The sequence below is a fragment of the Pseudomonas sp. 22189 genome (genome assembly GCF_052045635.1).
GTDB lineage: Bacteria > Pseudomonadota > Gammaproteobacteria > Pseudomonadales > Pseudomonadaceae > Aquipseudomonas > Aquipseudomonas parakoreensis.
Window position 1 is genome coordinate 1 of the sequence record NZ_JBQEPG010000002.1, and the last position, 57,671, is coordinate 57,671.

49 protein-coding genes (1 of these 49 running past the window's edge) are annotated in these 57,671 nt (G+C 60.6%); 22 read left to right on the forward strand and 27 right to left on the reverse strand.

Annotation, left to right across the window (positions count from 1 at the left end; translation table 11 throughout):
* Positions 1–65: 65 nt before the first annotated feature.
* Complete coding sequence (locus tag ACTJKS_RS01740) at positions 66–1,034, reverse strand: LysR family transcriptional regulator (protein ID WP_108181735.1); 969 nt, start codon at positions 1,032–1,034, stop codon at positions 66–68.
* Between the two features lie 281 nt (positions 1,035–1,315).
* Between ACTJKS_RS01740 and ACTJKS_RS01745 the strand changes: the two genes are divergently transcribed.
* From ACTJKS_RS01745 to ACTJKS_RS01760, 4 genes are all read left to right on the forward strand, one after another.
* Positions 1,316–2,815, forward strand: coding sequence for an efflux transporter outer membrane subunit (locus tag ACTJKS_RS01745; RefSeq protein ID WP_108181736.1), 1,500 nt, complete (start codon positions 1,316–1,318; stop codon positions 2,813–2,815).
* A 213-nt stretch (positions 2,816–3,028) separates the two neighbouring features.
* Positions 3,029–5,221, forward strand: coding sequence for an FUSC family protein (locus ACTJKS_RS01750; protein ID WP_108181737.1), 2,193 nt, complete (start codon positions 3,029–3,031; stop codon positions 5,219–5,221).
* The gene (locus tag ACTJKS_RS01755) at positions 5,211–5,411 is read left to right on the forward strand and encodes a DUF1656 domain-containing protein (RefSeq protein ID WP_003221811.1); all 201 of its coding nucleotides are present in this window, start codon (positions 5,211–5,213) and stop codon (positions 5,409–5,411) included. Before ACTJKS_RS01750 ends, ACTJKS_RS01755 begins: the two co-directional genes overlap by 11 nt.
* A gap of 10 nt (positions 5,412–5,421) precedes the next feature.
* On the forward strand, positions 5,422–6,288 hold the full coding sequence (locus ACTJKS_RS01760; protein WP_108181738.1) for an efflux RND transporter periplasmic adaptor subunit: 867 nt from the start codon (positions 5,422–5,424) through the stop codon (positions 6,286–6,288).
* Positions 6,289–6,418: 130 nt separating this feature from the next.
* Here ACTJKS_RS01760 and ACTJKS_RS01765 read toward each other — a convergent pair whose 3' ends face one another.
* Together ACTJKS_RS01765 and ACTJKS_RS01770 are read right to left on the reverse strand one after the other, a co-directional pair.
* On the reverse strand, positions 6,419–6,817 hold the full coding sequence (locus ACTJKS_RS01765; protein WP_108181739.1) for a DUF4440 domain-containing protein: 399 nt from the start codon (positions 6,815–6,817) through the stop codon (positions 6,419–6,421).
* Positions 6,814–8,184, reverse strand: a complete 1,371-nt coding sequence (locus tag ACTJKS_RS01770) for an MFS transporter (RefSeq protein ID WP_262947994.1) — start codon at positions 8,182–8,184, stop codon at positions 6,814–6,816. The genes ACTJKS_RS01765 and ACTJKS_RS01770 overlap by 4 nt, the downstream gene beginning before the upstream one ends.
* A 109-nt stretch (positions 8,185–8,293) precedes the next feature.
* Between ACTJKS_RS01770 and ACTJKS_RS01775 the strand changes: the two genes are divergently transcribed.
* Positions 8,294–9,175: a LysR family transcriptional regulator gene (locus ACTJKS_RS01775; protein ID WP_262947993.1), complete on the forward strand. Its 882-nt coding sequence runs from the start codon at positions 8,294–8,296 to the stop codon at positions 9,173–9,175.
* A 100-nt stretch (positions 9,176–9,275) separates the two neighbouring features.
* On the opposite strand, the gene ACTJKS_RS01780 is transcribed toward ACTJKS_RS01775, so the two are convergent.
* Together ACTJKS_RS01780 and ACTJKS_RS01785 are read right to left on the reverse strand one after the other, a co-directional pair.
* Entirely contained in the window at positions 9,276–10,100 is an 825-nt protein-coding gene (locus ACTJKS_RS01780; protein WP_198758432.1) for an SDR family oxidoreductase, read from the reverse strand.
* A gap of 35 nt (positions 10,101–10,135) precedes the next feature.
* Complete coding sequence (locus tag ACTJKS_RS01785; protein WP_047601459.1) at positions 10,136–10,600, reverse strand: hypothetical protein; 465 nt, start codon at positions 10,598–10,600, stop codon at positions 10,136–10,138.
* Between the two features lie 188 nt (positions 10,601–10,788).
* Here ACTJKS_RS01785 and ACTJKS_RS01790 point away from each other — a divergent pair, with 188 nt between their 5' ends.
* Entirely contained in the window at positions 10,789–13,614 is a 2,826-nt protein-coding gene (locus ACTJKS_RS01790) for an RHS repeat domain-containing protein (RefSeq protein WP_262947992.1), read from the forward strand.
* Between the two features lie 87 nt (positions 13,615–13,701).
* Here ACTJKS_RS01790 and ACTJKS_RS01795 read toward each other — a convergent pair whose 3' ends face one another.
* From ACTJKS_RS01795 to yaaA, 13 genes are all read right to left on the reverse strand, one after another.
* Entirely contained in the window at positions 13,702–15,153 is a 1,452-nt protein-coding gene (locus tag ACTJKS_RS01795; RefSeq protein WP_041064843.1) for a mannose-1-phosphate guanylyltransferase/mannose-6-phosphate isomerase, read from the reverse strand.
* A gap of 189 nt (positions 15,154–15,342) precedes the next feature.
* On the reverse strand, positions 15,343–15,999 hold the full coding sequence (locus tag ACTJKS_RS01800) for an alginate O-acetyltransferase AlgF (protein WP_041064839.1): 657 nt from the start codon (positions 15,997–15,999) through the stop codon (positions 15,343–15,345).
* A 15-nt stretch (positions 16,000–16,014) separates the two neighbouring features.
* Positions 16,015–17,187, reverse strand: a complete 1,173-nt coding sequence (locus ACTJKS_RS01805) for an alginate O-acetyltransferase (RefSeq protein WP_262947991.1) — start codon at positions 17,185–17,187, stop codon at positions 16,015–16,017.
* Positions 17,188–17,197: 10 nt separating this feature from the next.
* Positions 17,198–18,763, reverse strand: a complete 1,566-nt coding sequence (locus ACTJKS_RS01810; RefSeq protein WP_007969546.1) for an MBOAT family O-acyltransferase — start codon at positions 18,761–18,763, stop codon at positions 17,198–17,200.
* A 199-nt stretch (positions 18,764–18,962) separates the two neighbouring features.
* Positions 18,963–20,087 (reverse strand): mannuronate-specific alginate lyase, encoded by a 1,125-nt coding sequence (locus ACTJKS_RS01815; RefSeq protein ID WP_222016429.1) that lies wholly within the window; start codon positions 20,085–20,087, stop codon positions 18,963–18,965.
* A gap of 8 nt (positions 20,088–20,095) precedes the next feature.
* Positions 20,096–21,556 (reverse strand): alginate O-acetyltransferase, encoded by a 1,461-nt coding sequence (locus ACTJKS_RS01820; protein WP_262947989.1) that lies wholly within the window; start codon positions 21,554–21,556, stop codon positions 20,096–20,098.
* 10 nt (positions 21,557–21,566) lie between these two features.
* A complete protein-coding gene (gene algG, locus ACTJKS_RS01825) occupies positions 21,567–23,153 on the reverse strand; it encodes a mannuronan 5-epimerase AlgG (protein ID WP_041064886.1) in 1,587 nt (528 codons plus the stop codon).
* A gap of 26 nt (positions 23,154–23,179) precedes the next feature.
* Positions 23,180–24,661 (reverse strand): alginate export family protein, encoded by a 1,482-nt coding sequence (locus ACTJKS_RS01830; protein ID WP_098967298.1) that lies wholly within the window; start codon positions 24,659–24,661, stop codon positions 23,180–23,182.
* Positions 24,658–26,160 carry an alginate biosynthesis TPR repeat lipoprotein AlgK gene (gene algK / locus ACTJKS_RS01835; RefSeq protein ID WP_198758439.1) on the reverse strand — a complete coding sequence of 501 codons (1,503 nt, stop codon included), beginning with the start codon at positions 26,158–26,160 and terminating at the stop codon, positions 24,658–24,660. Before algK ends, ACTJKS_RS01830 begins: the two co-directional genes overlap by 4 nt.
* Positions 26,161–26,175: 15 nt before the next feature.
* Positions 26,176–27,345 carry an alginate biosynthesis protein Alg44 gene (locus ACTJKS_RS01840; protein ID WP_047292670.1) on the reverse strand — a complete coding sequence of 390 codons (1,170 nt, stop codon included), beginning with the start codon at positions 27,343–27,345 and terminating at the stop codon, positions 26,176–26,178.
* Positions 27,346–27,380: 35 nt separating this feature from the next.
* Positions 27,381–28,862 carry a mannuronan synthase gene (alg8, locus tag ACTJKS_RS01845; RefSeq protein WP_411157853.1) on the reverse strand — a complete coding sequence of 494 codons (1,482 nt, stop codon included), beginning with the start codon at positions 28,860–28,862 and terminating at the stop codon, positions 27,381–27,383.
* 196 nt (positions 28,863–29,058) lie between these two features.
* Positions 29,059–30,375 carry a nucleotide sugar dehydrogenase gene (locus ACTJKS_RS01850; RefSeq protein ID WP_007965217.1) on the reverse strand — a complete coding sequence of 439 codons (1,317 nt, stop codon included), beginning with the start codon at positions 30,373–30,375 and terminating at the stop codon, positions 29,059–29,061.
* A gap of 811 nt (positions 30,376–31,186) precedes the next feature.
* Entirely contained in the window at positions 31,187–31,966 is a 780-nt protein-coding gene (gene yaaA / locus ACTJKS_RS01855; protein ID WP_262947988.1) for a peroxide stress protein YaaA, read from the reverse strand.
* Between the two features lie 298 nt (positions 31,967–32,264).
* Between yaaA and ACTJKS_RS01860 the strand changes: the two genes are divergently transcribed.
* From ACTJKS_RS01860 to ACTJKS_RS01885, 6 genes are all read left to right on the forward strand, one after another.
* Positions 32,265–33,341 (forward strand): polysaccharide deacetylase family protein, encoded by a 1,077-nt coding sequence (locus ACTJKS_RS01860; RefSeq protein ID WP_411157855.1) that lies wholly within the window; start codon positions 32,265–32,267, stop codon positions 33,339–33,341.
* Between the two features lie 337 nt (positions 33,342–33,678).
* Positions 33,679–35,073, forward strand: a complete 1,395-nt coding sequence (locus ACTJKS_RS01865; protein WP_041064814.1) for a PhoH family protein — start codon at positions 33,679–33,681, stop codon at positions 35,071–35,073.
* A 249-nt stretch (positions 35,074–35,322) separates the two neighbouring features.
* Positions 35,323–35,796 carry a cyclic pyranopterin monophosphate synthase MoaC gene (gene moaC, locus ACTJKS_RS01870; RefSeq protein ID WP_008080206.1) on the forward strand — a complete coding sequence of 158 codons (474 nt, stop codon included), beginning with the start codon at positions 35,323–35,325 and terminating at the stop codon, positions 35,794–35,796.
* A complete protein-coding gene (gene moaD, locus ACTJKS_RS01875; protein ID WP_108181749.1) occupies positions 35,793–36,035 on the forward strand; it encodes a molybdopterin converting factor subunit 1 in 243 nt (80 codons plus the stop codon). The genes moaC and moaD overlap by 4 nt, the downstream gene beginning before the upstream one ends.
* A gap of 3 nt (positions 36,036–36,038) precedes the next feature.
* Complete coding sequence (gene moaE / locus ACTJKS_RS01880) at positions 36,039–36,491, forward strand: molybdopterin synthase catalytic subunit MoaE (protein WP_108181750.1); 453 nt, start codon at positions 36,039–36,041, stop codon at positions 36,489–36,491.
* Between the two features lie 270 nt (positions 36,492–36,761).
* On the forward strand, positions 36,762–37,538 hold the full coding sequence (locus tag ACTJKS_RS01885; RefSeq protein ID WP_262947986.1) for an ABC transporter substrate-binding protein: 777 nt from the start codon (positions 36,762–36,764) through the stop codon (positions 37,536–37,538).
* Between the two features lie 124 nt (positions 37,539–37,662).
* Here the strand turns inward: ACTJKS_RS01885 and ACTJKS_RS01890 are convergent, their stop codons facing one another.
* The 5 genes from ACTJKS_RS01890 to ACTJKS_RS01910 form a co-directional block, all read right to left on the reverse strand.
* Positions 37,663–38,289 carry a helix-turn-helix transcriptional regulator gene (locus tag ACTJKS_RS01890; protein ID WP_047292678.1) on the reverse strand — a complete coding sequence of 209 codons (627 nt, stop codon included), beginning with the start codon at positions 38,287–38,289 and terminating at the stop codon, positions 37,663–37,665.
* 92 nt (positions 38,290–38,381) lie between these two features.
* Positions 38,382–39,509 carry an NAD(P)/FAD-dependent oxidoreductase gene (locus ACTJKS_RS01895; protein ID WP_262947985.1) on the reverse strand — a complete coding sequence of 376 codons (1,128 nt, stop codon included), beginning with the start codon at positions 39,507–39,509 and terminating at the stop codon, positions 38,382–38,384.
* Between the two features lie 135 nt (positions 39,510–39,644).
* Positions 39,645–40,589: an ornithine cyclodeaminase family protein gene (locus ACTJKS_RS01900; RefSeq protein WP_047292681.1), complete on the reverse strand. Its 945-nt coding sequence runs from the start codon at positions 40,587–40,589 to the stop codon at positions 39,645–39,647.
* A gap of 136 nt (positions 40,590–40,725) precedes the next feature.
* A complete protein-coding gene (rhlB, locus tag ACTJKS_RS01905; protein ID WP_047292683.1) occupies positions 40,726–42,198 on the reverse strand; it encodes an ATP-dependent RNA helicase RhlB in 1,473 nt (490 codons plus the stop codon).
* 96 nt (positions 42,199–42,294) lie between these two features.
* Complete coding sequence (locus ACTJKS_RS01910) at positions 42,295–42,951, reverse strand: alpha/beta hydrolase (RefSeq protein ID WP_262947983.1); 657 nt, start codon at positions 42,949–42,951, stop codon at positions 42,295–42,297.
* 468 nt (positions 42,952–43,419) lie between these two features.
* On the opposite strand from ACTJKS_RS01910, the gene ACTJKS_RS01915 reads away from it, so the two are divergent.
* The 9 genes from ACTJKS_RS01915 (at position 43,420) to ACTJKS_RS01955 (ending at position 51,783) form a co-directional block, all read left to right on the forward strand.
* Positions 43,420–44,451, forward strand: coding sequence for an amino acid ABC transporter substrate-binding protein (locus ACTJKS_RS01915; protein ID WP_007965188.1), 1,032 nt, complete (start codon positions 43,420–43,422; stop codon positions 44,449–44,451).
* 65 nt (positions 44,452–44,516) lie between these two features.
* On the forward strand, positions 44,517–45,698 hold the full coding sequence (locus ACTJKS_RS01920) for an amino acid ABC transporter permease (RefSeq protein ID WP_262947982.1): 1,182 nt from the start codon (positions 44,517–44,519) through the stop codon (positions 45,696–45,698).
* 10 nt (positions 45,699–45,708) lie between these two features.
* The gene (locus ACTJKS_RS01925; RefSeq protein ID WP_041064780.1) at positions 45,709–46,806 is read left to right on the forward strand and encodes an amino acid ABC transporter permease; all 1,098 of its coding nucleotides are present in this window, start codon (positions 45,709–45,711) and stop codon (positions 46,804–46,806) included.
* Between the two features lie 13 nt (positions 46,807–46,819).
* Positions 46,820–47,584, forward strand: a complete 765-nt coding sequence (locus ACTJKS_RS01930) for an amino acid ABC transporter ATP-binding protein (RefSeq protein ID WP_003221897.1) — start codon at positions 46,820–46,822, stop codon at positions 47,582–47,584.
* Positions 47,585–47,821: 237 nt separating this feature from the next.
* A complete protein-coding gene (locus tag ACTJKS_RS01935) occupies positions 47,822–48,481 on the forward strand; it encodes a FadR/GntR family transcriptional regulator (protein ID WP_198758448.1) in 660 nt (219 codons plus the stop codon).
* On the forward strand, positions 48,471–49,757 hold the full coding sequence (locus ACTJKS_RS01940) for a CynX/NimT family MFS transporter (RefSeq protein ID WP_108181757.1): 1,287 nt from the start codon (positions 48,471–48,473) through the stop codon (positions 49,755–49,757). Before ACTJKS_RS01935 ends, ACTJKS_RS01940 begins: the two co-directional genes overlap by 11 nt.
* 193 nt (positions 49,758–49,950) lie before the next feature.
* Positions 49,951–50,421 (forward strand): nuclear transport factor 2 family protein, encoded by a 471-nt coding sequence (locus tag ACTJKS_RS01945; RefSeq protein ID WP_108181758.1) that lies wholly within the window; start codon positions 49,951–49,953, stop codon positions 50,419–50,421.
* A gap of 39 nt (positions 50,422–50,460) precedes the next feature.
* Complete coding sequence (locus ACTJKS_RS01950; RefSeq protein ID WP_108181759.1) at positions 50,461–50,763, forward strand: GIY-YIG nuclease family protein; 303 nt, start codon at positions 50,461–50,463, stop codon at positions 50,761–50,763.
* An 84-nt stretch (positions 50,764–50,847) separates the two neighbouring features.
* Complete coding sequence (locus ACTJKS_RS01955) at positions 50,848–51,783, forward strand: glutathione S-transferase family protein (RefSeq protein ID WP_262947980.1); 936 nt, start codon at positions 50,848–50,850, stop codon at positions 51,781–51,783.
* Between the two features lie 89 nt (positions 51,784–51,872).
* Here ACTJKS_RS01955 and ACTJKS_RS01960 read toward each other — a convergent pair whose 3' ends face one another.
* Both ACTJKS_RS01960 and yejK read right to left on the reverse strand, forming a co-directional pair.
* Positions 51,873–52,223: a glutaredoxin family protein gene (locus ACTJKS_RS01960; RefSeq protein ID WP_047292699.1), complete on the reverse strand. Its 351-nt coding sequence runs from the start codon at positions 52,221–52,223 to the stop codon at positions 51,873–51,875.
* Positions 52,223–53,227: a nucleoid-associated protein YejK gene (gene yejK, locus ACTJKS_RS01965; RefSeq protein WP_047292700.1), complete on the reverse strand. Its 1,005-nt coding sequence runs from the start codon at positions 53,225–53,227 to the stop codon at positions 52,223–52,225. Before yejK ends, ACTJKS_RS01960 begins: the two co-directional genes overlap by 1 nt.
* Before the next feature lie 395 nt (positions 53,228–53,622).
* Between yejK and ACTJKS_RS01970 the strand changes: the two genes are divergently transcribed.
* A complete protein-coding gene (locus ACTJKS_RS01970; protein ID WP_003221909.1) occupies positions 53,623–53,904 on the forward strand; it encodes an HU family DNA-binding protein in 282 nt (93 codons plus the stop codon).
* A 178-nt stretch (positions 53,905–54,082) separates the two neighbouring features.
* Here the strand turns inward: ACTJKS_RS01970 and rlmF are convergent, their stop codons facing one another.
* Together rlmF and ACTJKS_RS01980 are read right to left on the reverse strand one after the other, a co-directional pair.
* Complete coding sequence (gene rlmF / locus ACTJKS_RS01975) at positions 54,083–55,102, reverse strand: 23S rRNA (adenine(1618)-N(6))-methyltransferase RlmF (RefSeq protein ID WP_142580161.1); 1,020 nt, start codon at positions 55,100–55,102, stop codon at positions 54,083–54,085.
* A 226-nt stretch (positions 55,103–55,328) separates the two neighbouring features.
* Positions 55,329–57,671 carry the 3' portion of a valine--tRNA ligase gene (locus ACTJKS_RS01980; RefSeq protein WP_198758452.1) on the reverse strand. The gene runs 504 nt beyond the window's last position, so 2,343 of the gene's 2,847 nt are visible here — the last part of the coding sequence; the start codon falls outside the window, past its right edge; its stop codon occupies positions 55,329–55,331.

Sequence of the window (57,671 nt, forward strand, 5' to 3'; positions counted from 1 at the left end):
TTTAAACATCAAAGGCAAAGATCGCAGCCTGCGGCAGCTCCTACAGGTTTGGCGGTGTGTTTAAGTCAGGTGGCGACGCGGGCGCCGGCGAGGCTGCCGCTGAGTTCGTAGGCGGCCAGTTCTGCCTGGTGCGCGGCAAGGATTTCCGGCAGTGACCCGCGCAAATACTCGACCCAGGTCTTGATCTTCGCATCCAGGTATTGCCGCGACGGGTAGATCGCGTACAGGTTGAGTTCCTGCGAGCGGTAGTTGGGCATCATCCGCACCAGTGTGCCGTTGCGCAGGCCTTCGATGGCGGCGTAGACCGGCAGGACACCGACGCCCATGCCGCTGATTATCGCGGCCTTCATGGCGTCGGCGGAGTTCACCAGGAACGGCGAGCTGTTGATGGTGACCATTTCCTGGCCGTCGGGGCCGTTGAAGGCCCATTTTTCCAGGGGGATCACCGGGCTGACGAGGCGCAGGCAGGCGTGGTTCAGCAGGTCGCTGGGTTTTTGCGCGCAGCCGTTGGCTTTCACGTAGGCCGGGGAGGCGCAGACGATGCTGTAGGTGATGCCCAGGCGTTGCGAGACGAAGCCCGAGTCCGGCAGTTCGCTGGCCAGCACGATGGACACGTCGTAGCCTTCGTCGAGCAGGTCCGGCACGCGGTTGGCCATGGTCAGGTCGAAGGTCACGTCCGGGTGGGTCTTGCGGTAGCGGGCGATGGCGTCGATCACGAAGTGCTGGCCGATACCGGTCATGGTGTGCACCTTCAGTTGGCCGGCGGGGCGCGCGTGGGCTTCGCTGGCCTCGGCTTCGGCTTCTTCGACATAGGCCAGGATCTGTTCGCAGCGCAGCAGGTAGCGCTTGCCGGCCTCGGTCAGGGCGATGCGCCGGGTCGTGCGATTGAGCAGGCGGGTTTGCAGGTGGGCTTCCAGGTTGGAGACCGCGCGCGAGACGTTGGCCGTGGTGGTGTCGAGTTGCACGGCGGCGGCGGTGAAGCTGCCAGCTTCGGCCACACAACTGAAGGCGCGCATGTTTTGCAATGTGTCCATGGGGTGCTCTCAAGGGAGATGGCAAATTGTGACACGAAGTTTCAGGGGCTGAGACCCCCGACCAAGGGATTATCTCGTTAACGGTAACAAAGATTCACAGGAATCCCAGCTTATCGCCGAACAGGGCGTTCCCTAGAATTGCGCCGTTCCCTGTAGGAGCTGCCGAAGGCTGCGATCTTTTGATTCTGTTTTAAGGGAATCAGGATCAAAGATCGCAGCCTTCGGCAGCTCCTATAGAAGGGAACACGTCCCGCCTTATCCTCTTTCAGGAATTCGCAGCTGTGCCGCGTCGCATCAACAGAGCGCTTTTGCCGCTCAGTGTTCTGGCTTTTACTTTGGGTCTTGGCGGCTGCATCGGTACCGGAGGAATTGCCCCGCAGGGCAAGGCACTGGAGGCCAATACCCTGGCCACCGACGACGCGATTGCCCACGCCGCCAAAGACGCCAATTGGCCCACCGCACAATGGTGGCAAGCCTACGGCGACCCGCAACTCAATCGCTGGATCGACCTCGCCGTGCAGGGCAGTCCGAGCATGGCCATGGCCGCGGCGCGGGTGCGTCAGGCCAAGGCGCTGGCCGGTGTCGCCGAAGCGGCCGAGTCGTTGCAGATCAATGGCGAGTCGACGCTCAAGCGCCACAATTGGCCGACCGACCAGTTCTACGGCCCGGGCGAGCTGGCCAACACCACCACCTGGGACAACAACGCCGCGCTGGGTTTCAGTTACGCCCTCGACCTCTGGGGCCGCGAAAGCAATGCCAGCGAACGCGCGGTGGATCTGGCGCACATGAGCGCCGCCGAAGCGCGGCTGGCGCAGCTGGAATTGCAGAACAATATCGTGCGCGCCTACATCGAGCTGTCGCTGCACTATGCCCAGCGCGATATCGTCGCCGCGACGCTCAAGCAGCAACAGCAGATTCTGGATCTGGCGCAGAAGCGTCTGGATGGCGGGATCGGCACGCACTTCGAAGTCAGTCAGGCCGAAACACCGTTGCCGGAAACCCATCGGCAACTGGATGCGCTCGACGAAGCCATCGCCCTGAGCCGCAACCAGATCGCCGCGTTGGCGGGCAAAGGCCCGGGCGACGGTGCGCAGTTGCAGCGGCCGACGTTGGCGCTGGGGGCTGCGTTGAAACTGCCGTCGGCATTGCCCGCCGAGTTGCTCGGTCAACGCCCGGACGTGGTCGCCAGTCGCTGGCAGGTCGCGGCGCAGGCGCGCGGTATTGATGTTGCGCATGCCGGTTTCTATCCCAACGTCGATCTGGTTGGCAGCCTCGGCTACATGGCCACCGGCGGCGGGGCGCTGGAGTTTTTGACTGGCAAGAAGCTCAACTACAACGTCGGCCCGGCGATCTCCTTGCCGATCTTCGACGGTGGGCGTTTGCGCAGTGAGCTGGGCGAAGCGTCCGCCGGGTATGACATCGCCGTGGCGCATTACAACCAGACGCTGGTCAATGCGCTGAAGAACATCTCCGACCAGTTGATTCGCCGCGAGTCGATGGACAAGCAGCAAGCCTTCGCCGCCGAATCCGTGGCCACTGCGCAGAAGACCTACGACATCGCGATGATCGCTTATCAGCGTGGCCTCACTGATTACCTCAACGTGCTCAATGCGCAGACCTTGCTGTTCAAGCAACAGCAGGTGCAGCAGCAGGTGCAGGCGGCGCGCTTGAGTGCGCATGCCGAGCTGGTGACGGCGCTGGGCGGCGGCCTCGGGGCGGGCAATGACGTGCCGACTGCCGAGCAAACAGCAGCCCCGAAAACCCCGACCCTGTTGCGGTGAACACACAATCCACTACACAAAACCTTTGTGGTGANTGCGGAGCAGCCCCAAAACCTGCAAACCGGTTCTGCTTGGCACACCGCATTGGCTTTTCTTGGGGCTGCTGTGCAACCCATCGGGGATAAATCCCCTCACCACAGAGTTTGTGTTCACCACAAAAATTGATGTTTGCCACAGATAACTCTTCAGTCCTCAATCATTGAGCAAGATTTAATGACTCCCTTGCCCGCACCTCTACGCTGGCTCTCCTCCCTGGAATGGCGCCGTGGCTTCTTTGACTGGGCGCGCAGTGATGGCGTGACCTGGGTCTACATCTTCAAGGTATTGCTCGCCGCGTTCCTCACGCTATGGCTGGCCATGCGTCTGGAGCTGCCGCAGCCGCGCACGGCGATGATCACCGTGTTCATCGTCATGCAGCCGCAGAGCGGCCAAGTGTTCGCCAAAAGTTTCTATCGCTTTCTCGGCACTCTGGCCGGGTCGGCGATGATGGTCACGCTGATCGCGCTGTTCGCGCAGAACACCGAATTGTTCCTGGGCTCGCTGGCGATCTGGGTTGGCATCTGTTCGGCGGGGGCGGCGCGCTGCCGTAACTTTCGCGCCTACGGTTTTGTCTTGGCGGGCTACACCGCGGCGATGGTCGGGCTGCCGGCGCTGGCGCATCCGGACGGTGCGTTCATGGCCGCCGTGTGGCGAGTGCTGGAGATCTCGTTGGGGATTCTCTGCTCGACCGTGATCAGCGCCGCGATCCTGCCGCAAACCGCCAGCGCAGCCATGCGCAACGCGCTGTATCAGCGCTTCGGTGTGTTCGCGCTGTTCGTCACCGATGGCCTGCGCGGGCGCAGCAAGGCCGAGTCGTTCGAAGCGAGCAACGTGCGCTTCATCGCCGAAGCCGTAGGCCTGGAAGGGCTGCGCAGCGTCACCGTTTTCGAAGACCCGCACATGCGTCGGCGCAACGGTCGCCTCAGTCGTCTGAACAGCGAGTTCATGGGCATCACCACACGCTTCAACGCCCTGCATCAGTTGCTCGAGCGCCTGCGCGGCAACGGCGAAGAACATGTAGTGGCCGCGATCAAACCGGGCCTGCAGGACCTGGCCGAAGTGCTCGACGGCTTCAGTGGCCGTGCCTTGACCAGCCCGGACGCGGCACGTCTGGCGACGGCGTTGGCGACTTACAAGGAAGGCCTGCCGACACGCGTGCGAACCTTGCGCGGGATTTTCCAGGAAACCGCTCCGAGTGAAGCCGAGCAACTGGACTTCCACACCGCCTACGAATTGCTCTATCGCTTCGTCGATGACTTGCACAGTTATGCACAGACCCACGCCTCGCTGGCCGATCACCGCCACGAGCGTGAGCGCTGGGACGAGCCGTTCACCCCGCAAACCAACTGGTGGGCCGCGGCGGCTTCGGGGATCCGCGCGTCGTTCATCCTGATTGTGCTGGGCAGCTATTGGGTGGCCACCGCGTGGCCGAGCGGCGCGACCATGACCTTGATCGCCGCCGCCACCGTGGGTTTGTCCGCCGCCACACCGAACCCGAAACGCATGGCGTTCCAGATGGCCTGCGGGACGTTCCTCGGGGCGCTGATCGGCTTCGTCGAGATGTTTTTCATCTTTCCGTGGATCGACGGTTTTCCGCTGTTGTGCGTGATGCTCGCGCCGGTGATCGTGCTCGGTTCGTTCCTCACGTCGCGGCCGCAATATGCCGGGGTCGGCCTGGGGCTGCTGATCTTCTTCAGCACAGGTTCGGTGCCGGACAACCTGACCGTCTACAACCCCTACACCTTCATCAACGACTACATCGCCATGGTCATGGGCATGCTGGTGTGCGCGGCGGCGGGGGCAATCATTCTGCCGCCGAACAGCCGCTGGTTGTGGAAGCGCCTGGAGCAGGATTTGCGCGGTCAGGTGGTCTACGCCATCAGCGGCAAACTCAAGGGGCTGGCGTCGAGTTTCGAGAGTCGTACCCGCGATCTGTTGCATCAGGCATACGGCCTCGCTGCCGGCCAGCCGAAGGTACAAAAAAACCTGCTGCGCTGGATGTTTGTGGTGCTTGAAGTCGGCCACGCGATCATCGAGTTGCGCAAGGAACAGGCAATCCTCCCGGTGCACCCGGCGTATGCCGAATCGCAGCCGTGGCGCCAGGCTATTCGGGTGATGGGCCGGGCGCTGGTGCGGCTGTTTCTGCAACCGAACCCGAGCAATCTGGAGCGCGCACTGGTCGCGGTCGATCACGCGATCAGCCGGGTCGCCGCGACCGACGAGCCGTTCGCGCCGCACTTCGACACGTCCGCGCTGCGTCGGGTGAAGAGCTATCTGCACTTCATCCGCACCTCGTTGCTCGACCCGCAATCACCACTCGCTGCCTACGCCGTCGCCAAGCCCGAAGGACTTGCCCATGCCTCGTGAAATCGCCTTCCACGGCGTGTACATGCCGACCATGACCCTAATGTTTTTTGTCGCTGCGGCGCTGGCCTGGGCGCTGGACCGGTTCCTCTCGGGGTTCGACCTGTACCGCTTTTTCTGGCACCCGGCGCTGCTGCGCCTGAGTCTGTTTACCTGTCTGTTCGGCGCCATGGCGCTGACCGTCTACCGTTGAGAACGTTCTGATGAAAAAGTTTTTCAGCCTGCTCGCGACCCTGCTGGTGCTGGCCCTGGCACTGTGGATTGGCCGGACCCTGTGGGAGCATTACATGAACACCCCGTGGACCCGCGACGGCCGGGTGCGGGCGGACATCATCAACGTCGCGGCCGACGTCACCGGTGAAGTCATCGATGTACCGGTGCGCGACAACCAGTTGGTGAAGAAGGGCGATCTGCTGATGCAGATCGATCCGGAGCACTACCGCATCGCGGTCAAGCAGGCGCAGTCGCTGGTGGCTTCGCGCAAGTCGACGTGGGAGATGCGCAAAGTCAACGCACATCGCCGCGCCGACCTCGACAACCTGGTGATCTCCAAGGAAAACCGCGACGACGCCAGCAACATCGCCGACGCCGCGCTGGCCGATTACCAACACGCGCAAGCGCAACTGGAAGCCGCCGAACTCAACCTCAAACGCACCGAAGTGCGCGCGGCAGTGGACGGTTACGTGACCAACCTCAACGTGCATCGCGGCGACTACGCGCGCATTGGCGAAGCGAAAATGGCCGTGGTCGACATGAACTCATTCTGGGTCTACGGCTTCTTCGAAGAGACCAAGCTGCCGCATGTGCGCGTGGGTGACAAAGCCGACATGCAACTGATGAGCGGCGAAGTGTTGAAGGGCCACGTGGAAAGCATTTCCCGCGGCATCTACGACCGCGACAACCCGGAAAGCCGCGAGCTGATCGCCGACGTGAACCCGACGTTCAACTGGGTGCGCCTGGCGCAGCGGGTACCGGTGCGCATTCACATCGATGAAGTGCCGGAGGGGGTGTTGCTGGCGGCGGGGATTACTTGCACGGTGGTGGTGAAACAAGAGCCTGTGGATAACTGACAGGCCGCGTCGCGGCCATTCGCGAGCAGGCTCGCTCCCACAGGGGATCTTCGATGTGTCACAGATCCAGTGTGGGAGCGAGCCTGCTCGCGAAGCGAACAACCCGGTCTTTCAGACCAATACCGAGTAATCATTCAGCGCAAAACGTCTCCTGCAAATGCCGCCACAACACCCGCCCGTCTTCGCTCTTTTCAAACACCACTGTCGACCGGCGATCGGTGTGCAACCCGCTCGCATCGCTCTGCTGCTCGCGATAACTCAACGTCGCGCTATGCGCATGCAGGGCAATCCCGCGCAGCTCACTGAGCTCGATCCGGAACCCGGGCTTCTTCCCGCCTGCTGACTGAAACAGCCCGCGCAAGGCTTCGATATCCAGCACCCGGCCCAGCGGCGTGACCATGGAAAAATCCGTGGAGAACCGGCTCAGCAAACGCGCCAGTTCCGCCGGATCCTGCTCCACGGCAAACCAGCGTTCGATGACCAGGTGGGCCTGGATCACTTCATCAAAATATTCGTTGTAGTCAATCATGTGGATTTTTCCTGAAGGGAAGGTGGGCTCAGCAGGGCGAGCACTTTGGAGGCGTCGAAACGCAGCACGGCGATCATCGGCAGCAATGTGAGCAAGGCAGCCGCGACAAAACAGTATTTGAATCCGTTGTTGCCCAATGCGCCCAACAGCGAACTGAGCAGCGCGGCGCCAAGACAGAAACCGAGCTGGCGATTGATGTTCCACAGCGCGCTGGAGTGGCCCATTTTTTCCGGCGCGATGCCGACAAACGCCAAGGTCTGTGCGGTCACGCTGCACAGGCTGCCGCCCAGTCCCATCAAGGCATAGGCGATGATCAGCGGCGCGGCGGCGGGCTGCTCGATGCGCATCAACAAGACAATGCCCAGACATTGCAAAAGCATTCCGGCGATCAGCAACGGTTTGGGGCCGATGCGGTTGAAACTGCGTTTGCCGAGCATGATCGCCACGCCCGAGGCAGCGGCCCAGGACAGCATCAGCGCACCGGTTTGCGCGGCGCCGAAGCCGAGGTCATGCAGGTACAACACGGCAATCATGTTGGTGCCGGTAAACACCCCGGGCACAAACAGATAAATCAGCATTGCCAGGCGCAACGACGGACTCTTGAGTAGTTGCAGGTCGAGCACCGCGTCGGGCTTGTGCCAGCCATCACGCAGGTATAGCCATAAGGTGATGGCGCCGATCAGCAGCACGCCGCCCGCAAGATGTCGGGTCGTGGGCGCGCTCGCCAGACTCACGGCCATCAACAACAGACTCAGGGTTGCCACCGCCAGCAGCAGGCCGCGTACGTCCAGCGTCGGACGCTCGGTGGTGGGTTGATCCGCTTGCAACCACAACAGACCCAATGCGAACACGAGCAGCGCCAGCGGCATGTTCAGGTAGAAAATCCAGCGCCATGACAAGGCCTCGACGATCAGGCCGCCCGCCGCCGGCGACAGGGCTGGCACCATCAGCGCAACCAGCAACACCACACCAGTGAGGTGTGCCCGCTGCGTCGCCGGGAATTGCCGATACGCCAGGGCCTGCCCGATCGGCAGCAACAATCCGCCGCCGAGCCCTTGCAGCAGACGCCAGCCGATCAGGCTTTCAATCGACCCGGCCTGGGCCACCAGACCGGAGGCGATGCCGAACATCAGCAACGAGCCGAGAATCAGCCGCCGCTCGCCCAGCCGCGCCGCCAGCCATACGCTCAGCGGAATGATCAGCGTCAGCCCGAGCATGTAGGCGTTGGTGATCCACGCCAGTTGCGTCACCGAGGCGTGCAACTCCCGCGCGATGTTCGGGTAGGCAATGCTCGCGGCGAACATGTTCAGCAGGTCGAGGGCGAACCCGGACAAATACACCAGCGCGACTTTCGAGCGATAGGCCATGACAGCCTCCCTGTGATGAGGTGTGCAGGGTAGGGCGGTTCGGACGTTAGGAAAACGCGGGTTTGCCTGCTAGTTTGTCAAAATTATTTTGACAGGGAGTGCACCGGAGATGGTCAGCCTGGACCGTTTTGACACCTTCAAAGCCGTGGTCGAGGCCGGGTCACTGACGGCCGCCGCCGATACCTTGGGCCAGACCCGCGCCGTGGTGAGCTTCAACCTCAAGCGTCTGGAAGAGGAATTGGGCGTCACGCTGCTCACGCGCAACACCCGGCAACTGGCCCTGACCGATGCCGGCGAGCGCTTTTATCGCCGCTGTCTGCGCACCCTCGACGAAGCGCGATTGGCGATCGAGGAGGCGCGCTCCGAGCATGCGCAACTCAAGGGCACGTTGCGCATCACCACCACCGTGGAATTCGCCTTGGCTCAGGTGGTGCCGGCGCTGGAGGTGTTTCGTCAGCAACAGCCGCAACTGAACATTCATTTGTCGACGTCCTCGACCCACGCCGATCTGATCTCCGAACGCTTTGACCTGGCGATTCGCCTGGGCCGCATGCACGACTCCAGTCTGCGCGCGGTGCAGTTGTCGACGTTCGAAGTGTTTGCGGTGGCGGCGCCGCCGCTGGTCGAGCGCTTTGCCCCGGTTGCCACGCTGGCGACGCTGGAATCGATGCCGACGCTGGGGCATGGCCGCGTGCCGGAAATGACCGTGACCGATCCGGCGGGCACCGAGCATGTCTACCAGCCAAAACCGGGGACCACCGCCATCGTCGCTGACAACTCGGCAACGCTGCGAGCGTTTGCGTTGACCGGGCAAGGCGTGGCGATTCTGCCGCAGTGGCTGATTCAGGATGATCTGGAGGCGGGGCGATTGGTGCGATTGCTGGCCGATTACCGTTTTGCTCAGCAGGGGGTGTATGCGCTGTACCCGGATACCCGGCATTTGCCGCTGAAGGTGCGGGCGTTCATTGATTTCATGAAGGGCTGGGGCTGAGTGTTGGCTGATCTGGCCCCTTCGCGAGCAGGCTCGCTCCCACATTTGGAACGCATTCTCTTGTGGGAGCGAGCCTGCTCGCGAAAGCGTCAACCCGGTCTCAGAGCTTGCCACGCAACCCGAACCGCCGCATCAACGTCGACTCCAGCAACCCCTTGGGCAACACCATCGCCAGCAACGGCAACGCCCGGCTGCCATTACCAATGCGGATCAGTCGTGGCGGCTTGCTTTGTTGCACAGCCTTGAGCAACTCAGCCGCAAACTCACTGGCCGGCGTCGGCTTGTCCTGCGAGGCCTTGGCCCGTGCGCGGATTCCCTCACGCAAGGGAAACCACGGAGATTGCTCGTTGATTAGTTGCTCGGCTTCGTGTCCGGCATTCTTGGCGAAGCTCGACTGAATCGCCCCGGGCTGGACCTCCATCACGCGGATGCCGAACGGCGCCAGTTCCATGCGCAGTGCATCGCTCAACGCATGCACCGCCGCTTTCGAGGCGCAATACGCGCCAGCGAACGGCGTCACCAGCACGCCTGAGACACTGCCGATGTTCACCACCAGCCCCTTGGCCCGACGCAGTACCGGAAACAGTGCGCGGGTAACACCGACAATCGAGAACACGTTGGTTTCGAACTGGCGCTGCATGGCCGGCACGCCGCCATCGAGCAGCGGCCCCATCGCGCCATAACCGGCGTTGTTGATCAGCACGTCGAGGCCGCCGTGTTGCTGGTTGAGGCGTTCGGCGAGCTGTTCCAGCGCCACGCTGTCATTGACGTCCAGCGCGATGGCGGTGAACCCGGCAGCGGCGAGGGCCGCGACATCTTCGGTTTTGCGCGCCGTGGCCCAGACTTCGTAGCCGGCGGCTTTGAATGCATCGGCGAGGGCGCGGCCAATGCCGCTGGAGCAACCGGTAATCAACACAACGGGCATGGCGCATTCCTTGTGCAAAAAAGGGGGGGTAAGGATCAGTCGGAGAAGCTGCCCTGCAAGCGCTCGGCACGAAACTCCAGGGTTTGTGGGCGATAACCGGGGCGCAGCGGTGGCATCGGCAGGCAGTCTTCCCAGTTACCGCCGGCCTGCAGTTCGCCGGGGCCGCGATAGCGTGGGGCGGTGTATTGGTTGTCGGCCAGATTGACCGTGTCACCGGGCGCGTAGGCTGCAATGCGCCAGCGTAATTCGGTCAGCGGCACGTCGTTGCCGTTTTTCATTTTCAGTTGCAGCGGACGATCCGCCGGGCATTGTTCAGGCGCATAGACAATGCGCATCTCCAGACGCGCCAGTTGCTTGAGCTCGCGGTTGTCCAGCCACACCACCCAGACCGCGACCAGTCCCAGACCTACGGCGGCCGCGACCGACACCGGCACGGCCTTGGCCGGATAACGCAGCAAGAGGATCAGCCAGGTAATGACCAGCAGCACGCCGATGAACATGTTTGAACGCTCCTTGAACTCATGAGCACCATCCTACCGAAGGGGCGCGGGAATGGATATTCACCGAGCAAAGCATGGCGCCATTGGTCGGGACTGTAATTTCTGACAGTGGGCATCCGGACTGTCGAGCGGTTTGATGTCTTCGCCGGAACGAAATGGCGCGGTCATGAATATTGGGTACGAGACATATGGGCGTTCATTACAAGACTCCGACCCTTTCGGCGAACGACCCTCGTGGGCTTGCGATTCGCACGGTCGACTATTGGCGCGGTGATGGCGTCGGCCCCGCTCAAAGTCGCATCCACCGTACCTTGCACGACGTGGCCGGGCGTGCTGTTGCGCAGTGGGACCCGCGTTTGTGGGCACTGCAAATGTCCGACCCACTGACCCCGGCCAATCTGACCACGGTGTACTCGTTGAATAGCCAGGTGTTGCGCTCGGACAGCGTCGACGCGGGCACGCAGGTCGCGTTGTACGGCCTCGGAGCGCAAGTGCTGCTTGATTGGGACAGCCTTGGAACCCGTCGTGAGGCGGAATATGACGTGTTGCTGCGACCGCTGGCGGTGTTCGAAGACGGTGTAGCGACGCCCCGACGCTGCGTCGAGCGTTACCGATATGGCCAGCCCGGCGCCGGTGAGCCGAGTAAAAATCAGCTCGGCCAGTTGATACGCCATGACGATCCGGCGGGCAGCGTGTTGTTTGAAACCTTTGCGATCACCGGCCAGTGCAGTGAAAACATCCGCTATTTCACCCACGCCCCTGTCACCCCCGATTGGCCCGAACGAATTGAAGACCGTGCGCGGTTGCTTGAGCCGGGCGAGGGCGCCACTAGCCGATGGCGCTTCGGCCCGCTGGCACAAGTGCTCGAACAAGTCGACGCGCGAGGTAACAGGCAGGGGGTTGAACTGACCGTCGACGGGCGCTTGCGTGCGGCACATGTGCAGTTGAAACTGCAGCCCGATACCCGGCCCATGGTCAGCGACATTCGTTACAACGCTGACGGGCAGGTCGAACATGAGTTGGCGGGCAACGGCGTTCGTGCCTCGCTGACCTATCAGCCGCAGAACGGTCGTCTCGTCAGCCGTCGCACGACTGACGCCAGCGCCAGGCTGCTGCAGCATCTGCTTTACACCTATGACCCGATGGGTAATGTGTTGAGCATCGAAGACGCGGCCCAGCCCATCCGTTACTTCGCCAATCAGCGTATTGACCCGATCAGTCGTTTCACTTACGACAGCCTCTATCAATTGAGTGAGGCCAGCGGCTGGGAGGCGGGGGCAAATAATCAGGGGCCGACGCCGGTGAGTCGCGCTGATCCAGCGGCGTTCAGCAACTACCGGCAAACCTATCGTTACGATGCCGGCGGCAATTTGCTCGAGTTGACGCATGTCGGCGCTCAAGCGCACGGACGCCAGTTCAAGACCGCCCGCTACAGCAATCGCGGCCTGTCGTGGCGCAATGGCCTGCCGCCGACTGAAGCGCAAATCGCGGCAGCTTATGACGCGCGTGGCAATTTGCTGGAGCTGGATCAAGGGCGATTTGTGCAGTGGGATCTGCGCAATCAACTGCACCTGGTCAGCCCGGTAGAGCGCGTGAGCGAATCTGACGATCAGGAAATTTATCTGTACGACGCCGGCGGTCAGCGCGTGCGAAAAATCCGTTCGCTGCAGACCCATACCCGCACTGTCATCAACGAAGTGCGCTATCTGCCAGGACTGGAGTTGCGGGTCGACAGTGCTGGCGAAGTCCTGCAGGTGATCTCGGCACAAACGGCGATTAACAGCATCAACGTCCTGCACTGGGAAGGTCCGCCGCCGGCGGGAAGCAATGATCGGTATCGGTACAACGTTGTTGATCATCTTGGGTCGGCCAGCCTGGAGTCAGGCGAGGACGGGCGGATCATCAGTCAGGAAAGCTATTACCCGTTTGGTGAGACGGCGTGGAGCCGTGAGTCCGAGGTCAGTTACCGCACGCTTCGATATTCGGGCAAGGAGCGAGATGCGACGGGACTGTATTACTACGGTTTGCGCTATTACGTCCCGTGGCTGCAGCGTTGGATGAACCCGGATCCCAAAGGCTTCATCGATGGAAGTAATCTCTACAGGATGGTGTTGAACAACCCGATGACCTATCTCGACAGCGATGGAGCGATCACGCGAAAACCGTTGGCCAATGGCTTATGGGAACCTGTCATTGCATCAGGCTCAAAGCGCGAAATGACCGCCGTCGCATTCACGGATAAAGGCGAACCCAATCGGTTTGTACCTGCAATGGGTAAGCCCACCAATATCGGGAAAGCATTGCAAGTACCTGAGTTCGGCAAGGTGGTGGTCGACACCAAGTTTTTAGACCCGACGCCCGGGCGTTATTCCAAAGCGGTGGTCAGCGGCCTCAGTAATACTGCGGGTGGAGCCGAATTCATATTCACCATGGATAAGCTGACCTACTCAGGAGCCAGCAATGGTGCTTTCAACGCATTGAGAATTGTCGACATCGCTGCCGGCCAGATGCCTGATAAAGCCAACGCCGTTTCTGGCTATTGGGCGCCTCAGGGGGGGTATGTCGATATTCCTGTGAATCCTTCCGGGGTCCAGCCAGATCATGTCTTTACCCCGGCCTTCAGTGGCTGCTCGCTGACGGTGGAACAGTTGAACAGAAACGTCCTCCGCGTGCGTCACGTGGAGGGTGGCAAGGAAGATACCCAGTTCAATAACCTGCCGCGCAGCGAGCATGGTCTGGGCCTCGGTGCAACAATGGAGTACCCGGACTATGGCTATGCCGCTAACGACAGCGGACAGCTACAGGAGTTTAAAAACGCGTTCGCCTTCATGAAATTCGATCGCAAACAGCAGACATGGAATATCCACTACCAGACCATTGAGGGTACCGCCAGCATTACGCGTTACGAGCCGGCCAAGAGGGGCTTGTTCACCAAAACCAATGCCAGTGTATCCGCGCATGCTTCTATCAAAGTCCGGCAGTCGATGAGCAAGCGTGTGGCGATTGCGCGGTAACCGACAAAAGAATGAAAAAGCCCCCGCCCAACCCACTGCGGATAGGGGACGCAGCGGGCTGGACGGGGGCTTCTTATTGCCGGGAGATCACTGTGCGATGGTTTTCACCGACACGCCGCGTTCGATCGGGGTGGAGCGACCGTAGATGTCTTCGAAGCGCTCGATATCGTCTTCACCCAGGTACGAACCCGACTGCACTTCGATGATTTCCAGCGGGATCTTGCCCGGGTTGCGCAGGCGATGCACCGAAGCGATCGGGATGTAGGTCGACTGGTTCTCGCAGAGCAGGAACACGTTGTCATCGCAGGTCACTTCGGCGGTGCCGCTGACCACGATCCAGTGTTCGGCGCGGTGGTGGTGCATCTGCAGCGACAGGCACGCGCCCGGCTTGACCGAGATGTGCTTGACCTGGAAGCGGCCGCCCATGTCCACCGAGTCATACGAGCCCCACGGACGGTAGACCTCGCAGTGGTTCTGGGTTTCGCTGCGGCCCTGCTCGTTGAGGGTGTTGACCATCTGCTTGACGCCCTGAACCTTGTCCTTGTGGGCGATCATCATCGCGTCTTTGGTTTCGACCACGACGATGTTTTCCAGGCCGATCACCGACACCAGTTTGCCGTTGCCGTGGATCATGCAGTTCTTGCTGTCCTGGATCACCACGTCGCCTTTGCTGACGTTGCCGTTGGCATCCTTCTCATTGACTTCCCACAGCGACGACCAGCAACCGACATCGCTCCAGCCGGCGGTCAGCGGCACCACGCAGGCGCGCTGGGTTTTTTCCATGACGGAGTAGTCGATGGAATTGTCCGGGCAGCAGGCGAAGGTGGCTTCGTCGAAGGTGATGGTGTCGGCGTCCTGCTGGCTGCGCTCAAGGGTCAGCAGGCAGGTGTCGTAGATGTCCGGATCGTGCTTTTTCAGCTCTTCGAGGAAGCGGCTGGCGCGGAACAGGAACATGCCGCTGTTCCAGTAGTAGCCGCCGGATTCGACGTATTCGGTGGCGCGTTTGACGTCAGGTTTCTCGACGAAGTGCGAAACGCGGCTGACGCCTTCTGGCAGCAGCGAGTCGCCGGTGGATTTGATGTAGCCGTAGCCGGTTTCCGGTTTGGTCGCCGGCACGCCGAACAGCACCATCTCGCCGTTTTCGGCGGCGACGGTGGCCAGGGCCAGGGCGCGTTGCAGGGCTTTCTGGTCTTCCAGCACGTGGTCGGCCGGCAGCACCAGCATCAGTTCGTCACGTCCTTCGTTGACCAGCATCATCGCGGTCAGCGCCACGGCCGGCGCGGTGTTGCGGCCAAACGGCTCCATGAGGATGCGCTGGCATTCGAGATTACGGTTGGCCAACTGTTCGTTGACGATGAAGCGGTGATCCTTGTTGCAGACCACGATCGGCGTGTCCATGCCTTCGAACACCAGGCGCTCCAGGGTTTGCTGGAACAGCGTGTGTTCACCGGTCAGGGCGAGGAATTGTTTAGGGAATTGCTTACGCGAAAGCGGCCAAAGACGTGAACCGCTACCACCTGACAAGATCACCGGAATCATGTTGTTTACTCCATAAAAATCGATTGGTTAGAGGCACGAACGTTGTGTCGTTTCACTCTTGTTGTTGTCGCGTATCCGAACTCTTGCCTCGGTCCCTGTGGGAGCCTGGCTTGCCAGCGATGGCATCACCTNGTCTGCATCGCTGGCAAGCCAGCTCCCACAGGGGGCCGGGTCAGTTCATGAAATGTGTTAGCGCGTCGACACCGGGCGTTTCACCCAGACTGGCGACAGGCTGCTGCCGGAGCCGGTGACATACAGCACCGCGGCCTCGCCACGCTCCAGCGCGACCGGTTTCACGTCGCCGACTTTCTTGTCGCCTTCGTACAGCGCCAGGCTGACTTTCACCGGGTTGATTTCACGTTCGCCACGGCCCTTGGCGGCCACGTTCGGCACCACCTCGGTCTTGCCGTCGGCGGTCTTCAGGGTCAGCGGCTTGTCGCTGAGGTTCTGCACGCGCACCAGGGATTTCTGCTTGTTCTTGAACGGCGGCTCTTCGATCAGTTGCGGCGCGCCGGACGCGTTGTTGACCAGGGTGTAGTAGTGGTCACCGGCCAGTTTCACCGGCAGGGTCTGGCTGCCGACTTTGGCGCTGTAGTCGCCACCCGGCATGAAGCTGAAGTCGCTGCTGGCCAGTGGCGCAACGTCGCTCAGGTTGGTGCTGCCGACGGTGGCGCTGACTTCGGCGTTGCTGGCGTTGTAGACCCGCACGAAGGTCGAGCCTTTCGGTGCGGTCGGGCCGTACAGCGCGGCGTCGCCACCGGCGAAAGCCTGGACGGAAAGCACGCTCAGACCCGCAACCAGTGCGAAGCGTTTGGCGAGACGACGAGGAGTAGTAGTGAAAGTCATGGTGTTACCTCTCTTTCAGTTTTGCGCCCGATCGGGCGTCTCGGATTTAGTGTTGATGGCTACGTTTTGTTGGCGAGCACCGGCTTGTTTGAGCTCTGCGACCCACTGCGGGTCGGCGTCGCCGATTTCGTTGTTCACAGGCAGATATCGTTCAGGAAACTCCCAGATCAGCACCTGTGGCGGGCTGTTCTTGAAGTCATCGCTTTTCAGGTAGCTGAGCATCGGCAGGATCGGGCCGTGGCCGTCCTCGGCGTAATTCACGACGTCGCTGTGCAGCGCTTGTTTCAGCGCCCCGACGAAGTTCCAGTTGGGGTTGGCGCTGTAGCTGGTGCCAATCAGTGCGACCGGTACTTCGTTGCTGGCGAACAGCGCGTCGTCACCGGCCGGTTGCTCGGCGGCCACGGTGTTGCGCTTTTGCAGCGGCTCTTGCGCCGGCATCAGGTTTTCGAACAGCGGATCCAGCGGCAGGAACAGACGCAGGTCGCCCTTGTGCGTGACCTTCTCCGCTGGCGTGGTGACGAAGCGCTGCGGCTCGCCGCTGAGCGGGAACTTGTCGGCGATGGTTTTGGCCAGGGTGTTGGCGGCGATTTCGGCGCCTTCCGGGGTCCAGTGGGTGTCGGTGCGCAGGAACACTTGCTGACCGTTTTGCTTGGCTTGTTGCAGCGGGCCGAGCAGGTCCGGGGCGAGGATCTTGTCTGCCGCGACACGGGCGTGGAAGTCCTGATAAAGGTTGGCGTGAATGCTTGCCGGTTTCACTTCACCCAGGTGTTCCGGGTACAGGCGCACCTTGGCCGGCACGATGGCCATCACCAGTTTCACGCCTTTCTCTTTCAGGGTCTGACGCACGCCTTCGACCAGCGCGTAGTTGCATTGCAGGTTCAGCTCTTCGTTGACGATCGGGTTGAATTCCTCGTCGCTGTACAGCCACTGATCGCGACCAAGCACTACGCCCGGACGCCCTTCGTTGAACAGTTTGAAATCCAGCGCCGCCCAGAGGTTGGTGCCCAGACGCTTGATCGGAAACTGATCGTCGTAGTGGGTTTCCACGGCTTTGGTCCAGCGACCGTTAAGCACGGTCGCATCGGCGTTGGTGCTGAAGCCGAAGAAGCTGCGCACCGACCACAGACCGAGCACCAGCAAGGTCAGCAGAAACAGCGCGATGTAGAAGATGCGTAATGAGCGGGTCATGTCAGATCCCTCAGAACTGGAAGTAAAGGAACGGCGAGAAGCTTTGCGCCGAGAGTTTGAGAATCGAGGCGATGAACAGCAGCAGGATCAGCCCGCGCATCACGTAGCGTGACCAGTCCGCCGTCCAGTAAGCCGGTTGCACCTGGGCTTCGACGCCGACGGTGTAGCCAGGCTCATGGATGCTCGCCGGGTTTTCGCCAGGCGCGGCTTTGATCATGCCCGGGGTCGCGGTGGCAGGGCCGTTGGCCTCGACGTTGACTTCAGGTTTGCTCTTCACCGGAGGCTGGTTGGTGTACAGATCACGCAGGCCGAAGAACGCCAGGGTTGCGTACGCCACCACCAGGGTCGCCACTTGCAGACCGGTGAGGCTGGCGCGGTTGAGTTCCGACAGCGACCAGTCGCTGAAGCTGAACATCGCGCCGTACATGCGCCCGGCGACGTGCAGGTTCTCGGCACGGAAGATCACCCAGCCCATCACCACCAGCAGGAAGGTCAGCGCCCAGCGGATCGGGTTCAGGCTGCGCGGCGAGGTGTTGATGCCGAGCATCTTTTCGATCGCCAGCCACATGCCGTGCCAGGCGCCCCAGACGATGTAAGTGATGTTCGCGCCGTGCCACAGACCACCCAGCAGCATGGTCAGGAACAGGTTGCGATAGGTCATCAGCGTGCCTTTGCGGTTACCGCCGAGGGTGATGTACAGGTAGTCACGCAGCCAGGTCGACAGGCTGATGTGCCAGCGACGCCAGAACTCGGTGATCGACTGGCTGATGTACGGCTGCTTGAAGTTTTCCATGAAGCGGAAACCCATCATCAGGCCCAGACCGATGGCCATGTCGCTGTAACCGGAGAAGTCGAAATACAGCTGCGCGGTGTACGCCAGCGCGCCCAGCCAGGCATCACCGGTAGTCGGGTTTTGCAGGGCGAAGCAATGGTCGGCGACCACCGCGAGGGTGTCGGCAATGAACACCTTCTTGATGAAACCCTGCATGAACCGCGTGCAGCCCTCGGAGAACTTGTCGAGGGTGTGGGTGCGGTTGTTGAACTGATCGGCGAGGTCGCGGAAGCGCAGAACCGGGCCGGCAATCAGGTGCGGGAAGATCGCCACGAACGCCGCGAAGTCGATCAGGTTGCGCGTGGCCGGGGTGTCGCCGCGGTACACGTCGATGATGTAGCTGATCGACTCGAAGATATAGAACGAGATACCGATCGGCAGCAGCACGTGGGTCAGGATGAACGGTTCCAGACCGAACGAGGTCATGATCGCGTTGATGCTGTCCACGCCGAAATTGGCGTACTTGAAGTAGCCGAGGATGCACAGGTCGACCGCGACGCCGAGCAGCAGCCAGCGCTGCGCCGGTTTGGTACGCACGCCGGCGGCACCGACTTTCAGGCCGATCCAGTAGTTCCACAGGGTGACGCCGGCGAACAACGCCAGGAAGTCCACCCGCCACCACGCGTAGAACACGTAGCTGGCGATCAGCAGCAACAGGTTGCGATAGCGTTGCCCGCTCAAGTAGTACAAGCCGAGAAAGATCGGCAAGAACAGAAACAGGAACACGTTGGATGAAAATACCATCCCGATCTCTCCATGTTTGAACCAACAGTCAAGGGCCAAAGCCCCCCCAAACCCCCCACGTAAAACCGGAGGGCTAACTCAAATCTTGCTGCCCCCTGTAGGAGCTGCCGAAGGCTGCGATCTTTTGATTTTTGTCTTTGGAAATCAAAGTCAAAAGATCGCAGCGTGCCGCAGCTCCTACAGGGTTTTGTGTCCTGCCTTAAGAACCCTTGTTGCCCTTTTCGTGGGACGGGTCGTAGACCTTGGTCAGGTCGCCGCCGAGGCGGAAGGTCTTGAACGGTTGCATGCCGTGCTTCTTCTCGATCACATCCGCCGGGCAGGTGTAGAGGGTGCAGAACGGTTCGAGCCAGGCGAATTTCATGTCCTCTTTCAGGTCGGTCATGTCCTGCTCTTTGCCGTTTTTCTTCTCGAACTGATCCGGGTCTTTCACCCCGGCCAGCACCCGGTCACCCAGACGCTTGAGCGCGCTGTTATTTTCCTGACGCAGATCGACACCGTTGACCTGGGCGAAGCTGGCAATCATCGCCAGTGGCGGCAGGGCGTAGTTGTGATAGGCGAGGGCGCGTTGCTGGCGCTTGAGTTCGTTGGGCAGGAAGCCGTCGGCGTCGACTTGATTGACCCCGACCTTGTATTCCTTCACCGCCCAGTCGAACAGGTCGCGACGGTTGGTGGCGACGGCGGTGGCCATCACCGACCAGGCGGCCCAGTACGAGTGGTTGTTGGTTTTTTCCAGCGGCAGGTTGTCCCAGTCGCTGACCACCTGATCGGCCATCTTGCTGAACCACGCCTCGATCTGCTGCGCTTCTTGCTGATGCGTGGCCAGCGGATGCGAGTCGGAGAACTTCAGGCGAATGTACGAAGAGGCCATGCTGCCCAGCGCCCATTTGCGCATCGACTTGCCGGTGTGGTTGAAGTCTTTCGACATCAATGCATCGGCCTTGGCCCACGCGGTCAACCAGTTGAGCGTGCAGTCGAGCTGCTCCGGACGGCCGTCGCGCATGAACTGCATCACTCGTTTGGCGGTGCCGCGCTCCAGCGTGGTGATGTCCTTGGTGGTGTCGCGGAAGGCTTTTTCCGACTGCACGTTCAGGGTCGCGCGAGCCTTGTCCGAGCCTTCGTATTTGCTGCGAAATTGCAGCGGCCCGGTGTACGGCGCCGGCATCGCGTCGCAGCCTTCGCTGTTGTCGCCGGACTTGAATTTATCCACCGGGGCGAAGTAGCCCTGTGGCGGGCGCAATGGCGCGGCGGCCTGAGTGGCCCCGGCGAACATCGCCAGGGTCAGCAGGGATGGCGCAAGCAAGTGTTTGATCGTTCGATTTCGCATAGCAGACCTCATTGCCCGACTTGCGCGGTTTGTGGCCCAGCGCCCGGGAATACGTTGCGTTTGCAGATTTTCGCTTCGACTTTTTGCGGCGCGGTACCCGCTTCCGGGCCCTGGACTTCGACAGCCAAAAGATTTTGCGAGGCCCAGTCTTCGTCCGTGCGCAGCTCAAAGGCGAAACGACCGTCGGTGTCGGAGGTTTCCGGTTTCTCGATCTTGATGTCCTCGTGGCGACCGTTCATGTACCAGAGGGTGGCTTGCAGGGTTTTCACCGAGGTGTCGGCGAAGCGGATGTCGACCTGATGGCTGCTGTTCTGCAGGTTCAGGTTTTTGCTGTTGACCAGCAGTTCCTGTTTGCCGCCAGGCTTGAGTGTGGTGCTGGCGGACATTTGGGTTTCCTTGCCTTCGCAACCGTTATCCAGCAGCGCCATCATCTGGCGATAGATGGTTTCCTGGTCGAGGCGGTACAGCGGCGAGAATTCCCAGATGAGGATCTTCGGCGGGGTCTTCTGGAATTCGTCGCTACCGAGGTACTGCAGCATCGAACCTTCCAGACCACCGCCGGGGAAGGCGACGTTGAGAATGTCGGCGCCGATTGCCTCTTCGAGGAAGCCGGCGAAGTTGTAGTTCTTGCCGCTGTGCGAGGTGCCGACGAGGGTGATTTGCGGGTTGCCGGAATCACCGAACAGGTCGCCGTCACCGGCTTCGCCTTTCGGCTCGGTGGTGAACTGGTCCATGTACTGGATCGCGTAACTGGTGCCGCACAGTTGCCCGGCCATGTTGTGCAGGGTGCCGGTCTTGCCCATGCGCCCGGTGCGCTTGGTCTCGAATTCACGCTTGGGAATGTCGGCGAAGGCCGGAATCTGCTTGACCTTCTCGGCGACGATTTTCGCTGTGCGCTGAGCACCGTATGGGGTCCAGTGCTGGTCGCCACGGAAGTAGAAATCGTGAGCGGGCAGGGTGTCCGGCAGCGATTCGTTGGTCAGCGGCGACAGGTCCGGTACCACGTAACCCATCTTGGCGAAACGGCCGAGCATGGTCTTGTAGTTGCCCAGCGCTTTCTCGTAATCGAACGCGGCTTTTTCCTGCGGGTTGAGCTTGTTGCGGTTCACCAAACCACGGGTCGGCTGATAGACGATCACCAGTTCGACGCCTTTGGCCTTGAACGCATCGTGCAGCTGTTGCAGGCGTTTGTAGCCGGCCGGGGTGGTGTTGAACTCGGTGCGCAAATCTTCCTGGGTACGGAACAGCCAGTCGCCCTGCGCCTGCACCAGGGTGGTGAAGTTCTGCTGATAACGTGTGGTGTAGTTCTTCGCGTCGTGCGCGGCCGGGCACAGGTTGCAGCACGGTTCGGCGCTGAATTTTGGTGCGGTGGCGCCCGCCGCTTCATCGGCGCGGGCAGCATTGCTGGCCGCCAGAATGCCCACGGTCAGGGCCGACAGGCTGAGTAATTTGATCAAGTGTGGGTGCATAAAATTATCCTCAGTCCCGCAGTTCGGTCTGGCGTTCGACAGGGTCGATCAGTACGGCTTTCTGCTGGCGCACCAGCAGGTCGAGAATTTCATCCTGGCGCTCGCCGAGGATGCCGTTGAAGCTGATGCCGCTGGATTTGGTCGGCGCCAGCATCGATACGCGATACAGCTCGACGCTCAACGGCGAGTCGATGGCCATCGGGCCGCTGCCGTTGGCCGCCAGTTCACCGCCGACCACGATGAGCGAGACTTGCGCGTCGAACGGGTCGAGCTTGATGTCACGGTCGGTGTCGGTCAGGTCCTTGATGTGGCCGTAGACGCCGGTCAGACCGTTGGCCATGGCGACGTTTTCGTAGAGGCGGATGTTCACGCTGTTACGAATGCGGATGCCGTGACGTTTGTTGCTGATGACCTTGTTGCCCCACAGCAGGTTGTCGGCGGACTCGTAGAGGGTGATGCCGTCCGTGTGGTTCTTGTAGATCTCGTTGTAGGCAATGATGTTGTTGACGCTGTTACGGTCGATCACCAGGCCCGAGAGGTGGTTGTCGTAGCTCTTGTTGTTGAAGATGAAGCTGTCGTTCACTTCTCGGGAAATGATGATGCCGTGCTTCTTCTTCGTACCGTGGACGGTGTTCTCGGCAATGATCAGACCGTGGGAACGGTCGTGCGGGTCGATGCCGTAGACGATGTTGTCCTTGTAAGTGTTGCCCTTGACCACGAAGTCGCGGGTCTCGTAGCAGTAGAAGCCGTACCACATGTCGGAGAACTCGGAGCCGACGATCCAGCCCGTCGGTTCAGGGCGCTTGAGCACCTTGGCCATGTTCGGCGTGTACTGGGAAATACTCACCCCGTACGACTTACTGTTGGCGTAACCGAAACTGGCCATCTTGCTGTTGACGATGTAGGTCTCGGTGCCGCCCCAGGCCAGCAGGAACGGACGGAATTCCTTCGGCGAACGGAAGGTCGCCGGACCGTTGTCCTTCTCGCGCCAGCCAGTGACTTTGGTGTCACGCACAAACAACTGACCGTCGTTGACCAGGAACGAACCAGCCTCTTGCGACAGGCGCAATTCCTGGGTCTGGCCGTCGATTTCGAGGATGCCTTTACGGCCCACCACGATCGGCAGCTTCGCCAGGTACACGCCCGGCGAGGTCTCGCTGAAGTACTGCTTGGGCAGCTTCTGCGCCAGGTCCTTGAGGTTCAGGTAACCGTCGTCGACGAAGATCGCCTGCGGGATACCGTGCTGACGCACCACCCATTCGGCCATCTTGTTGTCGCCGCCGATGAAGTCCTTCAGGGCGTCTTCCTGCATCATCCGGCGCACGCTGATCTTGCCCGGTTTGCTGCGGTTGATCTTCGCAGCGGCAGCCTCGGCGGTGAAGCCGGACAGGTCGGGCAGTTTCGGCTTGGCCAGTTCCAGCGCCTCGGTCGGCGCGCTGCTGACGGTGTAGGTCTTGGCTTGTTGCAGCTCTTTGGCGGTGGTCACCGGTTTGCCCTGTTGAGGCACGGCCGGTTCCACCGTGGCGAACGCGCCAGCGGAGGCCAGCAGCATGGCGCCGGCCAACAGGCTGAGCGAGCCTTTCCTTGCATGGTGCATGTCGGGCACTCCCTTGGCGGTTTGCATCAGAAGCGCCAGATCACGTCGATGAACGCGCGGTGCATGTACGAATCGACCTGGCTGCCATAAGCATCACCCGGCTTGAACACACCGCCACGGAAACGCACCAGCGCCGACGGTTCGTCGATCGATTGGCTCAGGGCTGCCGGCAGCAAGCCTTGCTTGAAGTACTTGGTCACCACCAGGTCCATTTCCTGACCCAGGTCCTTGTTGCCATCCTGCAGTGGCAGCGAGGTGCTGGAGAGGATTGCGCCGGTGACGTCGTCGGTGTTGTTTTCCACGGCGTTGATGCCGTTGCTGCCCACCGGCTTGTTGCCGTCCACGCGCCAGAACTTGTGGTAGATCACGCTGGCGTCGTACTGGTCGTTGAGCATCCACGAACCGAACAGGGTGGCGGTCTGCATGTTGTTCATTTCGCCACGGAACGCTTCGCCGAAACGGTGCACCCGCGAACGGGTGCCGGTGTAGTTGGAGCGGTTGCTTTCCAGACCGTTCTGCTGGTAATCGGCGCTGGCGCGGGCGTAGGCCGCACCGACCTGCCATTGCGGATCAAGGCGCAAACGCACGCCAAGGTCGGTGGCCCAGCCGTTGATGTCATCACTGCGCTTGGCTTGCGCCGGACGACTGCCATCGGCGTTCAGCGGGTTGACCGAATCGAGGTCGCCGCTCATGCCGGTGATGCTGCCCCAGTAGTTGACGGTGTTGGTGTTGCGCCAGTTGTAGGCGTCGCTGTCGGCCGTCAGGCCGAGCCAGCTGATGTCACCGTTCTGGGTTTTGTCGAGGGTGTCGCGGGGCACGCCCGGTTCGGCGTAGTCGAGCTTGCCGTTATCGTGGGTGTGGTGACCGCGAATGCCGACCCAGTTACCCGGGGTCCACTGGTAAGCAGCATCAGCGTAAGCGTGCAGGCGATCCTTGTCTTTCGGCGCCAGCTCCTTGAGGTCGGTGCGGTATTCGCTGAAGCGTTCGGCGACACCGACGTTTGCGCGCAACAGGGTGGTGTCGAAGGTCCAGTTCAGCGCTTCGATGTTGGTGTCACGCCATTGGCCATCGTCATTGCGCAGACGCTGGCGACCGAACTTGAGCATCTCGCCGGGGTACGGCGTCAGGCCGCTGTAGCCGACCCAGAATTCGCGCATCGCCAGGTAGTTTTTCTTGGTCTTGCGGTCGCTGTTGTCGGTGGTTTGTTCACCGTCGGACTGCTGCAGGGTGTCGGTCTCGATGATGTCGGTCGAGGTCACGGCCTGGCCCATGGCGTAGGCGCTCCACGCGCCGCTTTCGCCGTAGACCCACGGACGCAGGTCCAGGCCCACACCGTTGACGTCGCCGCCGCTGGCGGTGCCGAGGTCGCGGTCGTCTTCGGACTGGCCGGTGATTTTCACTTCCAGACCGAAGTTCTTGGTTTCAGTGATCGCGGCCAGTGTCGGGCAAGACCAGATCAGCGCGAACGTGAGGCCAATGCCGGCCTTCACAAAGGGATTCAACTTCATAGGGATTCCTCGCCGTCTTCTTCTTGCAGGGCGTGCAGTTGCAGCGTGTTCTGGTTCAGGGCGCCACGGCTGGCCTGTTCCTGTTGCAGCAGGCGCTGGGCTTCGGCCAGACGCTCGGGCGGCAATTGCGCGGCCAGGGTGGTCGCCAGTTCATCGGCTTGCGGGGTGTTCTGCGCCTTGGCCAATTGGCTGAATACATAGGCGTTGAGCGGGTCGGGCTTGGTGCCCTTGCCTTGGGAAAACAGTTGGGCGATGGCGAAGTCGGCGCTGTTCTGGCCGTTGCGCGCAGCGGTCAGCAGGTGGTCGAGAGCCTTCTGCGGATAGACCTTGCCCAGGTAACCACGGCGATAGATCTGGCCGAGGTAGTAGTCAGCGGCGACTTCGCGGCCGACGGCTTTCTGGAAGTGTTCTTCGGCGACTTTCGCGTCGGCCGGCACCAGTTTGCCTTCGTAGTAGAGCTTGCCCAGCAACAGTTCGGCGCGCGGCTGGTCGGCGGCGCGGCCGTTGTCCAGGTACTTCATCATCTGATCGACGTCGCCCAGTTCCGGGAAGTCGTAGAGCAGCTGCGCGAGGCTCACCCACGATGCCGGGTAGCCCGGGGCGATCGGTTCGAGCAGCGACTGCGCGGTCTTCTCGTCGGTCTTGCCGAGGGTCGAATCGGCCAGCACGCGGGCCACCGAATCGACGCGCTGCGCGCTGACCGTGCCGCGGCTGTAACCGGCCTGCATCTGCTTGAGCAGCGCGGCCTGTTGCTCCGGCTGGGCCCGTTTTTGATAGACCGTGGCCAGTTCGACGTAGCAGATGTCGGTGGTGTTGAGCGCGGCCTTGCAGATCTTTTCCACGTCATCCAGATGCTGGTCGTAAGTGCCTTGGGTGCGATACAGCAACACCTGCGCCAGACCCGCTTCCGGGTAACCGGATTTGCGCCACTGATCGATCTGCTGCTGCGCGTTGATATTCGGGAAGCTGTGCGGGAATTGCAGGTACAGCATCGCCAGCGGGATCAACGTGTTGCCTTCGCCGTTGGCGGCGGCTTTTTTCAGCAGGCTTTCAGCTTCGTGGTGCTCGGCTTCGGTGGAACCGGGCTTGGCCACCAGCAGGCGACCGAGACGGGCCTGGGCCCGTGGCGACACGTCGGCGGCGGCGCGGTAGGTCGCTTCGGCCTGTTTGATCTGCTCGGGGTCGCGGCTGTCGACCTGGATATCGGCGAGACCGACTTGCGCCTCGCTGTAACCCAGATCCGCCAGCGCACGGTAGTTCTGCGCGGCAGTGGCAGTGTCGCCGCGCTTTAGCGCTTCGTTGGCCAGGCGCTGGTCGGGCAGGCCGGCGCAACCGGCGAGGCTGACGGCCAGTGCCAGCGAGCACACCATCAAACCCATGTGGGAGCGAGCCTGCTCGCGAAGCAGTCGACTCGGTACTTCAGACAAACCGCGCTGATCCTTTCGCGAGCAGGCTCGCTCCCACAGGTTCGGCGGTGTGTTCAAGATAGGAGTAGTCACAGGCATGTCCTCGACTTAAAGACCGGCAGCCATGGCTTTGTCGATCAGCCAGTTCAGGTTCGGGCCACGGTCGCTGTTCACTTCCACCGGACGGCCGGCGAAGCTGCTGTCCAGCGGCTCGTCCGGCTGGATCTGCACGCGAATGTCGGAGGACAGGTCGGCGCTTTTCAGGCTGGTGCTGCTGACGATCTTGCCGGTGCGGGTCTGGTCTTCGCCGGCGATCTGGAAGCTCACTGGCGTACCCGGACGCACGTCGCCGAACTGGCGATAGGAGAAGCGCGCATCGACGGTGGCCTGGGTGTTGCGCGGTACCAGGGTGAAAATCACGTCGCCTTTGCTTGCGTATTGACCGTCAGCCACCAGTTGCTGCGCCACGGTGCAATCGCACGGCGAGGTCAGGGTGCCGGTCATCTGCTTGCCGAACAGTTCTTCCACCTTGGCCGGTTGCAACTGGTCTTCGTCGAGATGGCCTTTGAGCACATCGAGCATGCTGGTGCTGAAGGTCGCCAGCGGGGCGCCTTTGGCGGCGACGCCGTCGGACTTGACCAGGCTCTGCACGGTGCCGTCACGCGGCATGGTGATGTTCATTCCCGGTACGCTGACCAGACCGGCCTGCGCATGGCTGACGAAGTACATGCCGTACACCGACTTGAAGACGAAACCGAACGCCACCAGGCCGATGGCGAATACCCCGGCGCTGAAGGTCACCGCTTTCAGACGCCCGAACGGGGTCATGCCGCTGCCGCCGTCCTTGACCTTGCGCGCCTTGGTGAAGTTGTCGCGCTGCAGCGTCGCCAGCACTTCACCCATGCTGACGATGTCGCCGGCCAGGTGCGACGTGATCAGGTGACGCAGGGTCGAGATGTCTTGCGGTTCGAGGTTCTGGAACTGGCAACCAACGCGGCCGCTCTGGCGGTCGTAGGAGCGCACTTGCAGTTCGACGTCCATGGCCAGGCCGAGGTTGTCGATCACGAATTGCAGGCGTGCCTTGTACACGTCGCCGGTCTTGAGCGGCAGTTGTCCGGCGTTGAACGCCAGACCACCGGCTGACAGGTCCAGGACCCGCGCCTCGACCGGCGTCCGGTCCGGGCCGAAGAAGCGCAGTTTGGCCGGGATTTTCACTCGGGCGTGCTGACGCTGGGCTTCGGATTCATGCACTACGTTGGCGTTGACGGCGGTATTCATGGGGGCGATTTCCTTGTTAATTCAATAGGGGCAGGTCAGACCATCATCAGCAGCACGGCGACGAAAATGCTGCCGGCGGAGAAGGTCATGGTCCGAGACGACCAGGTGTTGAACCAACGTTGAAAGCTGGCGAGATCACGGGTCAGGGAAGTGGGTTGGCGCGTCCAGGATTGCTGGTCGAGGCGGAAGAACACGTAGATCTTCACCAGCGCACCGACGATCTGGTTGTAATACAGAATCACGGGATAGGCCGGGCCGATCCGGTGACCGGAGCACGACAGCAGCAAGGTCAGAATCAGGCGCGTGATGCCGATCCACAGCAGGTAGGCGAGGATGAATGCACCGCCGTACTTGAAGCTGGCGATGATCGCCACGGTCAGGCCCAGCAGCGAGGTCCACATCGAAACACGCTGGTCGAACAGCACCACCGAAGTGAAGGCGCCGAGGCGTTTCACACCCAGGCCCAGCGCTCGCGAGTTCTGGCGCAGGTTGTTGCCGTACCAGCGGAACATCAGTTTGCGGCTGGCCTTGATGAAGCTCTTTTCCGGCGGGTGTTCAACGGTGTTGATCGCGGCGTCCGGCACGTAAAAGGTGTCGTAACCCAGACGCATCAGGCTGAACCAGCTCGATTTGTCGTCGCCGGTGAGAAACTTGAAACGGCCCAGGCGCCAGTGTTGCAGCGAGTCGCTTTCGACGTCGGCGATGAATTCCGGATCGGTCACCACAGTGGCGCGGAACACCGACATACGCCCGGTCATGGTCAGCACGCGCTTGGACAGGGCCATCGAGCACATGTTGATGTGGCGCTGAGCGAAACGCAGCTTGTGCCATTCGCTCATGATGTAGCCGCCGCGCACTTCGCAGAACTCGTTGGTGGTCAGGCCGCCGACGTTGCCGAACAGCTGGAACCACGGCACGGTCTTGCTCACGGTGCCTTCGCCGAGCACGGTGTCGCCGTCGATCACGGCCACCACGGCACGGTCGTCTGGCAGGTGACGGGAGATTGCGCGGAAACCGTAGGCCAGGCCATCGCGCTTGCCGGTGCCGGGAATGCGCACGAAGTCGAGCTTCACGCGGTCTGGCGGATTCATCCGCGCCCACAGCGCCTTGACCAGCAGCTCATCGGACATTTCGACGATCGAGCAGACCACGGTGGTCGGCAGTTCGCAGTCGATGGCTTCGCGGATCACCGAGCTGTAGACCTGCGCGGTGGTGAGCGCGTCGATACGGAAACTGGTGACCATCAGAAACACATGCGACGGGTCCGCCGCTTTACCCAGCTTGCGCACTTTGCGGCGCAGGTGCGGGTAAACGATGTAGAGAAAAATCATGCCGCGCACAAAGTGCGTTGCACCCATCGAGTAGCGCCAGATACCCACGGCGCCAATCAGGAAAATGAAGTCCTTCGACTCGGAGTCGAATGTGGACGTGGGCAGCATCAAGGCCAGGCCCATCAACAAACTGAGGTAAAACAGCCAACCGGCGGCCTGAAGTAGGCCGTGCTTTAGCCTGTGCATAATCTGCATCCGTCTCTATCTCGGGCGAGCCTGTCGGGTGGCCCGGTGGGGTTAAGGCAGGCATACAAAAACTTGCAAGGACATGTAGGAGCTGCCGAAGGCTGCGATCTTTTGATCTTTGCGGGTTCACTCAAGACTCAAGTGGCCGGGGTAAAGATCGCAGCCTCGTTTCACTCGTCAGCTCCTACAGGGCTGTTTACCAGCAGATACCTTCAGTGCGAGTACCTGGATTGGTGGCTTTGGCCATGAAGCCGACCAGGTCGATGACCTGTTTGCCCTGCGGTGCTTCCTGGGCCAGCGAGCGGAACTTCTCGTCGCGGTTGCCGAGGATGATCACGTCGGAGTTGTCGATCACCGAATCGAAGTCCGAATTGAGCAGGGACGACACGTGCGGGATCTTCGACTCGATGTAGTCCTTGTTCGCGCCGTGAACACGGGCGTACTCGACGTTGCTGTCGTAGATGCTCAGGTCGTAACCCTTGCCGATCAGCATTTCGGCCAGTTCCACCAGCGGACTTTCGCGCAGGTCGTCGGTACCGGCCTTGAAGCTCAGGCCGAGCAGGGCGACTTTGCGTTTGTCGTGGCTTTCAACGATGTCGAAGGCGTTCTGCACTTGCGATTCGTTACTGCGCATCAGCGAGTTGAGCAACGGTGCTTCGACGTCAAGCGAACCTGCACGGTAGGTCAGGGCGCGCACGTCTTTGGGCAGGCACGAACCACCGAAGGCGAAGCCCGGGCGCATGTAGTACTGGGACAGGTTGAGCGTCTTGTCCTGGCAGACCACGTCCATCACTTCACGGCCATCGACGCCGACCGCTTTGGCGATGTTGCCGATCTCGTTGGCGAAGGTGACCTTGGTTGCGTGCCAGACGTTGCAGGTGTACTTGATCATCTCGGCGACCGCGATGTCCTTGCGGATGATCGGTGCGTCGAGTTCTTCGTACAGCGATTGCAGAACGTCGCCCGAGGCCTTGTCGAACTCGCCGATGACGGTCATCGGTGGCAGGTCGTAGTCCTTGATCGCGGTGGATTCACGCAGGAATTCCGGGTTGACCGCGACGCCGAAGTCGACACCGGCCTTCTTGCCCGAGCAGTCTTCGAGGATCGGGATCACCACGTTGGCGACGGTGCCCGGCAGCACGGTGCTGCGTACCACGATGGTGTGGCGGGTGGTTTTTTCACGCAGTACGAAACCGATCTCGCGGCACACCGCCTCGATGTAGTTCAGTTCCAGGTCGCCGTTCTTCTTGCTCGGTGTACCGACGCAGATCATCGACAGGTCGGTGTCACGAATTGCCTCGGCGAAGTTGGTTGTACCGCGCAGACGACCGGTCTCGATACCCTGGGCCAGAAGTTCGCCCAGACCGGGTTCAACAATCGGCGACTTGCCGGCGTTGATCATGTCGATCTTGTCTTTGGCAACATCGACGCCAACCACGTCATGGCCCCGTGCAGACAGGCAACCGGCACATACTGCGCCAACGTAACCCAAACCAAATATGCTGATGCGCATCGCAAATACCTCTGTGTTTTATCAAGCCATTAGATGGCCGGAGTTAATGGTGTTCAGCGGTCATAGTGCACTCGAAAGTGCGGCATACAGGCGCCACAATGCCGTGTGCAGGCATACTAAGTTCCGAGTGTCTAAATAAGTGCACTCAAGATGTGCGCAACTAGGCCTTAGTTGTTATGACTTGCCCTGTTATGCAGCGGATCTTCTTGCTGGAAGACTCTTGTGCATGTGTTCAGTCCACCTGATGTCGGACGAAAGGCCCGTAGATCAAGCGGTTGGGTGCTCAGGCGAGCACAATTACAGGGGCGCAGCCTTGGCCTTGTAGAGGATGTTTATGGTGCGTATCACCTATCCATCGTTAGTTGATCAGATGAGTGAACCATCTAGGCAAGTTGCTATGACAACTTGGTTACATGGTTCTCCGCTCTGCGTAAGTTATCTCGTACAAACTCGGCGAGAATCGTTACCGGTGGTATGAGCTATGCATTTGGACATAGTTCCTACCCGCTCATCGCGAAATCTGAAATTTTTTGAAATATTGACACAGATGGCACTGGTCTCAAATTGATAGCACTTTCGATTTGGGCCTTTATTAATCGGTGCGCAATCGAGCTAGATAGTTTTGTGCCACTACCGTAAAAAAAATTACGTGCCACTACTGAAAAAAAGTGCGGCTGTCGAGTGAAACTAAAATTAGAATTGGGTGGGACGATTTTATGGCGCCAATAAAACGGCGAAATGTGGCGGGGGATTTTTGACGTCGTGCGAGCTGCACGACTCTTTACAGAAAGAGTCGTGCAATGGGCATGCTTTATTCCGGGGCGTGGTCGCGCAGAAACACCAGATTGTCCGGTTTCGATTGCTCGGCGCTGTAGCGATAACCCTGCACATCGAACTGCTTGAGCAGGGCAGGATCGTTGATTTTTTCCTGAATCACGAAACGGCTCATCAGGCCGCGGGCCTTCTTCGCGTAGAAGCTGATGATCTTGTACTGGCCGTTCTTCAGGTCCTTGAAGTCGGTGTTGATGATCCGCGCGTGCAGGGCGCTGCGTTTGACCGCCGAAAAGTACTCGTTGGAGGCCAGGTTCAGCAGCACGTCGTCGCCTTGTTCGGCGAGCGCTTCGTTGAGCCATTCGCTGATGCGGGTGCCCCAGAACGCGTACAGGTCCTTGCCACGGGCGTTGGTCAGTTTTGTGCCCATTTCCAGACGATACGGCTGCATCAGGTCCAGCGGACGCAGCAGGCCATAGAGACCGGAGAGCATGCGCAAGTGCTTTTGCGCATAGTCGAACTGAGCTTCGCTGAACGATTGCGCGTCGAGGCCGGTGTACACGTCACCCTTGAACGCGAGCAGCGCCTGCTTGGCGTTTTCCGGGGTGAAGGCGGGCGTCCAGCTGCCGAAACGCGCGGCGTTGAGGCCACCAATCTTGTCGGACACGTGCATCAGTTCGCTGATTTGCGCCGGGCTCAGTTCGCGCAGTTGCTGGATCAGCTCCTGGGAATGGTCGAGGTATTGCGGCTGGGTGAAGCGCTGGGTCGCCGGCGGTGTTTCGTAATCGAGGGTCTTGGCGGGGGAAATCACCATCAGCATGAAGTCGTCTCCTTTGATCGTGGGGGCGATTCTAGGGGGTTGGCCGGGTTGACTCCAGCTATCAAGCCCATAGGTGATCGATGGTGTGCTGGAAAAGATCGCAGCCTTCGGCAGCTCCTACAGGTTACGGTCGATTGTTGGCTGCCTTTGTAGGAGCTGCCGAAGGCTGCGATCTTTTGATTTTTCTTTTGATCGTCCTGCGATCACCCGCGATATAGTGCCGCGCGGGTTTGGTTATGGAGACACCCCTTTGCGCATTGTTCTTTTATTCACCGCGTGGCTGCTGAGCTGCGGGGCCATGGCGGCACCGGGCGATGTGGCGACGCTGGATCGCAGCACCTGGCCGGAGCAACTGAGCAGCCCGACGCTGTTCGACGTCGCCTCGCGCGCGGAAATCCTCATGTTCGCCCGGGGCCTGCTCGGCACCGAAGCGCTGGACGAGGCCGCGCTGGCCCAGCGCCTGGGGCTGCGCACGGTCAACGTCGACGCGATCAGCCACCTGCGTCAGCGGCTTTGGGAACGTCTGTTGGCCAACTACAACTTCGCCCAGCAGAGCTGCGATCAGGATGCCTCGTTCTGCTTCCTCGTCGAAGACCTGCCGACCCTGCGCGAGCAGGCCGCCAAGTTCGTGGTCAGCGACGACAGTTATTACACCAAATGGGCCGAACCGAGCCGGTTGTTTCATCTGCAGTACCTGGACGAGCTGATGCGCAAGGCCGCGCTGTCGCCGCAGACCAGCAGTGAAATCGATCGTTTCGGCGACTATGAACGCAGCGGCGACGAGATGCATGACCGGCTGTTTCTGCTGAGTTTCGACAGCGCTGCAAACCTGCAGCCGGACAACACCGACTGGATCGCCGACTACCTGCGCAGAGCCAATCTCAGCGGCACGTTCTTCCTGTTGGGTAAGGACGTGCAGGCGCGACTGGCGGATCGCTCGGTGAGCAATCTGCAATCGGAGTTCTCGAAACAGTGTGTCGGCGTGCAGGGTTGGGAGTTCCGTTCCCACAGTTATTGGCAGGACTGGCAGGACTCGGTGCGCCGCAGCAGTGACTTGGTGAAGAACAAGTTGCCGGAAAACTACGTGCCGCTGTTCCGTCCGCCGGAGGGGCAGCGTCGCTCTGATGCCGGCAGTTTCTTGCGCAATCAGGGCCTGCAAGTGGCGCTGTGGGACATCGATGCCCAGGATGGTGCCGGCAAGCTGAAGGGCGCGCAGAGCGCGCAGCGAGTGCTGACCCTGATGCTGCTATGGCGTCACGGGGTGATCAATTTCAACATGAAACAGGATGCGGTGAAGACCGCGTTGCCGTGGCTGATCACGCAAACTGCGCAAAGCGGCATCGGCTTTGAGGATTGTCAGGACGGGTTTCGCTGAAAAACGAAAAAAGCCCGGAAACATTGGGCTTTAGGTGATTTTTTTTAAGAATTCGATGCTGGCGGACTTCCGACTTTAGCGGGGTCTGAACGGTCCGCCAAGGGCTTTTCGTCACTCTGCAAAATAAACTTAAAAAAACCGTCAAAGTGCTTTTTTATGTCATGGGTTTTGGAGTATTACGAAGACAGACCGCCGAAACCTGCAACACAGGTGGCGTCTTCCAAGACTCCTTTTGTGTGCAGTTCATCCAGGCCCTCGTGGATGAATTCGGCAGTCACTTCGAGGCGCAGCACCGCCCAGGTATTGCGTCGAATGGCTCCCACAAAGGTGACCGAGTATGGATGATCACGGACGTAGCCCTTCTTCCAACCAGCCAATCCTTTATGTACTCGATACCAACGTATTGATTCACGATCCAAATGCCCTGCTGAATTTCGAAGAACACCACGTCGCGATCCCGATGACTGTGCTTGAGGAGCTGGACAAGCTCAAGAGCGGCCATCACAGCGTTGCTGCCGAATGCCGCCAGGCGATCCGCCTGATCGACAAGACCCTGGGCGATGCCTCCCCCGAGGACGTCGAGCTGGGGGTGCCGATCCAGCGCGGCAAGGGCGGGCCGAAAGGCTTGCTGTCAATTCTGATGAGCAAACAGGCCGAATCGAACCTGATTCTGCCCGAGCACCTGAACGACAACAAAATCATCAACCAGTTGATCGACCTGCACACCCGTGATCCGCAGAAGGCGGTGGTACTGGTCACCAAAGACATCAACATGCGCCTCAAGGCACGCGCCTGCGGCATCGATGCCGAGGATTACAGCACCGACCAACTGGTCGACGACGTGTCCCTGCTGCCCAACGGCTACCACAACATGACCGGCTCCTTCTGGGACCGCGTGAGCAAGGTCGATACCCGTCAGGATCATGGCCGCACCTGGCATCAGGTGCAGTTGATCGACAACCTGCCTGCGGTGCACATCAATGAGTTCATCATTGACGAACAAGGCTTTGTCGGCTGGATCAAGGAAATCCAGGAAGACAAGCTGCTGATCCTCGACCTGCACCAGGAACCGCTGCTGCACCAGGAAGCCTGGGGCCTCAAACCACGGGACATCTATCAGAGTCTGGCGCTCTACGCGCTGCTGGATCCGGACATTCATCTGGTCAACCTGTCGGGTGCGGCAGGTTCCGGTAAAACCATTCTGGCGCTGGCCGCGGCGATCGAGCAGACCATGGTCAGCAAGCGCTATCGCCGCATCATCGCGACCCGCAGCGTGCAGGGCCTGGACCAGGAAATCGGCTTCCTGCCCGGCACCGAAGCGGAAAAAATGGAGCCTTGGCTGGGCGCCATCACCGACAACCTCGAAGCCTTGCACATGGATGATGAAAACACCCATGGCAGCGTCGATTACATCCTCAGCAAAGTGCCGTTGCAGTTCAAATCGCTCAACTACATTCGCGGTCGCAGCTTCCAGCAGAGCCTGATTCTGATCGACGAATGCCAGAACCTTACGCCGCACCAGATGAAAACCATCATCACCCGGGCCGGCGCCGGTTCCAAAGTGGTGTGCCTGGGCAACCTGGCACAGATCGACACCCCTTACCTGTCCGCGACCAGCTCCGGGCTGACCTACCTGACCGAACGCTTCAAGGATTTCCCCAATGGGGTGCACATCACCCTGCAGGGCGTGCCACGCTCGATTCTGGCCGAATACGCCGAATCGCATTTGTAACCCTTCCAACAAAACCGGGCGGCCCAAAATCCGCCCGGTTTTTTATGCCTGAACCACAAATCCCTTGATTGATGCACCACTGATCCGATGTAGGAGCTGCCGAAGGCTGCGATCTTTTGATCCTGCTTTAAAAATCAAAGTCAAAAGATCGCAGCCTGCGGCAGCTCCTACACAAAGAGCGTCATATTCGTGGATGCGGAAATTTGACCCACAGGTTTACAATCCCTGCTCCTGATCAGGAGTAATCCCGTGCTGACTCATCTCGATTCCCAAGGTCGCGCCAACATGGTCGACGTCACCGAAAAAGCCGTGACATTCCGTGAGGCGACCGCCCAGGCGCTGGTGCGCATGCTGCCCGAAACCCTGCAGATGATCGTCAGCGGCGGCCACCCCAAGGGTGACGTGTTTGCCGTCGCTCGGATTGCCGGCATTCAGGCCGCGAAGAAAACCAGTGATCTGATCCCGTTGTGCCATCCGCTGATGCTCACCGGTGTCAAGGTCGAACTCAGTGCAGAAGGCGAAGACAGCGTGCGCATCGTCGCCCGCTGCAAGCTCTCCGGGCAGACCGGCGTGGAGATGGAAGCACTGACCGCTGCCAGCGTTGCCGCGCTGACCATCTACGATATGTGCAAGGCCGTGGATCGGGGCATGACCATCGAAAGCGTGCGTTTGCTGGAAAAGGTCGGCGGCAAGAGCGGGCATTTTCAGGCGGAGCAACCATGAAACTGACGGTTAAATTCTTTGCGCGTTATCGTGAAGCGCTGGGCGTGGACTCGGTCAAGGTCGAAGGCGATTTCGCCACGGTCGACGATGTCCGTGCGCTGCTCGCGCAACGCGATGGCGCCGAGGTCTTGAGCGAGCAGAACCTGATGTGCGCGCGCAACGAAGACCTGTGCCAGCTCGACGAGCCGGTGAGCGACGGCGACGAAGTGGCGTTTTTTCCCACCGTGACCGGAGGCTGACGGATGGCGATTCGTGTGCAGTCCACGGCGTTCGATCCCGGCGCTGAAGTCAACGCGATGCACGCGGCGAATGTCGGTGTCGGCGCGGTGGTGAGTTTTGTCGGCTACGTGCGCGACTTCAATGACGGGCTGGATGTGGCCGGGATGTTCCTCGAACACTATCCGGGCATGACCGAAAAAGCCCTTGGCAAGATCGCCGTCGAGGCCGAGCTGCGCTGGCCGCTGCTGAAGCTGGAACTGCTGCACCGCATCGGCGCGCTGGAGCCGGGCGAGCCGATTGTGTTTGTCGGCGCGGCCAGCGCCCATCGCCAGGCGGCATTCGACGCCTGCGCCTTTGTCATGGACTACCTGAAAACCCGCGCGCCGTTCTGGAAAAAAGAGAACACCCGCGACGGCCCGCGCTGGGTCGAAGGGCGTGACAGTGATCATGCTGCGGCGGATCGCTGGAAGAAGTAATTACTGCATCGCCCTCTAGTCAGTCATCGCTGGCAAGCCAGCTCCCACAGTGTTTTGTGTCATGTACATATTCATGTACACCACTGAACCCTGTGGGAGCTGGCTTGCCAGCGATGAGGCCATCCGCAACACCAAATACCTTTCTTCAGCTAATTGACGATTTGTACGTGCGAGTCCAATATGGATTTATAAGTACAAAAAAAGGCATTCCCCTTTCCAGCTCTTTTCTTCTGTCTTGCCAAACCAACAACAACCCGCGAGAGAACGAACATGAAGAAACTCCCCCTCATCACCGGTCTGGCCCTGAGCCTGTTGGCGTGCACCCATTCGTTTGCTGCGGAGAAAACCCTGCGCATCGGCATTGAGGCCGCTTATCCACCGTTCGCCTCGAAAACCGACAAGGGCGAGATCGTCGGTTTCGACTACGACATCGGCAACGCCCTGTGCGCGCAGATGAAGGTCAAGTGTGTGTGGGTCGAGGGTGAGTTCGATGGCCTGATCCCTTCGCTGAAAGTGAAGAAAATCGACATGGCGCTGTCGTCGATGACCATCAACGAAGACCGCAAGAAGTCGGTGGATTTCACCCACAAGTACTACTTCACTTCGTCGCGGCTGGTGATGAAGGAAGGCGCCACGGTCGACGACCAATACGCCAGCCTCAAGGGCAAGACCGTCGGTGTGCAGCGCGCGACCACCACCGATCGTTATGCCACCGAGGTGTTCGAGCCCAAGGGCATCATCGTCAAGCGCTATGGCAATAACGAAGAAATCTACATGGACCTGGCAGCAGGGCGGCTCGATGCGATTTTTGCCGACACCATTCCGCTGACCGACTTCCTGTCGATGCCACGCGGCAAGGGTTACGCGTTTGTCGGGCCGGAACTGAAGGATCCGAAGTACGTGGGCGAGGGCGCGGGGATTGCGGTGCGCAAGGGCAATACCGAGCTGGTCAGCGAGTTGAATACGGCCATCGACGGGATTCGTGCGAGTGGCGAATATCAGAAGATTTCCGAGAAATATTTCAAGTCCGATATCTACGGCGACTGACAGTCCGCTATCGCTGGCAAGCCAGCTCCCACAGTGACCGAGTCGTGCACAGATTTTGTGTACACCAAAAAAACTGTGGGAGCTGGCTTGCCAGCGATGGGGCCGGAACTGCCAATGCAGATCTTCAGCCCTTCAATTCCTTCAAATGCTTGTACACCGTCGCCCGCCCCATGTTCAGCACGTTGGCCACATAGTTCGAGGCGCTCTTGCCCTTGAACGCGCCTTCGGCGTGCAGCGCCAGCACCAGTTCGCGCTTGTGATCGCGGGTCAGCAGATTCAGGCTCAGCTGGCGCTCGCGCAGCCAGGCGTGGAGGAAGGTGTTGATGCGTTCCTGCCAGTCATCGCGAAACAGTGAATCCGGCTGCGGGATCAGTTTGCTCGGCGACAGGAACAGGTCCAGCGCAGCCTTGGCATTCTCGAACAACGAAATATTCAGGTTGATGCACAGCACCGCCAGTGGCCGCTCTTCGCTGTCGCGCAGCACGGTGCTCAGGCTGCGTATCTTCTGGCCGTCCCAATTGAGCTTTTCGTACGGACCGATGTTGCGCTCACTGACCTCCTCGCTGAGCATGTCTTCAAGCGATGAATCGTCGCCGATCTCGCGTTTGGACAAGTTGTTGGCGATGTAGTCGACCTTCTGCGTGCGCAAGTCGTGCAGCACCACTTCGGCGTGGGGAAAGAACAGCGTGGCGATGGCGTCGGCGATGGCGCGGAAATTATCCAGTGCCGGATCGAATTCGGGGGCGGTCATGTTTGTGGAGCTCCAGGCGGCGTCAACGCCCCCGTGCACGGGGGCGCTGCGAGTGTGCCGCAATCCGTTGGGCGCGTCATCCGCCAAGGGGTTCAGCCGAGCCTTGCGAGGGAGAGCATGGCGCTGCTCAGGCCGAACTGCTGCAGATGTTCAGGCAAGGCTTCACCGCGTACCAATGCCGCACTGGCCTGGCCCATGGCCGGTGAGGTCTGAATACCGTAACCGCCTTGGGCCGCGACCCAGAACAGCCCGGGCACCTGCGGATCGAAACCGCTGAGCAGATCACCGTCGGCGACAAAGCTGCGCAAACCGGCCCAGGTGCGGGTCGGACGGCGGATGGTCAGGGTCGTGGCTTCTTCGATCTGGTAGATGCCCATGGCGATGTCCAGCTCTTCCGGCTGCACGTCGTGGGGTTCGACCGGGTCGGCGTTGGCCGGCGAGCCGAGGAACATCCCGGCGTCGGGCTTCATATAGAACGACTCATCGAGGCTGACCAGCATCGGCCAGTGATGAATGTCCACGCCCTCGGGACCGGCGAAAATGAACGCCGCGCGGCGCTTGGGTTGCAGGCCCAGCGCTTGGGCACCGGCCAGTGCGCCGATCTGGTCGGCCCAGGCGCCGGCGGCGTTGATGATGACCGGCGCGCTGAAGGTCTGACCGTTGGTCTGCACTTGCCACTGGCCGTCAGTGTCACGACGCAGGCCCAGCACTTCGCAATCGGTGTGCACCTGGCCGTTGTTGCGGCGGATACCGCGCAGGTAGCCCTGATGCAGGGCGTCGGTGTCGATGTCGCTGGCGGTCGGGTCGTAGATCGCGCCGTGGACTTTTTCCCGACGCAGTATTGGCAGGCGAGCGCAGGCTTCATCGGCGCTGAGCAGTTGCATTTCCGGCACCGTGGCTTTGGCACTGAGGTACTGGTTGTTCAGCTCGGCGGCATCACCGGTGAAATCCACGGTCATTTCGCCGCGTGGCGTGAGCAATGGGTGCTCGCAAAAGCCGCTCGGCGGATGGTCGAAGAACGCACGGCTGGCCAGTGTCAACGCCCGCACCTGCGGCGTGCCGTAGGCGGCGGTATAGAGCGCCGCGGAACGTCCGGTGGAGTGATAGGCCGGGTGTGATTCGCGTTCGAGCACGATCACTTTGGCGTGGCGCGACAGCCAGAAACCGGTGGAAGCGCCGGCAATCCCGCCGCCGATGATGATGAAATCTGCCTGGCTCATGAAATCTCCCAATTTATCTGGAATCCTGTAGGAGCTGACGAGTGAAACGAGGCTGCGATCTTTTGATCTTGTCTTTTGAAAATCAAAAGATCGCAGCCTCGTTTCACTCGTCAGCTCCTACAAGGGATCGAGGTGTCAGTGCTTGAGGTGATAAATAGCATTGGCCAGCGCAATGTCTTCCAGGCCCAGGCCGATTGAACGGAAGAACACGTGACGGTCGTAACCGGGGCGCTGCACTTTCTCGCTGAGCAGATCGGCCAGGTCGCCGATGATCAAATCCTTGTTCCAGCCATGCTGCTCGGCGGCGATCAGCATTTCACCCGCCGAGCCCGGCGTGGTCAGCCGATAGTCGCAGAACACCTGCATGTCGCCCAGAGTCTTTGGCGGTACTTCATGGGCGCGGGGGGCGTTGGTGCTGATCGAGGTGATCAGTGCCGGTTTGCTCAAGCTGGCCGGGTCGATGACCGGACCGGGAGATGACGTGCAGAGCATGATCACGTCGGCCTCGGCGAGGGCGGCTGCGCGGCTGTCGGCAATGTTCAACCCGGGGTAGATCTCTTTCAGCAGCGCCCGGGTTTCAGCGTCTTCAGACAGGCTCGGTGAGTACACGCTGATGCGCTGCCAGTCGCGCAGCCCTTTCACGTAATGCAGATGCGCCTGGGCAACCTTGCCGCTGCCGATGATCGCCAGTCGTGTGGCATTCAGCGGGGCGAGGGCATCGACAGCAACGGCGGTGGTCGCAGCGGTGCGTGCGGTGGTCAGTTCGCCGGCGTCGCACAGCAGCAGTGGCTGGCCGGTTTGCATCGACATCAACAGTGTCCACGCCGTCACCAGCGGCCCTTGTTCGCGGACGATGTACGGCGAGGTCTTGACCCCGTACACACCGTCCTCGGCCAGCACGCCCAGGTAGTTGATAAAGTCGCCGGCGCCCTGCGGGAACTCCACCAGTTGCTGCGCGGGTTGTACGGCGTGGCCGGCGGCAAGGTCGCGAAACAGTTTGCGCAGGATCTGCGGCACGTCAATGCGCGCCAGCAGCTCGCGGGCCTGGGTGTGGTCGATCACGTAGGGTGTACTGGACATGTCAGGCTCCGCGGTCTGGATATAAACTCAATTGTCCATTATGGACTTTTAGTTATCTATCGCAAGCGCCTGGTGAAAACGTCGGGCAAAAAAAAGCGCAGTCCGTTGCCGGCTGCGCTTTTTGCTTTCGGGTCGTTTACTGCGGCTGCGGACGCTTGCGTTCGACTGCGCGCAGCAGGTGCGTCGGCGGTGTTTCGCAGCTGATCTTGCGACCGAGCTTCTCTTCGATCGACGGCAACTGGTACGAGTCGTCCTCACCGGCGAAGCTGATCGACACGCCATCGGCGCCGGCGCGACCGGTACGGCCGATGCGGTGCACGTAATCGTCCGGGACTTCCGGGAGGGTGAAGTTGATCACGTGGCTGATGCCGTCGATGTGGATGCCACGACCGGCGACATCGGTGGCCACCAGCACGCGAATCTTGCCTTCGCGGAAGCCTTCCAGGGTCTTGATGCGCTTGTGCTGCGGCACGTCGCCGGACAGTTGCGCAGCGTTGATGCCGTCACGTACCAGACGCTCTTCGATGCGGCGCACTTCGTCCTTGCGGTTGGCGAAGACGATCACGCGCTCCCAGCCGTTGTCGTTGACCAGGTTGAACAGCAATTTGTACTTGTCCGCACCGGCTACCGCGTAGATGTGCTGCTCGACGTTTTCGTTGGCCACGTTGGTGACTTCGATTTCGACGATTGCCGGATCGGTGGTCCATTGCTTGGCCAGGTTCATCACGTCTTCGGTGAAGGTCGCGGAGAACAGCAGGGTCTGACGCTCGGACTTCGGCGGGGTCTGGCGAATGATCTGCCGCACTTGCGGGATGAAGCCCATGTCGAGCATGCGGTCGGCTTCGTCCAGCACCATCACTTCGACCATGTCCAGGTGCACGTCGCCGCGCTGGTTGAAGTCGAGCAGACGGCCCGGAGTGGCGACGAGAATGTCGCAGTGGCGCGCTTCGAGGTGCTTGAGCTGTTTGTCGAAGTCCATGCCGCCAACGAACGTCATGACGTTGAGGCCGGTGTACTTGGTCAGGTCGGCAGCATCCTTGGCGATCTGCACCACCAGCTCACGGGTCGGCGCGATGATCAGTGCACGGGGTTCGCCCATGTAGCGTTCTTTCGGCGGCGGGGTCTGCAACAGCTGGGTGATGATCGAGATCAGGAACGCGGCGGTCTTGCCGGTACCGGTCTGCGCGCGGCCGATGGCGTCTTTGCCGGCGAGGGTGAAACCCAGCACCTGCGCCTGAATCGGCGTGCAGTACGGAAAGCCCAGGTCCTGGATGGCGTGCATCAGTTCCGGAGCGAGTTTGAAATCGTGGAAGCGGGTTTTGCCTTCCTGGGGTTCGACGACGAAATCTTCGAGTTTCCAGGGAATGACCGGTGCCTTGGGCTTCGGTTCGCGGCGCGGACGGGCCGGTTTCGGCGCTTCGGCGCGGGCAGGTTCGGCGGCGCTGGCAGGTTTCGGCTCGGGCTTGGGTGTCGCTACCGGAGCCGGACGTTCAACCTTGGGCGCTTCACTGCGAGGGCCGGGGGCGTGCGACGGCGCACTGGGGACTGGCGCGAGCTGCTCAGCCTCGCTTTTACCGAACATTTTCTTGAGTGCTTTGAGCACGGTCATCTCATCAATTGGTTAAGGAATGTACGCCGGCCAGTGTAATGCAAGAAGCGGGCTCGGCGTAGTGGGATGATCAAAGGGACGTTCGAACTGAAACGATCAACGCAGGTGTTCACCCAGCCAGACCCCGATGTCGCGAATTTCTTCGGGTAACACTTCGTGCTCCATTGGGTATTCCTGCCATGTCACGGTGACACCATGCTTCACCAAATGCTCATAGGCGCTGCGCCCCATCGAGTTCTGCACCACGCCGTCGAATTGACCGTGCAGGCACAGCGCTGGAATGCGCTGCTGACTGGCTGAAAGCTCCATCTCGTCAGTGAAGGTCGGGGCATAGGTGGACAGGGCGAGTACACCACCCAACGGGCCTTGCCACTTTATATAAGCGGTGTGCAGCACAACGGCGCCACCCTGGGAAAACCCGGCGAGAAAAATCCGCGAGGCGTCTATTCCGCTGGCGCGCTCCTTTTCGATCAATTCGATGATGCGATCCGCCGACGCTTCCAACTGCTCACGGTCAATAGACCGCGCCGGACTCATTGCTTTTATGTCGTACCAGCTCGGCATCGCGTAACCGCCGTTGATGGTGACGGGCAGGGTTGGCGCTTGCGGTAATACGAAGCGCGTACTCAGCAGGCTTTCCTGCAGCGCTTCAGCCACTGGCAGGAAGTCATAGCGATCCGCGCCGAGACCGTGCAGCCAGATCACACAGGCGTCTGCGGGCTTTTCGGGTTGAAGAATCAGGGGCTCGTGCATGGCTGCTCCAAAAATGTGCGGGCGCTCTCAATAAGTGCGTGATTTGCGTGCGCGCCCGGTCGATCCGTTAAGAAGATGTCGCAAGGCTACAAGTTTTGCTATTGACCTGTCGCGCAACCGCTTCAGCAAGCGGTGTGGTACGGGCTTTGCTATGGAGGATTCTGTATGAAGCGTCCTACGCCTTGCGGTAACACTATCAGTGTACGTCGTGCGAAGGGATTGCAAAGAATCCGGTGATGGATGTTCGCCAATGGCCGCTACGGGCAACGCGAACGTGAAAGGGCTACAGCCCGTTCGGCCGACTGGTGAGAAGTGAGTTGTCCATGATGTGGATTTTCTCCTACTAGACTCATAGCGAAGGTCTTACGTCGGTTGACCCCAAAAAAAGCCAACACGGGTCAACAACGCCTCAAAAGGGTGCGACTGGACTCAAGCTCCGACACAACAAGAGCAAAACTGGAGGTTTGAATGAAGATGTTGAAATCCACTCTGGCGGTCGTGACTGCTGCAGCAGTACTCGGCGTCAGCGGGTTCGCTCAGGCGGGTGCAACCCTGGATGCCGTGCAGAAGAAAGGTTTCGTGCAATGCGGCGTGAGCGACGGTCTGCCGGGTTTCTCGGTGCCGGACGCCTCGGGCAAGATTCTCGGGATCGACGCTGACGTTTGCCGCGCTGTGGCCGCTGCCGTATTCGGCGACGCCAACAAGGTCAAGTTCAGCCAGTTGAACGCCAAGGAGCGCTTCACCGCGCTGCAGTCCGGCGAAATCGACCTGCTCTCGCGCAACACCACCATGACCAGCTCGCGTGACGCCGGTATGGGCCTGAAATTCCCGGGCTTCATCACTTACTACGACGGTGTGGGCTTCCTGGCCAACAACAAGCTGGGCGTGAAAAGTGCCAAGGAACTGGACGGTGCAACCATCTGTATCCAGGCCGGTACCACCACCGAACTGAACGTGTCCGACTACTTCCGCGCCAACGGCCTGAAGTACACCCCGATCACCTTCGACACCTCCGATGAAAGCGCCAAGTCGCTGGAATCCGGTCGTTGCGACGTGCTGACCTCCGACAAGTCGCAGCTGTACGCCCAGCGCAGCAAACTGGCGTCGCCGAAAGACTACGTGGTGCTGCCGGAAACCATCTCCAAAGAACCTCTGGGCCCGGTCGTGCGTAATGGCGACGACGAGTGGCTGGCGATTGTTCGCTGGGTTGGCTACGCGCTGCTGAACACTGAAGAAGCCGGCGTGACCTCGAAAAACGTGCTGGAAGAAGCCAAATCCACCAAGAACCCGGACGTCGCTCGACTGCTGGGTGCTGACGGTGAATACGGCAAGGACCTGAAACTGCCGAAGGACTGGGTTGTGAAAATCGTTTCGCAGGTCGGTAACTACGGTGAAATCTTCGAGAAAAACCTCGGCAAGAGCACTCCGCTGGAAATCGACCGTGGCCTGAACGCGCTGTGGACCAACGGCGGCATTCAGTACGCACCACCAGTGCGCTAATGGTTCTATCACCCGGCGGGCCAACCGCCGGGTGATGTTCTGTTCCATTTTTTCCGGGGCACTTCATGCAAAATTCAATCGGCGCACCAAAGCAGAGGTTCAGCCTCAGCGATCCGCGAGTGCGTGCGTGGCTGTTTCAGATCATTACCGTCGTGGCGGTGATCGCCATGGGCTGGTATCTGTTTGACAACACCCAGACCAACCTGCAGCACCGGGGCATCACCTCCGGTTTCGACTTTCTCGAGCGCAGTGCCGGGTTCGGCATCGCTCAGCACCTGATCTCCTACACCGAAGCGGACAGTTACGCTCGGGTGTTCGTGATCGGCCTGCTCAACACGCTGTTGGTGACCTTCATCGGTGTGATCCTGGCGACCCTGCTGGGCTTCATCATCGGTGTGGCGCGGCTGTCGCCGAACTGGATCATCAGCAAACTGGCGACCGTGTATGTGGAAGTGTTCCGCAACATTCCGCCGCTGCTGCAGATCCTGTTCTGGTACTTCGCGGTGTTCCTGACCATGCCGGGACCGCGCAACAGCCACAACTTCGGCGACACCTTCTTTGTCAGCAGCCGGGGCCTGAACATGCCGGCCGCGCAAATGGCTGACGGCTTCTGGGCATTCTTCATCAGCGTGGTGCTGGCCATCGTCGCCATCGTGCTGATGTGCCGCTGGGCCAACAAGCGATTCGAAGACACCGGCGAACCATTTCACAAGTTCTGGACCGGCCTGGCGATCCTGCTGGTGATCCCGACCTTGTGCGCGCTGATCTTCGGTGCACCCCTGCACTGGGAAATGCCGCAACTCAAGGGCTTCAACTTCGTTGGTGGCTGGGTGCTGATCCCGGAACTGCTGGCGTTGACCCTGGCGTTGACCGTGTACACCGCAGCATTCATCGCGGAAATCGTCCGTTCCGGGATCAAGTCGGTCAGCCATGGCCAGACCGAAGCGGCGCGTTCGCTCGGCTTGCGCAACGGCCCGACCCTGCGCAAGGTGATCATTCCGCAAGCCCTGCGGGTCATCATTCCGCCGCTGACCAGCCAATACCTGAACCTGGCGAAGAACTCGTCACTGGCCGCCGGTATCGGTTATCCGGAAATGGTTTCGCTGTTCGCCGGCACCGTGCTCAACCAGACCGGTCAGGCGATCGAAGTCATTGCCATCACCATGAGCGTGTACCTGGCGATCAGTATCAGCATTTCCCTGCTGATGAACTGGTACAACAAGCGCATTGCGCTGATCGAACGGTGAGGAAACGCGCATGACAACCCATACTTTCAAACCCGACATGCCACCGCCGGCCAAGGTTTTCGGCCCGATGGCATGGATACGCGCCAACATGTTCTCCAGCTGGCTCAACACCCTGCTGACCCTGTTTGCGTTTTACCTGATTTATCTCGTCGTGCCGCCGATCCTCAGCTGGGCGATCCTTGACGCCAACTGGGTCGGCACCACCCGCGCCGACTGCACCAAGGACGGCGCCTGCTGGGTGTTCATTCAGCAGCGTTTCGGCCAGTTCATGTACGGCTACTACCCGGTGGAACTGCGCTGGCGTGTAGACCTGACCGTGTGGCTGGCAGTGCTCGGCGTGGCGCCTCTGTTCATCTCGCGCTTCCCGCGTAAAGCGGTGTACGGCCTGAGCTTCCTGGTGATCTACCCGATCGTCGCCTGGTGCCTGCTGCATGGCGGCGTGTTCGGCCTCGATGCCGTGGCGACCAGCCAGTGGGGCGGCCTGATGCTGACGCTGGTCATCGCCACCGTCGGTATCGCCGGCGCCTTGCCGCTGGGGATCATTCTGGCGCTGGGCCGTCGCTCGAACATGCCGGCGATCCGTGTGGTCTGCGTGACGTTCATCGAGTTCTGGCGTGGCGTGCCGTTGATCACGGTGCTGTTTATGTCCTCGGTGATGCTGCCGCTGTTCCTGCCCGAAGGCATGAACTTCGACAAGCTGCTGCGGGCGCTGATCGGGGTGATTCTGTTCCAGTCGGCCTACGTCGCCGAGGTGGTGCGCGGCGGTCTGCAAGCGATCCCCAAAGGGCAGTACGAAGCGGCTGCGGCGATGGGCCTCGGTTACTGGCGCGCCATGGGTCTGGTGATTCTGCCGCAAGCCTTGAAGCTGGTGATCCCGGGCATCGTCAACACCTTCATTGCGCTGTTCAAGGACACCAGCCTTGTGATCATCATCGGCCTGTTCGACCTGCTCAACAGCGTCAAGCAAGCCGCTGCCGATCCGAAATGGCTGGGCATGGCCACCGAAGGCTACGTGTTCGCCGCCCTGGTGTTCTGGATTTTCTGTTTTGGTATGTCGCGCTATTCCATGCATCTGGAACGCAAGCTCGACACTGGCCACAAGCGTTAGGAGTTCTCTGTAAATGAGCGAAGCAATCAAAAAGCCTGTGGGCCCTGAAGGCATTATCCAGATGCAGGGCGTGAACAAGTGGTACGGCCAGTTCCACGTGCTGAAAGACATCAACCTCAACGTCAAACAGGGCGAGCGTATTGTTCTGTGCGGCCCGTCGGGTTCCGGCAAATCGACCACCATCCGCTGCCTCAATCGCCTGGAAGAACACCAGCAGGGCCGCATCGTGGTTGATGGCGTGGAGCTGACCAACGACCTCAAGCAGATCGAAGCGATCCGCCGCGAAGTCGGCATGGTGTTCCAGCACTTCAACCTGTTCCCACACCTGACCATCCTGCAGAACTGCACGCTGGCGCCGATGTGGGTGCGCAAGATGCCCAAGCGCAAGGCCGAAGAAATCGCCATGCATTACCTGGAGCGCGTACGCATTCCGGAGCAGGCGCATAAATTCCCGGGGCAACTGTCCGGCGGTCAGCAACAGCGTGTGGCGATTGCCCGCGCGCTGTGCATGAAACCGAAAATCATGCTGTTCGACGAACCGACTTCGGCACTCGACCCGGAGATGGTGAAAGAGGTGCTCGACACCATGATCGGCCTCGCCGAAGACGGCATGACCATGCTCTGCGTGACCCACGAAATGGGCTTCGCCCGCACCGTGGCCAACCGCGTGATCTTCATGGACAAGGGTGAAATCGTCGAACAGGCGGCGCCGAACGACTTCTTCGACAACCCGCAGAATGACCGCACCAAACTGTTCCTGAGCCAGATCCTGCATTGATTCAGGTTGATGCACCAGACAAACCCGGCCCTGTGCCGGGTTTTCTTTTGCCTGCGATTTTCATTTTCCCCTGTAGGAGCTGCCGCAGGCTGCGATCTTTTGACGTTGNGTTGATCGTTAAGCACAAGATCAAAAGATCGCAGCCTGCGGCAGCTCCTACCCGGGGTTGTGTGAACTGGAGCATCTGACTAAGATGTCAGAAAATTCATCCTATGATTGGATGAAAGGGCGAATTTCATGACAGACACTTCACCTTTGATCAAGCGATCCCTGGTCGATCAGGCCCTGGATCAGTTGCGCCAGCGCATCACCGATGGCGTGTGGCAGGTCGGCGAACGACTCCCGACCGAGCCTGAGCTGTGCGCCGAGCTGGGCATCAGCCGCAACACCGTGCGTGAAGCCATGCGCGTGCTGGCGTTTTCCGGGTTGATCGAAATCCGGCAGGGCGATGGCAGTTATTTGCGCGCAGTGGTCGATCCGATGGACACGCTCAAGGCATTGTCCCGTTGCTCGCTGGAGCAGGCGCGCGAGACCCGGCACATCCTCGAAGTCGAGGCGATTGGCTTGGCCGCGTTGCGCCGCACCGATGAAGATCTCGCCGCATTGCGCGAAGCGCTCGGCACCAGCGGCAGCCACTACCACGGCGATCTCGACACTTACATTGCCTGCGATCTGGTGTTCCATCGCCGTCTGGTGGACGCCGCGCACAACCCGACCCTCAGCGAGCTGTATCGCTATTTCTCCAGCATCGTCGGCGCGCAATTGCGCCAGACGCTGAACATCGTCCCGCGCCGTCAGGAAGTGTTCGACCTGCACATCGAGTTGCTCGATGCGGTCGAACAACGCGACCCGGAACGGGCCAAAGCCATATCGAGGCAGTTGATCAATGAACCTTGAAAGCGAGAAAAACCTCCCAATCCCCAAGCGCACGGCGGAGCTCGAAGAGCTGCTGATCGACGCCGAGGCCGACGACGAACACGTGCAGCAAAGCCATCCGCTGGTGCGCCGGCCATGGCTGTTGCTGCTGGGGCTGATTCTGGTGGCGCTGAACCTGCGCCCGGCGCTGTCGAGCATGGCGCCGTTGCTCAGCGAAGTGTCGAAAAGCCTTGGCCTGTCTGCGGCGCAGGCCGGTTTGCTGACCACGTTGCCGGTGTTGTGCCTGGGCTTGTTCGCACCGCTGGCGCCGATTCTGGCGCGGCGTTTCGGCGCTGAACGAGTGGTGCTGGGGATTCTGCTGACCCTGGCCGCCGGGATCATTGTGCGCAGCAACTTCGGTGAGATCGGGCTGTTTGCAGGTAGCGTGCTTGGTGGCGCGAGCATCGGCATCATCGGTGTATTGCTGCCGGGTATTGTCAAACGCGACTTCGCCAAACACGCCGGAACCATGACCGGCGTGTACACCATGGCCCTGTGCCTGGGCGCGGCAATGGCAGCGGGTTCCACCGTGCCATTGAGCGAACACTTCGACCACAGCTGGGCGCTGGGCCTGGGTTTCTGGGTGATCCCGGCGCTGGTGGCGGCGCTGTTCTGGCTGCCGCAAGTCGGGCAGAAACACGGCGCGCACAACGTTGCCTATCGGGTGCGTGGGCTGCTGCGCGATCCGCTGGCGTGGCAAGTTACCTTGTACATGGGCCTGCAATCGTCGCTGGCGTACATCGTGTTCGGCTGGTTGCCGTCGATCCTGATCGGCCGCGGCCTGACTCCGACCCAGGCCGGCCTGGTGCTGTCCGGCTCGGTGATCATCCAGCTCGCCAGCTCCCTCGCGGCGCCGTGGCTGGCGACCCGGGGCAAGGATCAGCGTCTGGCGATCGTGGTGGTGATGGCGCTGACCCTCGGCGGTCTGTTCGGTTGCCTGTATGCGCCGATTGAAGGGCTGTGGGGCTGGGCGATTCTGTTGGGGCTGGGGCAGGGCGGTACGTTCAGTCTGGCGCTGACCCTGATCGTGCTGCGCTCGCGGGATTCGCACGTGGCGGCGAACCTGTCGAGCATGTCCCAAGGCTTTGGCTACACGCTGGCGTCGATGGGGCCGTTCGCCGTCGGCGTGGTGCATGACTGGACTGGCGGCTGGAATGCCGTGGGCTGGATTTTCGGCATCATCGGCACCGGTGCGATCATTGCCGGGCTGGGTGCGGGCCGGGCGCTGTACGTGCAAGTGCAAAGCGAGAAAATCTGACACCTGTAGGAGCTGCGGCACGCTGCGATCTTTTGATGTTGATCTTGACGGTCTTGAAGATCAAAAGATCGCAGCGTGCCGCAGCTCCTACAGGATTTGTGTGCTCCGGGTATTCGGTGCACGAATGCCGATAGTGTTTCTGCGATTTGCAGCTTATCGTGCTGGCAATCTGTCCATTTCCCGGAGTTTGCCCATGAGCGAAGCCCACGCCGCCCTGATCACCCGCTTCTACCAAGCCTTCCAGCGCCTCGACGCCGAGGCCATGGCCGCGTGCTACACCGATGACGTGGTGTTCAGCGATCCGGCCTTCGGCGAGTTGCGCGGGCGCGATGCCGGGGACATGTGGCGCATGCTCACCACTCGCGCCAAGGACTTCTCCCTGACCTTCGACAATGTCCGCGCCGACGAGCGCAGCGGTGGCGCGCACTGGGTGGCGACGTATCTGTTCAGCCAGACCGGCAACGTGGTGATTAACGATATTCAGGCGCGCTTCGTCTTTCGTGACGGCAAGATCTGCGAGCATCACGATCACTTCGACCTGTGGCGCTGGTCGCGTCAGGCGTTGGGTTTCAAGGGCTTGCTGCTGGGCTGGACACCGCTGGTGCGCAATGCCGTTCGCGCACAGGCGCTGAAAGGGCTGAAGGTATTTCAGGCCGGTCGCTGATAAGATCGCGGCCTGTTTCCTGCACGTCCAGATCCCGAAGTGACCAGCCTCAGCGAAAAACCGATTGATGTTGTCGAACCCGTGAGCAAATCCTGGTTCGTCTATCTCGTGCGCGCGGCCAACGGCTCGCTGTATTGCGGGATCAGCGACGATCCGGTGCGGCGCTTTGCCAAGCATCAGAGCGGCAAGGGCGCGCGGTTCTTCCTGTCCAGCCCGGCGATGGCGCTGGTCTTCACCGAACGTTGCCGCGACAAGAGCGATGCGTTGCGCCAGGAACGCTTGATCAAGAAGCTGCGCAAAAGCGCCAAGGAATGCCTGGTCGCGTCTTATCAATCTGACTGATCGGTTCCCATCAGCCAGATCTGTAGGCTGCTAATCAAATGCACGCTAAGCTGCCGATTCACTTTCTGTGCGGCGGAGCCGAGCATGTCCGAGTTGATTCTGCATCATTACCCGACCTCTCCATTTGCCGAAAAGGCTCGTCTGCTGTTGGGCTTCAAAGGCTTGTCCTGGCGCTCGGTGCACATCTCGCCGGTGATGCCCAAGCCGGATCTGACCGCGCTGACTGGCGGCTACCGCAAGACTCCAGTGTTGCAGATCGGCGCGGACATCTATTGCGACACCTCGTTGATCGCCCGTCGTCTGGAGCAGGAAAAAGCCCTGCCGGCGTTTTTCCCGGAAGGTCAGGAAATGACCAGCGCCAGCTTCGCGGCATGGGCCGATTCGGTGGTGTTCCAGCATGCGGTCAGCCTGGTGTTCCAGCCGGAATCGGTGGCGGTACGTTTCGGCAAGTTGCCGCCGGAGGCGATCAAGGCGTTTATCGCTGACCGTGCCGGTCTGTTCAGTGGTGGCAGCGCCACGCGGTTGCCGGCCGAACAGGCCAAACACCAATGGCCAACGATCATGGCGCGCCTGGAGCAGCAGTTGCAGCGCGAGCAGGGCGACTTCCTGTTCGGTGAGCCATCGATTGCCGACTTCGCCTTGGCGCATCCGCTGTGGTTCCTCAAGGCGACGCACGTCACTGCGCCGTTGGTCGATGAATATCCGGCCGTGACGGCCTGGCTTGGGCGTGTGCTGGGCTTTGGCCATGGCGCCGCGAGCGAAATGAGCGCCGAGGAGGCGCTGCAAGTGGCGCGCACCTCGACGCCGGCGGCGTTGCCGGATGAGCAGTTTGTCGATCCGAACGGGGTCACGGCCGGGCAGCAGGTGGCGATTGCTGCCATTGACTACGGGGTGGATCCGGTGGAAGGCGAGTTGCTGTTTGCTGGCCGCGAAGAGCTGATCCTGCGCCGCGAAGACCCGCGTGGTGGCGTGGTGCACGTGCACTTCCCGCGCTTTGGTTTCCGCATCGAAGCCCGCTAAAAGCAAAAGATCGCAGCCTCCGGCAGCTCCCACACCGATCTCATGTAGGAGCTGCCGAAGGCTGCGATCTTTTGATCTTGATCTTGCTGTTACTGCAGGGCAGCGAGGATTTCGTCCGGGTCGAATCCGCGAATCAGCGTGCCATTCACGTCGATCAACGGAATCCCGCGCCCGCCCAGCGCCTCGTACGCTTTGCGCGCCTCGGCGTCCTTCTCGATATCGAATTCCCGGAAAGGAATCCCCTTGCTGTCGAGAAAACGCTTGGTCTGTTTGCAGTAGCCGCACCAGTCGGTGGCATACAGCACGACACGGGCCTGCGCCCGCGTCTGCTCAGAGACCATCTGCGACGGGTTGAACACCCGCTCGATCTTGCCCCAGTTCTGATAGATCACCACCACCAGCAGAACCAGCGCAACCTTCTTCAGCACATTGCCCAGCATCAGTTGCGGCGCTTGAGCTGATCGGTGAGCGAGGTCGGCAGGCCCTTGATGATCAGGGTGCCGGCCTCTTCGTCGTATTCGATCTTCGAACCCAGCAGGTGCGCTTCAAAGCTGATTGACAGGCCTTCGGCGCGGCCGGTGAAGCGGCGGAACTGGTTGAGGGTGCGTTTGTCCGCCGGAATTTCCGGCGACAGACCGTAGTCCTTGTTGCGGATGTGATCGTAGAAGGCTTTCGGCCGTTCTTCATCGATCAGCTCTGACAGTTCTTCCAGGCCCATTGGCTCGCCGAGCTTGGCCTGACTGCTGGCGTAATCGACCAGGGTCTTGGTTTTCTCGCGGGCGGAATCTTCCGGCAGGTCTTCGCTCTCGACGAAGTCGCTGAAGGCCTTGAGCAGGGTGCGGGTCTCGCCCGGGCCGTCGACGCCTTCCTGGCAGCCGATGAAGTCGCGGAAGTACTCCGAAACCTTCTTGCCGTTCTTGCCCTTGATGAACGAGATGTACTGCTTGGACTGCTTGTTGTTCTGCCACTCGGAGACGTTGATCCGCGCCGCCAGGTGCAGTTGGCCGAGGTCGAGGTGACGCGACGGGGTGACGTCCAGCTCGTCGGTCACCGCCACGCCTTCGCTGTGGTGCAGCAGGGCGATCGCCAGGTAGTCGGTCATGCCTTGCTGATAGTGGGCGAACAGCACGTGGCCGCCGACCGACAGGTTCGACTCTTCCATCAGTTTCTGCAGATGCTCGACCGCGACTTTGCTGAACGCAGTGAAGTCCTGGCCGCCTTCCATGTATTCCTTCAGCCAGCCGCTGAACGGAAACGCGCCGGATTCCGGATGGAACAGGCCCCAGGCTTTGCCTTGCTTGGCGTTGTAGCTCTCGTTGAGGTCGGCAAGCATGTTCTCGATGGCCGCGGACTCAGCCAGTTCGGAGTCGCGGGCGTGCAGAACTGCGGGCGTGCCGTCGGGTTTTTTGTCGATCAGGTGGACGATGCAATGACGGATCGGCATGGGCTTCTCGGCTGGTGGAAGGGAGGAGGGCGGGCTCCCCCGAAAAAGCGCCCAGTGTACCGCAACCACTGGTTTTGGCGCGGGGTGAAGGGCAAATCCGGGGCGGGTGGCCGCCCTTATGCAGTTTTTTACCGATTTAGAGCAATAAACCTGACCAAATGGGTAGCTAGAGGCGGATATTTCCCCGTCTCTGTGCTAGTTTTGCCCGGTCTTACGCGAAGTCACTGCGTTAAGCGTGCAATCAGCATTTGTCAGGTCGAACCAAACCCTGATTTCGGTATCTATAACCCGACTCGTCGTGGTTATCGCCGAGGGTGCCAGATCCAGAAGATCGGGCTCGATGGCTGACACTGCACTCTGCAATCCATATGAATTTGATAGGGAAGGAACACTACATGGCTCTTACTAAAGACCAACTGATCGCCGACATCGCTGAAGCTATCGACGCGCCGAAAACCACCGCGCGTAACGCTCTGGACCAACTGGGCCAAATCGTTGCCGATCAGCTGGAAAACGGCGGCGAAATCACCTTGCCAGGTATCGGCAAGCTGAAAGTGACCGAGCGTCCTGCCCGCACTGGCCGTAACCCTTCGACTGGCGCTGCCATCGAAATCCCTGCCAAGAAAGTGATCAAGCTGGTTGTGGCCAAAGGCCTGACCGACGCTGTGAACAAGTAAGACGCAGCGATAAAAAAACCGTGCACCGGAGCGATCCGGGCACGGTTTTTTTGTGCCTGCGATTTGGCAAGGCGTTACGCCGCCCTGTAGGAGCTGTCGAGTGAAACGAGGCTGCGATCTTTTGATCTTGTTTTCAAGCAGGATCAAAAGATCGCAGCGTGCCGCAGCTCCTACAGAATCAGCGAACCCAGCGCTCGCGACGCCAGATCTGCTGCTCGGACTTGGTCTGAAAGGTCCACGCCACGAAGCGGCTCTGTTTCTGCCCTTGCGACATCTCCACCACCTGGCTTTCCAGCACGCCAGCCTTTTTCAGGGCGGTTTCGATGGCCGGCAGGTTCGAGGCTTTCGAGACCAGGGTGCTGAACCACAGCACCTTGTGCTGGAAGTTCGCGCTCTCGGCGATCAGTTGCGTCACGAAACGCGCTTCACCGCCTTCACACCACAGCTCGGCAGACTGACCACCGAAGTTCAGCACCGGCAGTTTGCGTTTCGGATCGGCCTTGCCCAGTGCGCGCCATTTGCGCTCGCTGCCCTTGGTCGCCTCTTCCATCGAAGCGTGGAACGGCGGGTTGCACATGGTCAGGTCAAAGCGCTCGCCCGGTTCCAGCAGGCCGATCAGGATGTGTTTGCGGTTTTCCTGCTGGCGCAGCTGGATCACCTTATTCAGGCCGTTGGACTGGACGATGGCCCGGGCAGCAGCCACGGCGGTCGGATCGATTTCCGAGCCGAGGAAGTGCCAGCGGTATTCGCTGTTGCCGATCAGCGGATAAACGCAGTTGGCGCCCATGCCGATGTCCAGCACGTTGACGATTGCACCGCGCGGCACCTTGCCGTCGTTCATGCTGGCCAGCAGGTCAGCGAGGAAATGCACGTAATCGGCACGACCGGGGACCGGTGGGCACAGGTAGTCTGCCGGGATGTCCCAATGCTCGATGCCATAAAACGCCTTGAGCAGCGCCCGGTTGAACACGCGCACCGCGTCGGGGCTGGCGAAGTCGATGCTTTCCTTGCCGTACGGGTTGGTGATCACGAACTTCGCCAGTTCCGGCGTGGTCTTGATCAGCGCCGGGAAGTCGTAGCGACCCTGATGGCGATTGCGCGGGTGCAGGCTGGCCTTTTCACGCGGCTCGACGGCTTTGGCCGGGGTCGCGGCATCAGGCTTGTTGCGCGCAGGTTTGGGGGGGCGGGGGGCGTTCATGGGTGTGATCGATTCGGGTATGGCTGAAAGTGGCGGGTATTGTCCCACATTGATGAGTCATGCGCCGAACGCATGTAGGAGCTGCCGAAGGCTGCGATCTTTTGATCTTGTTTTTAAAAAAATCAAATTCAAAAGATCGCAGCCTTCGGCAGCTCCTACAGGGGATTGGTGTTCTGGAATAAAAAAGGGAGGCCACTTGGCCTCCCTCTTTCATTGCGGCTTGCCCTTACAGGCTGGAAATCCGCGCATGTTGCTCGGCCAGTTTGCCCAAGGCCTGTTCAGCCTCGGCCAGTTTGGCGCGTTCCTTCTCGATGACTTCGGCCGGCGCCTTGTCAACGAAACCGGCGTTGGACAACTTGCCGCCAACGCGCTGGACTTCACCTTGCAGACGCAGGATTTCCTTGTCCAGACGCGCCAGCTCGGCGCCCTTGTCGATCAGACCGGCCATCGGCACCAGCACTTCCATCTCGCCAACCAGCGCGGTGGCCGACAGTGGCGCTTCTTCGCCGGCGGCGAGTACGGTGATCGATTCCAGACGCGCCAGCTTCTTCAGCAGCGCTTCGTTCTCGGTCAGACGACGCTGGTCTTCAGCGCTGACGTTCTTCAGGTAGATCGGCAGCGGTTTGCCCGGGCCGATGTTCATTTCGCCACGGATGTTGCGCGTGCCGAGCATCAGGCCTTTGAGCCATTCGATGTCGTCCTCGGCGGCCGGATCGATGCGCTCTTCGTTGGCCACCGGCCAAGGCTGCAGCATGATCGTCTTGCCCTGAATACCGGCCAGCGGCGCGATGCGCTGCCAGATTTCTTCAGTGATGAACGGCATGAACGGATGCGCCAGACGCAGCGCCACTTCCAGCACGCGCACCAGCGTGCGACGGGTGCCGCGCTGACGCTCGACCGGCGCGTTTTCGTCCCACAGCACTGGCTTGGACAGTTCCAGGTACCAGTCGCAGTACTGGTTCCAGATGAACTCGTACAGCGCTTGCGCGGCGAGGTCGAAACGGAACTGATCCAGTTGACGGGTCACTTCGGCTTCGGTGCGTTGCAGTTGCGAGATGATCCAGCGATCCGCCAGCGACAGCTCGTAGGCCTCGCCGTTCTGGCCGCAGTCTTCGCCCTTGTCCAGAACATAACGCGCGGCGTTCCAGATCTTGTTGCAGAAGTTGCGATAGCCTTCGACGCGGCCCATGTCGAACTTGATGTCGCGACCGGTGGACGCCAGCGAGCAGAAGGTGAAGCGCAGGGCGTCGGTGCCGTAACTGGCGATGCCATCGGCGAACTCGTCGCGGGTCTGCTTTTCGATCTTCTTCGCCAGTTTCGGCTGCATCATGCCGGAAGTGCGTTTCTGCACCAGCGCTTCCAGCTCGATACCGTCGATGATGTCCAGCGGGTCAAGGACGTTGCCCTTGGACTTGGACATCTTCTGGCCCTGGCCATCACGCACCAGGCCGTGCACGTAGACGGTCTTGAACGGTACTTGCGGGGTGCCGTCCTCGTTCTTGATCAGGTGCATCGTCAGCATGATCATCCGGGCAACCCAGAAGAAAATGATGTCGAAACCGGTGACCAGCACGTCGGTGGAGTGGAATTTCTTCAGGAACTCGGTCTTTTCCGGCCAGCCCAGAGTGGAGAACGTCCACAGGCCCGAGCTGAACCAGGTGTCGAGCACGTCGTTGTCCTGTTGCAGCGCAACGTCCGGGCCGAGGTTGTGCTTGGCCCGGACTTCGGCTTCGTCGCGACCGACGTAGACCTTGCCCGACTCGTCGTACCAGGCCGGAATCCGGTGGCCCCACCACAGCTGACGGCTGATGCACCAGTCCTGGATGTCGCGCATCCACGAGAAGTACATGTTTTCGTACTGCTTGGGCACGAACTGGATGCGGCCGTCTTCAACGGCAGCAATCGCCGGCTCGGCCAGAGGCTTGGTCGACACGTACCACTGGTCAGTCAGCCACGGCTCGATGACGGTGCCGGAACGGTCGCCTTTCGGCACTTTCAGGTTGTGATCGTCGACGCTGACCAGCAGGCCGGCGGCGTCGAACGCAGCGACGATCTGCTTGCGCGCTTCGAAACGCTCGAGACCGGCGTACTCGGCCGGGATCTTGCCGTCGATGCTGTCGTTCAGCGTGCCGTCGAGGTTGAACACCTGGGCTGCGGGCAGCACGTTGGCGTTCTTGTCGAAGATGTTCAGCAGCGGCAGGTTGTGGCGCTTGCCGACTTCGTAGTCGTTGAAATCGTGGGCCGGGGTGATTTTCACGCAGCCGGTGCCGAATTCAGGGTCGCAGTAATCGTCGGCGATGATCGGGATGCGGCGGCCAACCAGTGGCAGCTCGACAAATTTGCCGATCAGGGCTTTGTAGCGCTCATCGTTCGGGTTAACCGCGACGGCGGAGTCGCCGAGCATGGTTTCCGGACGGGTGGTCGCGACGATCAGGAAATCGTTGCCTTCAGCAGTTTTCGCGCCGTCGGCCAGCGGGTACTTGAGGTTCCACAGGAAACCTTTTTCGTCGTGGTTTTCCACTTCGAGGTCGGAAATCGCCGTGTGCAGCTTGGTGTCCCAGTTGACCAG

Bases quoted from the DNA above. Each gene is read 5' to 3' on its own strand.
- ACTJKS_RS01740 (WP_108181735.1), bottom strand. From the start codon at position 1,034: ATGGACACATTGCAAAACATGCGCGCCTTCAGTTGTGTGGCCGAAGCT.
- ACTJKS_RS01750 (WP_108181737.1), top strand. From the start codon at position 3,029: ATGACTCCCTTGCCCGCACCTCTACGCTGGCTCTCCTCCCTGGAATGG.
- ACTJKS_RS01755 (WP_003221811.1), top strand. From the start codon at position 5,211: ATGCCTCGTGAAATCGCCTTCCACGGCGTGTACATGCCGACCATGACC.
- ACTJKS_RS01760 (WP_108181738.1), top strand. From the start codon at position 5,422: ATGAAAAAGTTTTTCAGCCTGCTCGCGACCCTGCTGGTGCTGGCCCTG.
- ACTJKS_RS01765 (WP_108181739.1), bottom strand. From the start codon at position 6,817: ATGATTGACTACAACGAATATTTTGATGAAGTGATCCAGGCCCACCTG.
- ACTJKS_RS01770 (WP_262947994.1), bottom strand. From the start codon at position 8,184: ATGGCCTATCGCTCGAAAGTCGCGCTGGTGTATTTGTCCGGGTTCGCC.
- ACTJKS_RS01775 (WP_262947993.1), top strand. From the start codon at position 8,294: ATGGTCAGCCTGGACCGTTTTGACACCTTCAAAGCCGTGGTCGAGGCC.
- ACTJKS_RS01780 (WP_198758432.1), bottom strand. From the start codon at position 10,100: ATGCCCGTTGTGTTGATTACCGGTTGCTCCAGCGGCATTGGCCGCGCC.
- ACTJKS_RS01785 (WP_047601459.1), bottom strand. From the start codon at position 10,600: ATGTTCATCGGCGTGCTGCTGGTCATTACCTGGCTGATCCTCTTGCTG.
- ACTJKS_RS01790 (WP_262947992.1), top strand. From the start codon at position 10,789: ATGGGCGTTCATTACAAGACTCCGACCCTTTCGGCGAACGACCCTCGT.
- ACTJKS_RS01795 (WP_041064843.1), bottom strand. From the start codon at position 15,153: ATGATTCCGGTGATCTTGTCAGGTGGTAGCGGTTCACGTCTTTGGCCG.
- ACTJKS_RS01800 (WP_041064839.1), bottom strand. From the start codon at position 15,999: ATGACTTTCACTACTACTCCTCGTCGTCTCGCCAAACGCTTCGCACTG.
- ACTJKS_RS01805 (WP_262947991.1), bottom strand. From the start codon at position 17,187: ATGACCCGCTCATTACGCATCTTCTACATCGCGCTGTTTCTGCTGACC.
- ACTJKS_RS01810 (WP_007969546.1), bottom strand. From the start codon at position 18,763: ATGGTATTTTCATCCAACGTGTTCCTGTTTCTGTTCTTGCCGATCTTT.
- ACTJKS_RS01815 (WP_222016429.1), bottom strand. From the start codon at position 20,087: ATGCGAAATCGAACGATCAAACACTTGCTTGCGCCATCCCTGCTGACC.
- ACTJKS_RS01820 (WP_262947989.1), bottom strand. From the start codon at position 21,556: ATGCACCCACACTTGATCAAATTACTCAGCCTGTCGGCCCTGACCGTG.
- algG (WP_041064886.1), bottom strand. From the start codon at position 23,153: ATGCACCATGCAAGGAAAGGCTCGCTCAGCCTGTTGGCCGGCGCCATG.
- ACTJKS_RS01830 (WP_098967298.1), bottom strand. From the start codon at position 24,661: ATGAAGTTGAATCCCTTTGTGAAGGCCGGCATTGGCCTCACGTTCGCG.
- ACTJKS_RS01840 (WP_047292670.1), bottom strand. From the start codon at position 27,345: ATGAATACCGCCGTCAACGCCAACGTAGTGCATGAATCCGAAGCCCAG.
- alg8 (WP_411157853.1), bottom strand. From the start codon at position 28,862: ATGCACAGGCTAAAGCACGGCCTACTTCAGGCCGCCGGTTGGCTGTTT.
- ACTJKS_RS01850 (WP_007965217.1), bottom strand. From the start codon at position 30,375: ATGCGCATCAGCATATTTGGTTTGGGTTACGTTGGCGCAGTATGTGCC.
- yaaA (WP_262947988.1), bottom strand. From the start codon at position 31,966: ATGCTGATGGTGATTTCCCCCGCCAAGACCCTCGATTACGAAACACCG.
- ACTJKS_RS01860 (WP_411157855.1), top strand. From the start codon at position 32,265: ATGGCGGCACCGGGCGATGTGGCGACGCTGGATCGCAGCACCTGGCCG.
- ACTJKS_RS01865 (WP_041064814.1), top strand. From the start codon at position 33,679: ATGGATGATCACGGACGTAGCCCTTCTTCCAACCAGCCAATCCTTTAT.
- moaD (WP_108181749.1), top strand. From the start codon at position 35,793: ATGAAACTGACGGTTAAATTCTTTGCGCGTTATCGTGAAGCGCTGGGC.
- moaE (WP_108181750.1), top strand. From the start codon at position 36,039: ATGGCGATTCGTGTGCAGTCCACGGCGTTCGATCCCGGCGCTGAAGTC.
- ACTJKS_RS01885 (WP_262947986.1), top strand. From the start codon at position 36,762: ATGAAGAAACTCCCCCTCATCACCGGTCTGGCCCTGAGCCTGTTGGCG.
- ACTJKS_RS01890 (WP_047292678.1), bottom strand. From the start codon at position 38,289: ATGACCGCCCCCGAATTCGATCCGGCACTGGATAATTTCCGCGCCATC.
- ACTJKS_RS01895 (WP_262947985.1), bottom strand. From the start codon at position 39,509: ATGAGCCAGGCAGATTTCATCATCATCGGCGGCGGGATTGCCGGCGCT.
- ACTJKS_RS01900 (WP_047292681.1), bottom strand. From the start codon at position 40,589: ATGTCCAGTACACCCTACGTGATCGACCACACCCAGGCCCGCGAGCTG.
- rhlB (WP_047292683.1), bottom strand. From the start codon at position 42,198: ATGACCGTGCTCAAAGCACTCAAGAAAATGTTCGGTAAAAGCGAGGCT.
- ACTJKS_RS01910 (WP_262947983.1), bottom strand. From the start codon at position 42,951: ATGCACGAGCCCCTGATTCTTCAACCCGAAAAGCCCGCAGACGCCTGT.
- ACTJKS_RS01915 (WP_007965188.1), top strand. From the start codon at position 43,420: ATGAAGATGTTGAAATCCACTCTGGCGGTCGTGACTGCTGCAGCAGTA.
- ACTJKS_RS01920 (WP_262947982.1), top strand. From the start codon at position 44,517: ATGCAAAATTCAATCGGCGCACCAAAGCAGAGGTTCAGCCTCAGCGAT.
- ACTJKS_RS01925 (WP_041064780.1), top strand. From the start codon at position 45,709: ATGACAACCCATACTTTCAAACCCGACATGCCACCGCCGGCCAAGGTT.
- ACTJKS_RS01930 (WP_003221897.1), top strand. From the start codon at position 46,820: ATGAGCGAAGCAATCAAAAAGCCTGTGGGCCCTGAAGGCATTATCCAG.
- ACTJKS_RS01935 (WP_198758448.1), top strand. From the start codon at position 47,822: ATGACAGACACTTCACCTTTGATCAAGCGATCCCTGGTCGATCAGGCC.
- ACTJKS_RS01940 (WP_108181757.1), top strand. From the start codon at position 48,471: ATGAACCTTGAAAGCGAGAAAAACCTCCCAATCCCCAAGCGCACGGCG.
- ACTJKS_RS01945 (WP_108181758.1), top strand. From the start codon at position 49,951: ATGAGCGAAGCCCACGCCGCCCTGATCACCCGCTTCTACCAAGCCTTC.
- ACTJKS_RS01955 (WP_262947980.1), top strand. From the start codon at position 50,848: ATGTCCGAGTTGATTCTGCATCATTACCCGACCTCTCCATTTGCCGAA.
- ACTJKS_RS01960 (WP_047292699.1), bottom strand. From the start codon at position 52,223: ATGCTGGGCAATGTGCTGAAGAAGGTTGCGCTGGTTCTGCTGGTGGTG.
- yejK (WP_047292700.1), bottom strand. From the start codon at position 53,227: ATGCCGATCCGTCATTGCATCGTCCACCTGATCGACAAAAAACCCGAC.
- ACTJKS_RS01970 (WP_003221909.1), top strand. From the start codon at position 53,623: ATGGCTCTTACTAAAGACCAACTGATCGCCGACATCGCTGAAGCTATC.
- rlmF (WP_142580161.1), bottom strand. From the start codon at position 55,102: ATGAACGCCCCCCGCCCCCCCAAACCTGCGCGCAACAAGCCTGATGCC.